This is a genomic window from Streptomyces sp. NPDC058375 (assembly GCF_042723425.1).
GTDB classification, from domain to species: Bacteria; Actinomycetota; Actinomycetes; order Streptomycetales; family Streptomycetaceae; genus Streptomyces; species Streptomyces durocortorensis.
On record NZ_JBHXJG010000019.1, the window covers coordinates 1 to 47,853 of the forward strand.

General features: G+C 72.2%; 44 protein-coding genes and 2 pseudogenes. 26 read left to right on the forward strand and 20 right to left on the reverse strand.

The genetic code is table 11. The features are described from left to right. Positions 1-42: 42 nt before the first annotated feature. Entirely contained in the window at positions 43-1,323 is a 1,281-nt protein-coding gene (locus tag ACFWM7_RS05445) for a cation:proton antiporter (protein ID WP_383255355.1), read from the reverse strand. A gap of 259 nt (positions 1,324-1,582) precedes the next feature. Here ACFWM7_RS05445 and ACFWM7_RS05450 point away from each other — a divergent pair, with 259 nt between their 5' ends. Next, entirely contained in the window at positions 1,583-2,182 is a 600-nt protein-coding gene (locus tag ACFWM7_RS05450; protein WP_383255357.1) for a flavodoxin family protein, read from the forward strand. A 30-nt stretch (positions 2,183-2,212) separates the two neighbouring features. Here the strand turns inward: ACFWM7_RS05450 and ACFWM7_RS05455 are convergent, their stop codons facing one another. Together ACFWM7_RS05455 and ACFWM7_RS05460 are read right to left on the reverse strand one after the other, a co-directional pair. Further along, the gene (locus ACFWM7_RS05455; protein WP_383255359.1) at positions 2,213-2,941 is read right to left on the reverse strand and encodes a GAF and ANTAR domain-containing protein; all 729 of its coding nucleotides are present in this window, start codon (positions 2,939-2,941) and stop codon (positions 2,213-2,215) included. A 564-nt stretch (positions 2,942-3,505) separates the two neighbouring features. Then, positions 3,506-3,982, reverse strand: coding sequence for an anti-sigma factor antagonist (locus ACFWM7_RS05460; RefSeq protein WP_383255361.1), 477 nt, complete (start codon positions 3,980-3,982; stop codon positions 3,506-3,508). Positions 3,983-4,202: 220 nt separating this feature from the next. Here ACFWM7_RS05460 and ACFWM7_RS05465 point away from each other — a divergent pair, with 220 nt between their 5' ends. The 5 genes from ACFWM7_RS05465 to ACFWM7_RS05485 all read left to right on the forward strand — a co-directional run bounded on the left by ACFWM7_RS05465 (position 4,203) and on the right by ACFWM7_RS05485 (position 7,841). Further along, positions 4,203-4,940, forward strand: coding sequence for a GAF and ANTAR domain-containing protein (locus tag ACFWM7_RS05465; RefSeq protein ID WP_383255363.1), 738 nt, complete (start codon positions 4,203-4,205; stop codon positions 4,938-4,940). 326 nt (positions 4,941-5,266) lie between these two features. Beyond that, positions 5,267-5,593: a plasmid stabilization protein gene (locus ACFWM7_RS05470; protein WP_383255366.1), complete on the forward strand. Its 327-nt coding sequence runs from the start codon at positions 5,267-5,269 to the stop codon at positions 5,591-5,593. A gap of 59 nt (positions 5,594-5,652) precedes the next feature. Then, a complete protein-coding gene (locus ACFWM7_RS05475) occupies positions 5,653-6,126 on the forward strand; it encodes a DUF5709 domain-containing protein (protein ID WP_383255368.1) in 474 nt (157 codons plus the stop codon). A 41-nt stretch (positions 6,127-6,167) separates the two neighbouring features. Next, positions 6,168-6,836 (forward strand): HAD family hydrolase, encoded by a 669-nt coding sequence (locus ACFWM7_RS05480; RefSeq protein ID WP_383255370.1) that lies wholly within the window; start codon positions 6,168-6,170, stop codon positions 6,834-6,836. 207 nt (positions 6,837-7,043) lie between these two features. Continuing rightward, positions 7,044-7,841 (forward strand): SigB/SigF/SigG family RNA polymerase sigma factor, encoded by a 798-nt coding sequence (locus ACFWM7_RS05485; RefSeq protein WP_383255374.1) that lies wholly within the window; start codon positions 7,044-7,046, stop codon positions 7,839-7,841. A gap of 65 nt (positions 7,842-7,906) precedes the next feature. On the opposite strand, the gene ACFWM7_RS05490 is transcribed toward ACFWM7_RS05485, so the two are convergent. Next, positions 7,907-9,097, reverse strand: a complete 1,191-nt coding sequence (locus tag ACFWM7_RS05490) for an alcohol dehydrogenase catalytic domain-containing protein (RefSeq protein ID WP_383255376.1) — start codon at positions 9,095-9,097, stop codon at positions 7,907-7,909. 134 nt (positions 9,098-9,231) lie between these two features. Between ACFWM7_RS05490 and ACFWM7_RS05495 the strand changes: the two genes are divergently transcribed. Beyond that, positions 9,232-9,768, forward strand: coding sequence for a cysteine hydrolase family protein (locus ACFWM7_RS05495; protein ID WP_383255378.1), 537 nt, complete (start codon positions 9,232-9,234; stop codon positions 9,766-9,768). Positions 9,769-9,821: 53 nt separating this feature from the next. Here ACFWM7_RS05495 and ACFWM7_RS05500 read toward each other — a convergent pair whose 3' ends face one another. From ACFWM7_RS05500 to ACFWM7_RS05515, 4 genes are read right to left on the reverse strand one after another with little or no spacing between them, the layout of a single operon-like run. Next, complete coding sequence (locus tag ACFWM7_RS05500; protein ID WP_383255380.1) at positions 9,822-10,862, reverse strand: iron-containing redox enzyme family protein; 1,041 nt, start codon at positions 10,860-10,862, stop codon at positions 9,822-9,824. Next, complete coding sequence (locus ACFWM7_RS05505; protein WP_383255382.1) at positions 10,859-11,092, reverse strand: CDGSH iron-sulfur domain-containing protein; 234 nt, start codon at positions 11,090-11,092, stop codon at positions 10,859-10,861. The genes ACFWM7_RS05500 and ACFWM7_RS05505 overlap by 4 nt, the downstream gene beginning before the upstream one ends. A 13-nt stretch (positions 11,093-11,105) precedes the next feature. Next, positions 11,106-11,846 (reverse strand): HemK2/MTQ2 family protein methyltransferase, encoded by a 741-nt coding sequence (locus ACFWM7_RS05510; protein ID WP_383255384.1) that lies wholly within the window; start codon positions 11,844-11,846, stop codon positions 11,106-11,108. 41 nt (positions 11,847-11,887) lie between these two features. Beyond that, positions 11,888-12,112 carry a hypothetical protein gene (locus ACFWM7_RS05515; protein WP_383255387.1) on the reverse strand — a complete coding sequence of 75 codons (225 nt, stop codon included), beginning with the start codon at positions 12,110-12,112 and terminating at the stop codon, positions 11,888-11,890. 220 nt (positions 12,113-12,332) lie between these two features. Between ACFWM7_RS05515 and ACFWM7_RS05520 the strand changes: the two are divergent. Next, positions 12,333-12,614, forward strand: a pseudogene (locus tag ACFWM7_RS05520) (DNA alkylation repair protein); the annotation flags it as partial. 396 nt (positions 12,615-13,010) lie between these two features. Here ACFWM7_RS05520 and ACFWM7_RS05525 read toward each other — a convergent pair. The 4 genes and pseudogenes from ACFWM7_RS05525 to ACFWM7_RS05540 all read right to left on the reverse strand — a co-directional run. Then, on the reverse strand, positions 13,011-14,156 hold the full coding sequence (locus ACFWM7_RS05525) for an XdhC family protein (RefSeq protein ID WP_383255389.1): 1,146 nt from the start codon (positions 14,154-14,156) through the stop codon (positions 13,011-13,013). Further along, a complete protein-coding gene (locus ACFWM7_RS05530; protein ID WP_383255391.1) occupies positions 14,149-16,302 on the reverse strand; it encodes a xanthine dehydrogenase family protein molybdopterin-binding subunit in 2,154 nt (717 codons plus the stop codon). The genes ACFWM7_RS05525 and ACFWM7_RS05530 overlap by 8 nt, the downstream gene beginning before the upstream one ends. Next, positions 16,299-17,291 (reverse strand): FAD binding domain-containing protein, encoded by a 993-nt coding sequence (locus tag ACFWM7_RS05535; protein WP_383255451.1) that lies wholly within the window; start codon positions 17,289-17,291, stop codon positions 16,299-16,301. The genes ACFWM7_RS05530 and ACFWM7_RS05535 overlap by 4 nt, the downstream gene beginning before the upstream one ends. Before the next feature lie 108 nt (positions 17,292-17,399). Then, positions 17,400-17,903: pseudogene (locus ACFWM7_RS05540) on the reverse strand (2Fe-2S iron-sulfur cluster-binding protein); the annotation flags it as partial. Between the two features lie 178 nt (positions 17,904-18,081). Between ACFWM7_RS05540 and ACFWM7_RS05545 the strand changes: the two are divergent. Together ACFWM7_RS05545 and ACFWM7_RS05550 are read left to right on the forward strand one after the other, a co-directional pair. Then, entirely contained in the window at positions 18,082-18,663 is a 582-nt protein-coding gene (locus tag ACFWM7_RS05545; RefSeq protein WP_383255393.1) for a TetR/AcrR family transcriptional regulator, read from the forward strand. Positions 18,664-18,766: 103 nt separating this feature from the next. Beyond that, entirely contained in the window at positions 18,767-19,870 is a 1,104-nt protein-coding gene (locus ACFWM7_RS05550; protein ID WP_383255395.1) for a hypothetical protein, read from the forward strand. Positions 19,871-20,003: 133 nt separating this feature from the next. Here ACFWM7_RS05550 and ACFWM7_RS05555 read toward each other — a convergent pair whose 3' ends face one another. After that, positions 20,004-21,533 (reverse strand): aromatic amino acid ammonia-lyase, encoded by a 1,530-nt coding sequence (locus ACFWM7_RS05555; protein ID WP_383255397.1) that lies wholly within the window; start codon positions 21,531-21,533, stop codon positions 20,004-20,006. Between the two features lie 127 nt (positions 21,534-21,660). On the opposite strand from ACFWM7_RS05555, the gene ACFWM7_RS05560 reads away from it, so the two are divergent. From ACFWM7_RS05560 to ACFWM7_RS05580, 5 genes are all read left to right on the forward strand, one after another. After that, entirely contained in the window at positions 21,661-22,734 is a 1,074-nt protein-coding gene (locus ACFWM7_RS05560) for an ABC transporter ATP-binding protein (RefSeq protein ID WP_383255400.1), read from the forward strand. Next, positions 22,731-23,381 (forward strand): ABC transporter permease, encoded by a 651-nt coding sequence (locus tag ACFWM7_RS05565; RefSeq protein ID WP_383255403.1) that lies wholly within the window; start codon positions 22,731-22,733, stop codon positions 23,379-23,381. Before ACFWM7_RS05560 ends, ACFWM7_RS05565 begins: the two co-directional genes overlap by 4 nt. 3 nt (positions 23,382-23,384) lie before the next feature. Then, positions 23,385-24,056 (forward strand): ABC transporter permease, encoded by a 672-nt coding sequence (locus ACFWM7_RS05570; protein ID WP_383255405.1) that lies wholly within the window; start codon positions 23,385-23,387, stop codon positions 24,054-24,056. 49 nt (positions 24,057-24,105) lie between these two features. Beyond that, on the forward strand, positions 24,106-25,038 hold the full coding sequence (locus tag ACFWM7_RS05575; RefSeq protein WP_383255453.1) for an ABC transporter substrate-binding protein: 933 nt from the start codon (positions 24,106-24,108) through the stop codon (positions 25,036-25,038). A 69-nt stretch (positions 25,039-25,107) separates the two neighbouring features. Further along, positions 25,108-26,517: a purine-cytosine permease family protein gene (locus ACFWM7_RS05580; RefSeq protein ID WP_383255407.1), complete on the forward strand. Its 1,410-nt coding sequence runs from the start codon at positions 25,108-25,110 to the stop codon at positions 26,515-26,517. An 80-nt stretch (positions 26,518-26,597) separates the two neighbouring features. Here the strand turns inward: ACFWM7_RS05580 and ACFWM7_RS05585 are convergent, their stop codons facing one another. Continuing rightward, positions 26,598-26,951: a PRC-barrel domain-containing protein gene (locus tag ACFWM7_RS05585; RefSeq protein ID WP_383255409.1), complete on the reverse strand. Its 354-nt coding sequence runs from the start codon at positions 26,949-26,951 to the stop codon at positions 26,598-26,600. 496 nt (positions 26,952-27,447) lie between these two features. Between ACFWM7_RS05585 and ACFWM7_RS05590 the strand changes: the two genes are divergently transcribed. The 3 genes from ACFWM7_RS05590 to ACFWM7_RS05600 all read left to right on the forward strand — a co-directional run bounded on the left by ACFWM7_RS05590 (position 27,448) and on the right by ACFWM7_RS05600 (position 30,467). Further along, positions 27,448-28,293 (forward strand): MIP/aquaporin family protein, encoded by an 846-nt coding sequence (locus ACFWM7_RS05590; RefSeq protein ID WP_383255413.1) that lies wholly within the window; start codon positions 27,448-27,450, stop codon positions 28,291-28,293. Positions 28,294-28,321: 28 nt separating this feature from the next. Beyond that, the gene (glpK, locus tag ACFWM7_RS05595) at positions 28,322-29,839 is read left to right on the forward strand and encodes a glycerol kinase GlpK (RefSeq protein ID WP_383255416.1); all 1,518 of its coding nucleotides are present in this window, start codon (positions 28,322-28,324) and stop codon (positions 29,837-29,839) included. A gap of 70 nt (positions 29,840-29,909) precedes the next feature. Further along, positions 29,910-30,467, forward strand: coding sequence for a GNAT family N-acetyltransferase (locus ACFWM7_RS05600; protein ID WP_383255418.1), 558 nt, complete (start codon positions 29,910-29,912; stop codon positions 30,465-30,467). Between the two features lie 285 nt (positions 30,468-30,752). Here ACFWM7_RS05600 and ACFWM7_RS05605 read toward each other — a convergent pair whose 3' ends face one another. From ACFWM7_RS05605 to ACFWM7_RS05615, 3 genes are all read right to left on the reverse strand, one after another. After that, positions 30,753-31,787, reverse strand: coding sequence for a FecCD family ABC transporter permease (locus ACFWM7_RS05605; protein ID WP_383255420.1), 1,035 nt, complete (start codon positions 31,785-31,787; stop codon positions 30,753-30,755). Then, complete coding sequence (locus ACFWM7_RS05610; protein ID WP_383255422.1) at positions 31,784-32,842, reverse strand: iron chelate uptake ABC transporter family permease subunit; 1,059 nt, start codon at positions 32,840-32,842, stop codon at positions 31,784-31,786. Before ACFWM7_RS05610 ends, ACFWM7_RS05605 begins: the two co-directional genes overlap by 4 nt. A 129-nt stretch (positions 32,843-32,971) precedes the next feature. After that, positions 32,972-33,715, reverse strand: coding sequence for a helix-turn-helix domain-containing protein (locus tag ACFWM7_RS05615; protein WP_383255425.1), 744 nt, complete (start codon positions 33,713-33,715; stop codon positions 32,972-32,974). A 137-nt stretch (positions 33,716-33,852) separates the two neighbouring features. On the opposite strand from ACFWM7_RS05615, the gene ACFWM7_RS05620 reads away from it, so the two are divergent. Continuing rightward, a complete protein-coding gene (locus ACFWM7_RS05620; RefSeq protein WP_383255428.1) occupies positions 33,853-34,839 on the forward strand; it encodes an ABC transporter substrate-binding protein in 987 nt (328 codons plus the stop codon). Next, on the forward strand, positions 34,839-36,614 hold the full coding sequence (locus tag ACFWM7_RS05625) for a siderophore-interacting protein (protein WP_383255430.1): 1,776 nt from the start codon (positions 34,839-34,841) through the stop codon (positions 36,612-36,614). Before ACFWM7_RS05620 ends, ACFWM7_RS05625 begins: the two co-directional genes overlap by 1 nt. Positions 36,615-36,659: 45 nt before the next feature. On the opposite strand, the gene ACFWM7_RS05630 is transcribed toward ACFWM7_RS05625, so the two are convergent. Together ACFWM7_RS05630 and ACFWM7_RS05635 are read right to left on the reverse strand one after the other, a co-directional pair. Then, the gene (locus tag ACFWM7_RS05630; RefSeq protein WP_383255433.1) at positions 36,660-38,456 is read right to left on the reverse strand and encodes a PQQ-binding-like beta-propeller repeat protein; all 1,797 of its coding nucleotides are present in this window, start codon (positions 38,454-38,456) and stop codon (positions 36,660-36,662) included. A gap of 15 nt (positions 38,457-38,471) precedes the next feature. Further along, positions 38,472-39,062: a serine/threonine-protein kinase gene (locus ACFWM7_RS05635; RefSeq protein WP_383255435.1), complete on the reverse strand. Its 591-nt coding sequence runs from the start codon at positions 39,060-39,062 to the stop codon at positions 38,472-38,474. A 254-nt stretch (positions 39,063-39,316) separates the two neighbouring features. Between ACFWM7_RS05635 and ACFWM7_RS05640 the strand changes: the two genes are divergently transcribed. Further along, positions 39,317-40,711, forward strand: coding sequence for an OFA family MFS transporter (locus ACFWM7_RS05640; RefSeq protein ID WP_383255437.1), 1,395 nt, complete (start codon positions 39,317-39,319; stop codon positions 40,709-40,711). Then, complete coding sequence (locus tag ACFWM7_RS05645; protein ID WP_383255440.1) at positions 40,680-40,832, forward strand: hypothetical protein; 153 nt, start codon at positions 40,680-40,682, stop codon at positions 40,830-40,832. The genes ACFWM7_RS05640 and ACFWM7_RS05645 overlap by 32 nt, the downstream gene beginning before the upstream one ends. 55 nt (positions 40,833-40,887) lie before the next feature. Here the strand turns inward: ACFWM7_RS05645 and ACFWM7_RS05650 are convergent, their stop codons facing one another. Beyond that, the gene (locus ACFWM7_RS05650; protein WP_383255442.1) at positions 40,888-42,855 is read right to left on the reverse strand and encodes an acyl-CoA dehydrogenase family protein; all 1,968 of its coding nucleotides are present in this window, start codon (positions 42,853-42,855) and stop codon (positions 40,888-40,890) included. A 453-nt stretch (positions 42,856-43,308) separates the two neighbouring features. On the opposite strand from ACFWM7_RS05650, the gene ACFWM7_RS05655 reads away from it, so the two are divergent. From ACFWM7_RS05655 to ACFWM7_RS05670, 4 genes are read left to right on the forward strand one after another with little or no spacing between them, the layout of a single operon-like run. Continuing rightward, positions 43,309-44,061, forward strand: a complete 753-nt coding sequence (locus ACFWM7_RS05655) for a (5-formylfuran-3-yl)methyl phosphate synthase (RefSeq protein WP_383255444.1) — start codon at positions 43,309-43,311, stop codon at positions 44,059-44,061. A gap of 8 nt (positions 44,062-44,069) precedes the next feature. Further along, positions 44,070-45,479 (forward strand): aldehyde dehydrogenase family protein, encoded by a 1,410-nt coding sequence (locus ACFWM7_RS05660; protein ID WP_383255447.1) that lies wholly within the window; start codon positions 44,070-44,072, stop codon positions 45,477-45,479. Further along, entirely contained in the window at positions 45,476-46,564 is a 1,089-nt protein-coding gene (locus ACFWM7_RS05665; RefSeq protein ID WP_383255448.1) for an NAD(P)-dependent alcohol dehydrogenase, read from the forward strand. Before ACFWM7_RS05660 ends, ACFWM7_RS05665 begins: the two co-directional genes overlap by 4 nt. A 33-nt stretch (positions 46,565-46,597) precedes the next feature. Further along, positions 46,598-47,536 carry a class I SAM-dependent methyltransferase gene (locus tag ACFWM7_RS05670; protein ID WP_383255450.1) on the forward strand — a complete coding sequence of 313 codons (939 nt, stop codon included), beginning with the start codon at positions 46,598-46,600 and terminating at the stop codon, positions 47,534-47,536. Positions 47,537-47,853 lie beyond the last annotated feature (317 nt).

The following is a 47,853-nucleotide window of genomic DNA, read 5'->3' on the forward strand; positions in this document are numbered from 1 at the left end:
GCCCTGACCCGTGCGCGCGGATCGGCGCCCCTCCCGCACGGGTCAGGGCGCCTTGGCCGAGCGCCGGTCGAGGTAGGAGGTCACCGGGGCCGCCGCGACCCCGTGGACCACCACGGAGATCAGGACGGCGAAGACGACGACCGCCCACATCTCCTCCTCGTACGCCCCGAATTCGCCCTCGCCGCAGGCGTAGGCGAGATAGAAGAGCGAGCCGATGCCCCGGATCCCGAAGAAGGCGGTGGCCGCACGCTCGTTGGGGCGGCCCGGGCCCCGCAGTTGGGCGAGCCAGCCGGTGGCCGGGCGTATGAGGAGGTGCAGCAGCACGGCGACCGCCGCGCCACTCCAGGTGAGGGCGGCCAGGCCGCCGGAGGCCAGGTAGGCGCCCACGCCGAAGAGGAGCAGGGCCATCAGCAGGCGTTCGATCTGCTCCACGAAGGAGTGCATCACCTGGTGGTAGCCGTGGCTGTGCTCCGACCTGCGCAGGGCACACGCGGTGGCGAAGACCGCGAGGAAGCCGTAGCCGTGCAGGGCCTCGGAGACGCCGTAGGACAGGAAGGTCGCCGCCAGGGCCACGAACCCCTCGCCCTGTTCGGCGAGCCGCAGCGACCTGGCGCGGGACCGGAAGAGCAACCGGCCGAGCAGGAGGCCGATGGCGAGGCCCACCGCCACGCCCACCGAGATCCGGACGAGCACGTCGCTCCAGGCCCAGTGCGCCATCCAGCCCCCGGTCCAGCTGTCCCCGGCGGCGGCCAGGGCGACGGCCGCGAGGACGAACGGGAAGGCGAGGCCGTCGTTGAGTCCGGCCTCGCTGGTCAGTGCGAAGCGGACCTCGTCCTCGTCCTCCTTCTCGGCGGACGGCTCCCCCACGCGCACCTCGGAGGCGAGGACGGGGTCCGTCGGTGCGAGGACCGCGGCCACCAGGAGCGCCACGGAGACCGGCCAGCCGAGCAGTGCCCAGGCGGCGAGCGCCGTCGCCCCGATCGTCAGCGGCATCGCCAGCCCGAGGAGCCGCCAGGTCGCGGCCCAGGAGCGCCATCCGAAGGGGCGGTTGATGGCCAGGCCCGCTCCCATCAGCGAGACGATCACGCAGAGCTCGGTGAGGTGGTGGACCCAAATGCGATCGGCGACCGGGTCGAACTCGGGGAGCGGCAGCGGTGTCAGGTAGAGGACCACTCCGGCGGCGAGGAAGACGATCGGCACGGACACCGGCAGCCGGGAGAGCAGCCGGGGCAGGGCCGCGGCGAGCAAGGCTCCGATGCCGAGGCATCCGTACACCGCGCCCTCGGTGGTGATCTGCACGTCCGGGCTCACTCTCCCTGTCATGTCGTCAGGCCGGGCCCTGGGCAACGGTTTCGGGTGTGCGCGGGTCGGCGGGGTTCTGCGCCGTCTACCCCTGTGCGGGTGTTCAAACGGAGTGCGCGCAGGGCCGAGGACCGAAGGCCGGGAACCGGAGCGCTCCTTCCGTTCGGGGCATTCTGCGGGGCCGGTGCGTACGCATGGGCCTCACGGGGCACCAGTGTCGCCGTGCCCGTCGACCGGCACTCCCCTCCCCCGCCCCGCGGCCCGAAGGAGACACTTCGTCATGCGCGCACTCGCCCTCGTCTGCAGCCTGAACGCCTCGCCCGCCCCTTCCAGCAGTCACCGCCTCGCCGAGCAGGTCATGGCGCAGTTCGCCCGCCACGACGTTCGGGGCGAGATCGTCCGGGTCGCCGACCACGACGTCCGGCCGGGGATCGGGGTGGACATGGGCGACGGTGACGCCTGGCCGGCCCTGCGGGAGAAGGTCCTGGCCGCCGACATCCTGCTGATCGCCACGCCCATCTGGCTCGGCCACCCCTCCAGCGTCTGCCAGCGGGTCCTGGAGCGCCTGAACGCCGAGTCCTCCGAGACCGACGACGAGGGCCGCCCGCACACCTACGGCAAGGTCGCCGCCGTGGCCGTCGTCGGCAACGAGGACGGTGCGCACAAGGTGAGCGCCGATGTGTTCCAGGGCCTGGACGACGTAGGCTTCTCCCTGGCGCCCGGCGCCGTCACGTACTGGGTCGGCGAAGCCATGCAGGGCACCGACTACCAGGATCTGGACGAGACGCCCGAGGCCGTCGCCTCGACCACCGCGGCGCTCGCGGCGAACGCCGCCCATCTGGCCCGGCTGCTCTCCGACCGCCCGTATCCGGCGTCCTGACGAGCCGTCGGGCAGGGCCGGGGGCCTGGGTCAGCGCCGGGGCTGGATGCGGCCCTCGGGCGGGACCTCGCCGGTGATGCTGGCGATCAACTCGGCGCAGAGCTCGCGCAGTTTGATGTTGCGGTGCTGCGATGCGGTGCGCAGGACGTCGAACGCCTTCTCCGGGGTGCAGCGTTGCTGGCCGACGACCACGCCGATCGCCTGGTCGATGACGGTGCGCGAGCGCAGGGCGGCCTCCAGGTCCGCGGCGAACTCCTCGGTGTCCGCGATGCGCTGGGCCAGCGCGATGGCTCCGGTGGCCTGCGCCGTGAGCAGCCTCAGCGCCGTCAGGTCCGCCGTGTCGAAGGCGTGCGGGACGGGCGCGTACAGGTTGAGGGCCCCGGCGGTGTGGCTGTGCGGGGCGATCGGCAACGAGAGCGAGGAGCGGGCGCCGCAGACGGCGGCGTACGCCGGGTAGTCGGCCCAGCGGCTCTCCCGCAGGGTGTCCGGCACGCTGACCTCACGGCCGGTGCGCATCGCCTGGAGGCAGGGGCCGTCGTCCTGCCCGTACTGGGCCTCGTCCAGCTTCGTGGCGCTGGCCCCCACGCTGGACACGGTGACGGGACGTCCGAGCCGCTCCAGCGTGATGCCGCAGCCGTCGGCCTCCTCCACCAGGGCGAGGGCGCTGCGGGCGAGGGCGTGCAGGAACTCGTCCAGCGACGTCGTATCCAGGAGCAGCGCGGTCGTGTCCGGCGCCTCGGCCACGGGCCTGTCAGTCATGATCATCTCGTTCTGGGCGGTGACCCGCCGCTGAAAAGGGCGGGGCAGAGCTGAGCGGCGCGGTCCGGGCCGCCGAAAGGGAGCAGCCGCCACCTACGCACCGGCGCCGAGCGGGCTCCGGGCGTGGGGCGGTGAGGGGTCAGGCGTCGCTGCGGGACGGCCGCCGAAGGGCGGGCGCGCCGACGGCCGCAGGGGGAGGTGTCGTCGGTGGGGCGCCTGGGGGGTGGAATCTCGTCGCGGGTGGCCGGGCGCGGGATGCCCGTAGAGGAACGTGCGGGGCGCCGGAAGCACCGGCGGCCGGGGTCATGACCGAGGCCATGAGGGCGGCGCGGCGACGAGGACAGAGGTTCACGGGACACTCCACGGAGGCAGGAAGAATTCTCAAGGGCCGTTTCCTGACCTCCAGCCCTTCATTATGCCCTCATCGTTCGGCGCGGTCGGCCCGGCGTCGGGAAGCCGGCCCGGCTCGGCCCGAAAACGCCCCGGCACGACGGAAACCGTGCTCGTCGAAGGCTCCGCCCGAGGCGTCGGCCCCTGTCAATGCCCCTCCGCCGTCCTCCTCCGTCAGTGTTCCCCCGGGAAGCGGGGGCGGGAGGTGTCCGCGTACGGGCCGAGCGGCCCCTTCGGGGCCCGGGCGGCAGGCAGCGCACTTCGCCGGTCGCCGGACTTCCCGTTCCGCGACGCCTCGGGCTCCGGCCGGCATCCCCGGCTGCGCAGCTCCGCGCCCGGAAGGGTGGAGGCGACGCGCAGGACGCGGTGGAGGCCGGCGGCGCCCAGCACCTCGCGGGCCGTGTCGTACCCGGCCACCACCGCCGTCGAGACCCCGCGCTCCTCGGACAGGCCCCGGACCCGCAGGAGCAGCCCCAGGGCCCGGGGGGTCAGCAGGGGGGTGCGGATGTCCACGATGAGCGCCCGGGGCCCGCAGCACGGCAGCAGCCGGATGATCTCGCGCTCGATCGCCGACTCGTTGTCGAGGTCGACCGTCTCGCCCAGTTCTACTACCAGGTGCGTGGCATCGAGGTGATAACTGAGCAGGAACATGGGCACTCCAGGGAAGCAGGGCTGAGTGCGCGGCCGCTCCCTGACCTGCGTACCGCGCGTATGCCCGGACTTCGGCGCTCGACACCTGCCGCGGCCGCAGGAGCGGGAAGGGGTCCGCACAGGGAGGCTCGTGGGCGGGGTCCGCAGCCGAAGGGGCGCCGCGCTCGGACCCGTATGGTGCGATGCTGGTCACAGGGTTCAGGCCCGGAAAGGAGCGACCATGACCAACGACGGAGTGCTCACTCCGGGCCCGCCCGACCTCGTCTCCCTCCTGCTGGACACCGACACGCTGGACGACTTCCTCCGGGCGCTGGCCCAGAGCGCCCTGCTCATGTCCCCCACGGCCGACGGTTGCGGGGTCACTCTGGAGCGCCGGAACCGCCCCCTGACCGTGGCCAGCGCGGGTATCAGCGCACCGCCGCTGGACGAGGCCCAGTACCGGCAGGACGACGGCCCCTGTCTGGAGGCCCTGCGCGAGGGACACGAGGTCAGCGTCGGCGACATGCGCGAGGAGGGCCGGTGGAACGGTTACCCCGCCTTCGCGGTCACCTCCGGAACCCGGTCGTCGCTGTCGCTGCCGATCGCGGCGCACTCCCACACGGCGGGCGCCCTCAATCTGTACTCGCCCAAGGAGAACGGCTTCGCGGACGCCGATCTGAGCGCTCTGCGCGCCCTCGCCGCCCAGGCGACGGGGGCCGTCGCGCTGGCCCAGCGGCTCTCCGACACCCGGACCTTCACCGCTGATCTGGAAGCCGCCCTCCAGACGCGCGCCGTGATCGACCAGGCGGTCGGCATCGTCATGAACCAGCGTCGGTGCAGCTCCGAGGAGGCGCTCCAGACCCTGCGCACCGCGTCGCAGCACCGCAACGTGAAGCTCCGCGACCTGTGCGCCCAGTTGGTCGGCAGCGTCTCCGGCGCCCCTCCGGCCGGCGGCCCCGGCCTGCGCCCCCGTCCGTGACCTGACGACGGGGACGTACCGAGGACGTACGGGCGAACGCCGTCCCGGGGAATGTTTGGCCTCCGCTGCGGGGGTACTCCAGCATCAGGTATCCGGCGTACGCGGAGCTCAGGCGCCGACCGGTTGGGAAAGCAGCCGTCGGCGCCGTCCGCCGACTTCAGGACCACTCCTTCTCCCGCCTCCAGGGGCGATGTTCCGGTGTGCGTTGTTTAGTGGGATCCGTACGGGAAACGCGGTGGGCGTCCCCCGAGGAAAAGGGGGCGTCGCCGCGCCGGGTGACGGTTCCGGGCCCGCGACGCCCCCTGAGACGGAATGAGGAGCACGTCATGCCGGCTGGATCCAACAAGAAGCGTGAGCGGCAGTACGAGCACATCAAGGAGAGCCAGGAGGAGCAGGGCGCGTCGACGGGCCGGGCGAAGGAGATCGCCGCCCGCACCGTCAACAAGCAGCGCGCCCGGTCCGGCGAGTCGAAGACGGCGAGCAGGACGTCGACGCAGGACAAGAAGTCCGCCTACGAACGCGGCGGCGACCGCTCCCACAAGGGCGCGCAGGGTCCTACGAAGGACCAGCTCTACGCGGAGGCCAGGAAGAAGAACATCGACGGACGCTCCTCGATGAGCAAGGAACAGCTCCGCAAGGCCCTCGGACGCTGACGCCCGCCGCCCCGGGCAGCATCCCGGGGCAGGCCGCCCGCACGACGGAGGAGCAGGACATGCCCGCAGACGCACGTGGCGACGATGTGTACCAGCCTCAGGACGACGACGGCCGGATTCCGCCGAACGACGAGCTCGACCTGGAGAACACGCTCGGCGAACGGGATCTGGACGACCAGATGGAAGAGGGCTACTCCCCTCCCGAACGCCCCCTGGGTGTCACGAAGTTCGGTACGACGGGGGCGGAGGAGCAGCGCGGCGAGTCCCTGGACCAGCGGCTCGCCCAGGAGGTCGACGATGTGGAGCCGCCCGCCGGCGACGGCATCGGCGACCTCGCCGAGGGCGACGGGGAGCCCCAGGAAGGGTCCACCGTCGAGCCCCGGGCAGGCCGGCTCAGTGCGGCGGACGACGCGACCGGACGGGACAACGACGTGTTCGCCGAGGACGTGGGCATCGACGGCGGCGCGGCCTCGGCCGAGGAAGCGGCCGTGCATGTCACGGACGAGGCGGACATCCAGGGCCGCGAAGCCTGACTGCGAGGGAAGCGGGGGAACGGCGAGAGGAACGGGTGAGCATGGCGGGCGCGGCGATCTTCGATGTGGACGGCACGCTCACGGACACCAACCACCTCCATGTGGTGGCCTGGTGGGAGGCGTTCCGGCAGGCCGGGCACACCGTGCCGATGCCGGACATCCACCGGGCGGTCGGGCTCGGCTCCGGTGATCTGATCGAGCGGCTGCTGGGGGCCGACCGGGACTCCGAGCAGGACGAGTCCATCAGCTCCGCGCACACGGTGCTCTACGCGACGTACTTCGACCGCCTCCCCGCCTTCCGGGGCGCGGGCGATCTGCTGCGCACGCTGACCGGACGCGACTGGCGGGTCGTCCTCGCGACTTCGGCGAGCGGGGCGGAGCTGGCGGCGCTGCGGCGGGCCGTGGACGCGGACGAGGCGATCCAGGACACGGCGAGCTCGGACGACGTCGACCGGGGCAAGCCCTCCGCCGAGCCCGTGGAGCTGGCCTGCCGGCTGGCCGGCGTCGCTCCGGAGCAGGCGGTGTTCGTGGGCGACACGGTGTGGGACATGGAGGCGGCGACCCGGGCCGGGGTGCGCGCGGTGGCCCTTCTGTCGGGCGGCATTCCGCGCGCCGACCTGGAGCGGGCGGGAGCGGAAGCGGTCTACCGGGACGTCGCCGATCTGCTCGACCACCTCGACGACAGCCCTTTCGGGCCGGGCCCCGGCTGACGCGCGTACCGGAGACGTCGGCCTGTGCCCGACAGCCGGCCACGTTCGCACGACAGCCGCCCACGTTTAATGACCATTTTTGCGGGTATGGGGTGTTTTGCGCTTCGGACAAGAGGTGCGCCTGTGGGATTCCGGGCGGTGCCTTTGTCCGGCCCGGTGATCATCCCGCGGCGAGCCGACCCCACCTTCGACGAGGAGTGACCCCCCATGCAGGCTGCAGCCGTCCCCGAGCCCGACCACGCCACGGACACCCGTTCGCCCGACCAGGCGTTCCAGCGGCTCCGGGCTCTTCCTCCGGGCCCGGAGCGGGACGCGCTGCGCGACGAGACGATCTGCACGTGGCTCCCGATGGCCCATCGGATCGCCACCCGCTTCCGTAACCGCGGCGAATCCATGGACGATCTGCGGCAGGTGGCCGCGATGGGGCTCGTCAAGGCGGTGGACCGCTTCGACCCGCTGCGGGGCAAGGCCTTCGAGACCTACGCCGTACCCACCGTCACCGGCGAACTCAAGCGGCATTTCCGCGATCACACCTGGGACGTCCATGTACCCCGCCGGGTCCAGGATCTGCGCAACCGGGTGCGGGTGGCCCGGCGCGACCTGGCGCAGGAGCCCGGCGGCAGGGCCCCGACCTGCGCCGAGGTCGCGTGCGCCACCGGGCTCAGCGAGGACGACGTGTTGCTGGGCCTGGAGGCCCTGGAGAGCTACAGCGCCCTCTCCCTGGACGCCGAGCCTACGGGAGTCGAGGGCGGCTCGCCCCTGACCGACCGGCTGGGCTCCTGCGACGCGGCGCTGGACATCGCCATCGACCGCGAGGCCGTCAAGCCGGGGCTGCGGGAGCTCCCGGAGCGGGAGCGGACCATCCTGTACCTCCGCTACTTCCGGGACATGACCCAGGTCCGGATCGCCGAACAGCTGGGCATCTCGCAGATGCACGTGTCGCGGCTGCTCAGCCAGTCCTGCGCGCGCGTGCGCGACGGCGTGCTCCAGGGAGCCACCACCTGACAGTCCCGGAAAGCCGGGCCGCCCCTGACCTGTCGGGGATCCCGGGCAGCTGGATCCCCGGCAGGTCAGGGGATGAGCAGGGTCTTGATCATGCCGTCATCCTTCTTCCGGAACGTCTCGTAGGCCCCAGGGCCCTCCTCGAGCGGCAGGTGGTGGGTGGCGAAGGAGTCCACGCCCAGCGGGTCGTCGTCGGTGAGCAGGGGCAGCAGGTCGTCGACCCAGCGTTTGACGTTGGCCTGGCCCATGCGGAGCTGGATCTGCTTGTCGAACATCGTGAGCATCGGCATCGGGTCGGCGGAGCCGCCGTAGACGCCGGAGACGGAGATCGTGCCGCCCCTGCGCACCAGGTCGACCGCCGTGTGCAGCGCGGCGAGGCGGTCGATGCCCGCCGTCTCCATCATGCGCTGCGCGAGGGCGTCGGGGAGCAGGCCGACTGCTGTGTGCGCGGCCTTGGCCGCGGGCGAGCCGTGAGCCTCCATGCCGACCGCGTCGATCACCGCGTCCGTGCCGCGCCCGTCGGTGAGGTCGCGGACGGCGTCGCCGAGGTCCTTGCCCTTGCCGTACCGGCGCAGGTCGAGGCAGGTGGCCCCGTACCTGCTCGCTCGGTCGAGTCGGTCGGGGACCAGGTCCACGCCGATGACGAGATCGGCGCCCCGGTGGCGGGCGATGCGGGCGGCCATGGCTCCGATGGGGCCGAGGCCGAGGATGGTGACGCTGCCGCCGGGCGGGATGTCGGCGTACTCCACGGCCTGCCAGGCGGTCGGCAGGACGTCCGACAGATAGACGAACCGGTCGTCCAAGGGGCCGTGCGGGACCTTGATGGGCAGGTCGTTGCCGAAAGGCACCCTCAGGTACTCGGCCTGGCCGCCCGGCACCTGCCCGTAGAGCTTGGTGAACCCGAACAGGGACGCCCCCATGCCGCGCTCCCGCACCTGCGTCGTCTCGCACTGCGAGTGCAGCCCCTGCCCGCACATGTGGCAGTGGCCGCAGGACACGTTGAAGGGGATCACGACCCGGTCCCCCGGGGCCACGGCGGTGACCTCGGACCCGATCTCCTCCACCACCCCCATCGGCTCGTGGCCCAGAATGTCGCCCGGGTCGAGGTAGGGCCCGAGCACCTCGCACAGGTGGAGGTCGGAGCCGCAGATGCCGGTGGACGTGATCTTGACGATGATGTCGGTCGGGTCCTGGATCCGCGGGTCCGGGACGGTCTCCACCCGGACGTCCCGCTTTCCTTGATAGGTCAATGCGCGCACGGTCGCACTCCTTTCCGTACACTCCGGTTGCCATGGCGGCTCTTTTTCCCGCAGTGGACGAACGCCGGGTTCCCTGCACGTCCCGACCCAAACAACACGTCCGGGCCTTTGAAAGGCTTTGAGAGGATGGATCCATGGGAAACAGCGTTCTCATCGTCATCGACATGATCAACACGTACGACCACCCCGACGCCGAGCGGCTCGTCCCCTCCGTCCGTACGGCGCTTCCGCACCTCACACGCCTGATCGACCGTGCTCGTTCGGAGGGTGTTCCCCTCATCTACGCGAACGACAATTTCGGAGAATGGCGCTCCCATCACGGCGAGATCATCGAGACGACTCTCGCCGGCAAGAACGCGGAACTGGTCAAGCCCCTGCTCCCGGACGACGATTCCCTTTTCGTCGTCAAGGCTCGGCACTCCATTTTCTACGAGACGCCGCTCAGCTATCTGCTCTCCGAATTGACGGCAGACCATGTGGTGCTCTGCGGCCAGGTGACGGAGCAGTGTGTGCTGTATTCAGCGCTCGACGCGCATATCCGGCATCTGCGCGTGACGGTGCCGAGGGACGCCGTGGCGCATATCCACGGCGATCTCGCCGAGGCCGCGCTGCGCATGATGGAACGCAACATGGGGGCCACGATCCTCGACGCGGACGACGTGTCCTTCTGAGTCCCGCCTCCTCCGAGTCCCGCCTCCTTCTGAGTCCCGGCCCTTCTCAGGTCTCAGGGCTGCGTCAGCGGTGTACGCAGGGCCGAGCGGTCCTCATGCCACGCCGCCAGCAGGTGGTCCCCGAGGAGGTCCTCCAGGTGCCCGGTCACCTCGATGCCCAGGACGACGTCGGCCGCCAGTTCGGGCTCGTCCTCCAGCAGGCCGCCGATCACCTCGTGGCGCACCACCTGTTCGTGGACCGCATCGGCCTCCACATGCTCGTCGTAGAACCGTTGGGCGGCGGGGCCCGCTCCCGCGCGGCGCAGGGCCCGGGCCAGCCGCCTCGACCCGGGGGGTGAGGTGATCTCCACGGTGGCGAAGTGCCCGACGAGCGCGCCGCGCAGCCGCCGGTGCAGGCCGAACAGGGACATCATGTTGACGATGGCCAGCGCCTGGGCCGGGGCGGCGTCGAGGTAGTGGCCGTACCGGGCGTCGAGGCCGAGGTCGGTCATCAGGTCGGCGAAGAGCTGTGCGTGGACGTTCTCCGCCCGCCCCGCCCCGAATTCGTCGAACTCGACGGCGACCATCGCCGCTTTCGCCCGGCCTCGAAGCCTGGGCACCACCCACAGGTGCGGATCGGCTTCCTTGAGGTGGTAGAGGGAGCGCACGGCGGCGTACTCGTGCAGCTGCCACAGTTCCCCCTCCCGCTGGAGGTGGTGGCTGACGCTGTGGCCGTCGTCCCCCACGGGTTCCAGCTGGAGCGCGTCCACCGCCTCCGCCACGTCCTTCCCGCCCGAGCCGCCGTCGCGGCGCAGCGCGTCCAGGAAGACGTCCTCGGCCGCCGCGCGCACGCCGAGCAGCGCGGGATCCCATTCCAAGCGCTCGTCCACCCCCGCGAACCCCCGGTAGTGCAGCTCGTACAGGACGTACAGGAGCAGCTGGAGGTCGTCCCCGTACGGGTCGGAGCGGCGGACCGCTCCGGCATCGGGCAGGCGGGTTTTGCCGCCCGCCAGCACGGCGAGGACGCTCTCGCTGAGAGGTCCGCGCCCGGCAGGGAGCGCGGGGGACGCGGCGGGGCTGTCGCTGTCACGGGGGGTGGCGGCCTGGGTCGTCACGATCGGGGGTCCTCCTCGCCCTCCTGGGGCTGTCGGCCGTCCGGGCGGCTCTCCGAGGGCCCGGCGGGCTTGCGGCGGCGGTGGCTGGTGTCGCACCAGGGGTAGGTGCGGCTGCGGCGGCAGGTGCAGATCGCGACGACGAACCGGTCGGACCGGGTCGTCGTACCGTCGTCGCCGACGACCTCGACCGGCCCTTCCACCAGGATGGGGCCTTCCCGGTTCACCACCACGCGACGTGGTGCCTCATTCCTTGCGGCCACGGATCACCACCAGTTCCTCCCTGTCCAGCCGGTCCCGCAGCAGCCCCCGGTCCCGCAGCCAGGCGGCCCGGCGGCGGGTGACCGGTCCGAAGGGGATCGTGACCCGGTCGGTCACGGAGACGTCGAGACCGGCCGCTGACAGTCGGCCGACCGTCTCCTCGGGGCGGCTCAGCCCCGACTGGACCAGCAGAAGCAGACCGCCGGGGCGCAGGGCGGCGAAGGCGTCGTCGCAGATGCGGTCGAGGATCACCCGGCCGTCGGGGCCCGCGTCCCAGGAGCGGCCGGGCCCGTAGCGCGGCACCGACAGGCCGGGGGCCGGAACGTACGGAGGGTTGCTGACGACGGCGTCGAACGTACGGCCCGGCAGGGCCCGGAGCAGGTCCCCCCTGCGTACGGTGACGGGCAGGCGGGCGAGCGCGGTGTTGAGCCGCGCGGACGCCACGGCCCGGCGGCTGATGTCGACCGCGGTGACGCGGGCGCCGAGCCGGGCGGCGTGCAGGGCCAGCGCGCCGGTCCCGGTGCAGAGGTCCAGCAGGTCCGTGCCCGGGCCGATTCCCTCGCGGCGCATGGCGAGGGCCAGCAGAAGCGTGTCGGTCTGCGGGCGGTACACCCCGGGAAGCCGCACGACCCGGCCCGGCCGTGGTCCTTCCCCGTCCGGCCGCCGTCCTTCCCCGTCCGGCCGTGGAGCTGCGCCGGACGCGTCCGGCAGGGCCTGCCGCGTCATCGGGTCGTCCTCGCCCTCGGGTACCCGAACCCCTCGCCCGTTCAACGGCCGGGACGCCCGTCGGGCCGGTCCCGCTGTTCGAGGTGGCGCGCCTCGGACTGTCGGCGCCGGCCCTCGTCCCGGCGGCTCTGGTCGTCGAGCGCCTTGCCGTCCGATTCCTTGGCCAGCCCGCGGGCCTTCAGGACCTTGGCCCGCAAGATCCTGCGTACGTCACGCATCGTGTCCTCCTGTGCGCTCAGCAGTAGTTCCACTGTCGAACGGTTCATGGCTCCTCGTCCTCGGCGCGCCACCCAAAGTCCGGCACCGGGCCGGTCCGGCTCCCTGTGGCTCGCGCCGCTGTACTGGAGTGACCCCGAACGGCCCCGCTAAACGCGGGGTGCCGTCGTACGCTGAATCCCCCGTTCGGGTCGGCAGAACGCCAGTCGGCAGTACGACAGCCCGGCGGACGGTCAGTCGGACAGCCGAGCAGACGGAGAGGAGGCCCAGGTGGCAGGAGCGAGCCCGACCGACGCCACGGTGGCGGAGCTGCTGGCCGAGCTGGCCGCGCTGGAGGATCCGAAGGCGCGCGCCGTGAACGAGAAGCACGGTGACGATCACGGAGTGAACCTCGGCAAGCTGCGGGCCATCGCGAAGCGGCTCAAGACGCAGCAGGAGCTCGCCGTCCGGCTGTGGGAGACCGATGACACCGCGGCGAAGCTGCTGGCGCTCCTGATCTGCCGCCCGAAGGCGTTCGAACGTGACGCGCTGGACCGCGCGGTCCGACGAGCGTGTCGGTGGTGAGCACGGCGACGACCGCGAGCGCGGCGGACGTGCTCAGTAGGGCTCGGGCGCCATCAGTGACCGCTTGGGCGCCCTGACCGCCGTGGTGGGAGAAGACCGCGCCGAGCGCCGCCGTGCCGACACCGACGCCGAGGGAGGCGAGGGTGGAGACCTTCCCCGCGGCCCGCCCCCCGGCCGGGCTCAGGCCGAGGCCGTCCGAGAAGTACAGCACCAGGTAAACCGAGCCGCCGATGGTCAGGACGCGGGAGAGGAGCACGGCCGGCGCTTGGAGGCCGCCGGGGCCTCGGACGCCTCCGCCACGCCCGCCGTGCCCGCCACGCCCGCCGTGCCCAGGCCGCGGGGCAGCACCCGTACGGGCCGTCGTCGACCGGATCCGCGGCGGCCTCAGAGCCGGCTGACGACCCGTCGTTCCGGGCGGGGCTCCCGGTGGATGGGCTCCGTTCCCCCGGTCAGCGGCAGGCCCGTGCCGCCGCGCCGGGCCGCGACGATCTCCGCCGCGATGGACAGCGCCGTCTCCTCCGGCGTACGGGCTCCGAGGTCCAGGCCGATGGGTGACCGCAGCCGCTCCAGCTCCCGGTCGCTCAGGCCCGCCTCGCGCAGCCGCCTGGTCCGGTCCTCGTGGGTCCGGCGGGAGCCCATCGCGCCGACGAACGCGGCGGGCCTCCGCAGGGCCTCCGTGAGCAGCGGCACGTCGAACCGGGCCTCGTGCGTGAGCACGCACAGCACGGTACGGGCGTCGGTGTGGGTGCTCCGCAGATAGCGGTGGGGCCAGTCGACGACGACCTCGTCGGCCTCGGGGAACCGGGCGGGCGTGGCGAAGACGGGCCGGGCGTCGCACACCGTCACATGGTGGCCGAGGAACTTGCCGGCCCGGACCAGCGCGGCGGCGAAATCGACCGCGCCGAAGACGATCATGCGGGGCGGCGGGACGCTGGTCTCGACGAGCAGGGTGAGCCCGCCGGGGCAGTGCGAGCCGTCCTCGGAGAGGGCTACGGTGCCGGTCCGGCCGGCGTCCAGCAGGGCCGAGGCCTCGGCCACCGCCGTACGGTCCAGCTCCGGGTGGCCGCCGAGCCCGCCCTCGTGGGAGCCGTCGGCGCGGACGAGCAGCGACCGCCCCAGGAGCCCGTCCGGCCCGTGCACCACCCGGGCGAGGGCCGCCGCCTCGCCCGAGACGGCCGCGGACAGCGCGGCCCGCAGCACGTCCCGGTCCGGCGAGTCGGCCCGTACCGGCGTGACCATGATGTCGATGACCCCGCCGCAGGTCAGCCCGACGGCGAAGGCGTCCTCGTCGCTGTAGCCGAAGCTTTGCCGGACGCTCTCGCCGTCGCTGAGGGCCTGCGCGCACAGTTCGTAGACCGCGCCCTCCACACAGCCGCCGGAGACCGAGCCGATCGCCGTGCCCTCGCTGTCGACCGCGAGGGCGGCCCCCGGTCCGCGCGGCGCGCTGCCGCCGACGGAGACGACGGTGCCGACCGCGAACTCCCGGCCCTCCGCCATCCATCGGTGCAGCTCACCGGCGATGTCAAGCATCCACCGCTCCCCCGGCGGACTCCGGGGCGGCAGCCGCGAGGACCCGGTCGGGGCGGATCGGCAGGTTCCGATGGCGTACGCCGGTGGCGTGCCAGACCGCGTTGGCGACGGCCGCCGCCGCGCCCACGATCCCGATCTCCCCGACGCCCTTGATGCCGACCGGGTCCTCGGGGTCGTGGTCGTCCACCCAGTCCGCCTCGATGTCCGGCACGTCGGCGTGCGTGGCCACGTGGTAGCCGGCGAGGTCGGGGGCGTAGTGGCCGCCGGTGTTCCGGTCCCGGACCGCCTCCTCGTGCAGGGCCATGGAGATGCCCCACGTCATCCCGCCGACGAGCTGGTTGCGGGCGGTGAGCGGGTTGACGATCCGGCCCGCCGCGAAGATGCCCAGCATGCGGCGCACCCGGATCTCGCCGGTGGCGGTGTCGACGGCGACCTCGGCGAACTGGGCGCCGTAGGAGTGCCGTTCCTTCTGCGCGAGCGCCCCGAGGGCCTCGGTGGTGTCGGACCGTACGGTGATGCCCTCCGGGGGGATCGACGTGCCCACCGCGAGCCGCTCCCGCAGTTCGGCGGCGGCCGCCGTGACCGCCCAGGCCCAGGAGCGGGTGCCCATGGAGCCGCCGGCGATCATCGCGGGGCCGAAGTCGCTGTCGCCGATGCGGACCCGGACCCGCCCGGGTGCGGTCTCCAGCGCGTCGGCGGCGATCAGGGTGAGCGCGGTGCGGGCTCCGGTGCCGATGTCGGCCGCGGTGATCCGTACGGTGAAGGAACCGTCCGCCTCCGCCGTGACCAGGGCGGTGGACGGGGCGGCCCCGGCGCCGAAGGAGGCCGCCGCCGTGCCGGTGCCCAGCAGCCAGCGCCCGTCGCGGCGGGTGCCGGGACGGGCATCGCGGTCCGCCCAGCCGAACCTGCGCGCGCCCTCGCGGAAGCAGGCGGCCAGATTGCGGCTGCTGAACGGAAGCCCGGAGACGGGACCGACGTCCGGTTCGTTGCGCAGGCGCAGTTCGATCGGGTCGAGCCCGCTGCGTTCGGCGAGTTCGTCGAGGGCCGCCTCGATCGCGAACGACCCCGGGGCCTCCCCCGGTGCGCGCATCCAGGTCGGGGACGGCACGTCCAGCCGGACGACGTGGTTGGCGGTGCGGTGGGCCTCGGCGTCGTACATCACCCGGGCGACGCCCGCACTGGGCTCGACGAACTCGTACACCGTGGAGGTCTGGTTCAGCGAGCGGTGCTCCAGGGCCAGCAGCCGGCCGTCGGGGGCCGCGCCGAGCCTGACCCGCTGGGTGGTGGGGCTGCGGTAGCCGCCCAGCGAGAACGTCTGACGCCGGGTCAGCACCACGCGTACCGGGCGGTGCAGGGCGGTGGCGGCCATCACGGCGGACACCTGGTGGGCGCGCAGGCCCTTGCTGCCGAAGCCGCCGCCGATGTGTTCGGAGCGCACCCTTACCGAGGACGCGTCGAGGGAGAACATCGTGGCCAGTTCGTTCTGGACCCAGCCGGCGCCCTGGTTGGAGTCGACGACCTCCAGCCGCCCGCCGTCCCACCGGGCGGTCGCCGCGTGCGGTTCCATCATGCTGTGCTGCTCTTCGGGGGTGCTGTACTCGGCGTCCACCACATAGGCGGAGGAGGCCAGTTGTGCCTCCAGGTCGCCCTTCTCCGTCTCGGCCGGCATATGGCCGGCGGCGGGGTAGGCACCGGGGTGGTCGGCGACGAGTTCGGTGTCGTGCGGTTCCTGGTCGTACGTCACCACGAGCGCCTCGGCCGCCTCCCTGGCCTCTTCGGGGGTCTCGGCGACGACCAGCGCGACCGGCCAGCCGGCGAACGGCACCCGGTCGTCCTGGAAGACGGCGGAGGTCGGGTCCGGCGGGGTGCCGAGCATGCCGACGTAATCGGTGTTCAGGCGGGGGGCGTTGCCGTGGTGCAGCACAGTGAGCACGCCCGGCATGGCGAGCACCGGAGCGGTCTCCACGTCGAGGATCCGGCCACGGGTGACGGTGGACAGCACGAGCCAGCCGTGGGCCAGGTCCGCGAAGGGGATCTCGCCCGCGTAGCGTGCCGCGCCGGTGACCTTGTCACGGCCCTCGATCCGGGTGTGGGCGACGCCGACTGCCCCGCGGAGCGTCGGGGGGCCCGGGGTGGTCGTCGTCATCGGGCGTCCTCCCCGGCGAGTTCGGTCAGGACGGAGACCACGAGGTTGCGCATGAGGGTCACCTTGTATCCGTTGTCGGGCAGCGGCCTGGCGGCGGCCAGTTCGGCGTCCGCGGCGGCGGCGAAGGTCGCGCCGCCGGCCGGTGCGCCGGTCAGGACGGCTTCGGCCGCACGGGCACGCCAGGGACGGGAGGCGACGGCCCCGAGGGCGAGGCGCGCGTCCCGTACGACGCCGTCCTCGATGTCGAGCGCGGCGGCGACCGAGCCGATGGCGAAGGCGTACGAGGCGCGTTCGCGCACCTTGCGGTAGCGGGAGCGGGCGGCGACGGGCGCGGCGGGCAGGGTCACGTGGGTGATCAGCGCGCCGGGCGGCAGGGCGGTCTCCCGGTGCGGGGTGTCGCCGACGGGGAGGTAGAAGTCGGTTATCGGCGCTTCGCCGGGCCCGTCCCCGCTCTCGTAGGAGACCACGGCATCGAACGCGGTGAGGGCCACGCCCATGTCGGAGGGGTGCACGGCCACGCAGTGGTCGGAGGCGCCGAGGACGGCGTGGTTGTGGTGCTCGCCGGCGACGGCGGGACAACCGCTGCCCGGGGCCCGCTTGTTGCAGGGCTGGGAGACGTCGGTGAAGTAGCCGCAGCGGGTGCGCTGGAGGAGGTTGCCGCCGACGGTGGCCATGTTGCGCAGCTGCCCGGAGGCTCCGGCCAGCAGCGCCTGGGCCAACGCCGGGTAGTGGCGGCGGACTTCGGGGTGGGCGGCGAGGTCGCTGTTGGTGACGGTCGCCCCGATGCGCAGCCCGCCGTCCGCGGTGGGTTCGATGCGGCCCAGGGGGAGTTCGCGGACGTCGACGAGGAGGGCGGGGCGTTCCACGCCGGTCTTCATCAGGTCGACGAGATTGGTGCCGCCGCCGAGATACCGCGCGTCGGGGTCGGCGGCGAGGAGGGCGACCGCGCCGGAGACGTCGTGGGCGCGCTGATAGCCGAACTCCTTCATGCGGCGGCTCCTTTCGCGGTGGTGGGGGGGGGCCTCGGCGTGCTCCTCGGCGGGGCGCTTCTCTGCGGCGTGTTCCTCTGCCGCTGCCGCGCGGGCGACGGCCTGGACGATCGAGACGTAGGCACCGCAGCGACACAGGTTGCCGCTCATCCGCTCGCGGATCTCCTCGGGCGTCAGGGGTGGCGGTGGCGCGTCAGGGCTCAGGTCCCCGGTGACGGCGCTCGGCAGGCCGGCCGCGTGTTCCTCGATGACGGCGATGGCCGAGCAGATCTGCCCGGGCGTGCAGTAGCCGCACTGGTACCCGTCGAGGTCGAGGAAGGCCTGCTGGACGGGGTGCAGGCGATCACCCTCGGCCACGCCTTCGATGGTGGTGATCTCGCGCCCCTCGGCCGCGACCGCGAGGCTGAGGCAGGAGACGACGCGCCGCCGGTCGACCAGGACGGTGCAGGCGCCGCACTGTCCCTGGTCGCAGCCCTTCTTGGTGCCGGTGAGGTCGAGGCGCTCGCGCAGGGCGTCGAGGAGGGTGGTGCGGTGGTCGATGGGCAGGTGGTGCTTCTCGCCGTTGATGTTCAGGGTGATCGCACTGGACGTCGACGAGGATGATGGGGCCATGTTCAGCCTTCTCTGGTGTCAGGTGACGAGAAACCGGGGCCTCGGTGGGGCGGCCGCCGATACCGGCCGGGAGTAAGGTAGCCCTAACCGGACTGCTGTCCGCTTACCTGGCAAACGTAACGGACAGCTGTCCGGTTAACAAGAACGGGTTTCGGCCACGAACCCGCGAGGAGGAAGCGTGTCCCAGCCGAAGAAGGACCCCGCCCTGCGTTCGGACGCTCAGCGCAACCGCGAGCGGATCCTGCGCGTGGCCACGGTCGAGCTGACGCTGCGCGCGGACGCCCCGCTGAGCGCGATCGCCAAGAAGGCGGGGGTCGGGCAGGGCACCTTCTACCGCAACTTCCCGCACCGGGAGGCGCTCGTCCTGGAGGTCTACCGCTACGAGATGCAGCAGGTCGCCGACGCGGCGGGCGAGTTGCTGGAGACCCGCCCGCCCGAACGGGCCCTGCGCGAGTGGATGGACCGCCTCGCCCGCTTCGCGATGACGAAGGCCGGTCTGGCGGACGCGATCCGGCTGGTGACCAGCGCGCCGGGCGGCCCCGCCAGGCCAGGCCCCACCCCGGTCATGGAGGCGGCCGGGAACCTGCTCCGCGCCTGCGAGGACGCCGGGACCGTCCGCCCCGGGGTGACCCCGGACGACTTCTTCCTCGCCATCGCCGGTCTCTGGCAGATCGATCCGCACGAGGACTGGGAGCCGAGGGCCGGCCGGCTCCTGGATCTCGTCATGGACGGTCTGCGCGCGGGGGCGCCCGGCCGGTGACCGGGCCACCGCCTCCGCTGTCGGCGGGCCGTGTGATGATGCCCCGTGCGCCGCTCGGACCTGGGGAGGGACCGGGCGCGGAAACAGGGACGGGAGCAGTGGGTTGAGCAAGGGTGGGGCGTCCGTACCGGACGAGGAGTGGGAGCGTTTCCTGAGGGAGTCCGAGGCCGGCAGCCCGGGCGCGCCCGAGGAGCCGTCGGCGCGGGCCCGGATGGTGACGCGGCGGCTTCAGGACGAGCCCGATCCGCCGCGGGGGTGGCGGACGCACGAGCCGCCCCGGCGACAGCGCGGCAAGGGCTGGTACGCGTTCGGCCTGGCGGTCGTCATCGTGCTGCTGGTCGCCGTGGCCGTCGCCCCCGGCCGGATCGTCGGCTGGTTCGACGGCGGGGCCGCGGTGGACACCCTGCCCCGCGCCGCGGAGTCGGAGCGCCCCGGCGGGCCGCCCGGGCTCGAGGCGGACGGCCCGCCTCCCACCCAGGACGAACCGTTCGCCGGATCACCGGCAGCACGGTGGGCCGATGGCGCGGCCGGCATCCGTCTGCCCGCGCCACGGGCGACCGGCTGGATGAGCGAGGCGGAGGTCGGCAAGGCGCTGCAGCGGACCCGGGACTTCCTGGTCGCCTCCGCCCTCGACCCCGCGGTGCTGCGCGGCGAGCGGCCCGAGAAGGCCATGGCGCTCATCAACCCGCACCAGTCGGACGTCCAGGACTTCCTCACCAAGGCGTTCGGCGCGCCCGATCAGGAGAACGATCCTCTGCTGCTGTTCAGCCGCTTCCGGTCCGCCGACGTGCGGCCGGTCGGGGACGTGGTCAAGACCCGCGGCCGGGTCACCTTCCGGGAGGGCGAGAGAGGCGCGGTGGAGGTCTCCACCGATGTCACCTACGTCTACCCGGTCATGCGCGCCTCGGGGGACAGTGACGAGGTCGCGCGCACCATCGTGCGCCGCGAGGTCGTGATGGGCTGGGACGACCCGGCGAAGATCATGATCGAGCCGGGGACCTTCTCCCTCGTCTCCTACAAGGTGGACACCACCAACGGCGGTTGCGACACCTACACCGGCTATCTGATCCCCGCGTTCCTCGCCGACCGCGCCACCGCCGACGGGGGCGACGGCCCTGCGGTCGACCCGTACGACCGGAGCACGCCGATCGAGGAGCGGATGAGGGAAGGCGACGACGAGGGCTGCGGCACCGCCACCCGCTCCTGAGGGAGAGCCACCCGCCCCTGAGCGCCGCCCGCTCCTGGAGGGAGCGCCGGGTCGTCCGCCGTCGTCGGCGCCCGGGTCCGCTGCCTCCCCGCCGCCAATCCGGTGTGGCGGGCCCCGAGTCCTGCCCCGAGGTCTACGCGGCCGGCTCTGGGCCCCGCCCCGCCGCCGTCCACAGCTCGGCGAACCGGTCCAGCAGCCCGGCGGCCGCCGCCGCATCGTCCGTCAACGGCCGGTCGGCGGAATCCCCGTCCAGCACCGAGGCGGCGAGTTCGAAGGCGCGGCCGACGGGCAGCTCCGGGTCGAGGCGCAGTTCGCGCTGGCTCAACGCCCGTACGGCAGCCACGAGTTCGCAGCCCACGACGAGCCGGAACGCCTCGCACGCCCGCAGGGTCTGCCGCGCCGCCAGTGACGCGAAGCTGGCCTGCTCCTCGACGCCCCGGGAGAGCACCGCGTGGCCGAGGGAGGCGGGCGCGGAGAAGGCCCGCAGGTCGCCGAGGGCCGCCCCGGCCGCGTATTCGAGGATCATCACGCCCGAGGAGGCCGGCTCACCGTCCGCGAGGAACGGGCGGAGGCGAGTGAAGCCCGGTTCGTTCAGCGTCGAGAGCCGGGAGGTGGAGAGCCGGGCGACCTGGGTCACCGCGAGCCGGAAGTGGTCGAGGGACAGGGCGAGTTGGGCGAGGTAGAAGCCGCCGTGGTGGTAGGCGGCCATGTCGTCGGCCGAGATCAGCGGGTTCTCGGCCGCCGCGTTGATCTCGACGCCGAGGATCTCTTCCAGCGCGTCCGCCGCGTCGTGGGCGGGCCCGTGGATCTGCGGCACACAGCGCAGGCCGTACGGGTCCTGGATCCGGCCGAGCGGTGGGGTGGGGCGGTCGGGGGCGCCGAGCAGCAGCCGCATCCGCGCCGCGACCGCGTACGAACCGGCGTGCCGCCGCGCCTCGTGGACGGGCAGCGCGTAGGCCTCGTAGCTGCCGTCGATCGCCATCAGGGACAGGGCCGCCACCACCTGGGTGGCGCCGATCAGGGCGCGCAGTTCGTGCAGGGCGAGGGCGGACTGGCCGAGGGTGAGGGCGTTGCTGCTGATCAGGGCGAGGGCGTCGTTGTTGTCGAGCGACTGCGGTTCGGGTGCGGCCCCCGCGCCCTGCCAGGGGTGTTCGCCCGCCAGCGCGAGGCCCATCTGCGCGAGGGCCGCGATGTCGCCGGTGCCGACCGAGCCGAACTCGTTGACCTTCGGGTACGCGCCCGTCTCCAGGGCCTCGCAGAGCGCGGTGACGACGGTGGGGCGCAGGCCGGCACCGCCGGCGAGGAGCTGGTTCGCGCGGACGGCGAGCATGGCGCGGACCTGCCGTGCGGGAAGCTCCTCGCCGATCGCTCCGGCGTGGCTGCGCAGCAGGCGCAGGCCGTGGTCGGCGGCCGCCTCGGTTGGTACGGACTCATTCCGGTTCGCACCGACGCCGGTGGAGCGGCCGTAGACGCGACCCCACGAGGCGATTTCCCGTGCGGCGTCCCACGAGGCCGCCACCCGCTTCATGCCCTCGGCCGCCGGGACGGGCCTGGCGACAGATTCGGCCATGCGTACGACATCTGCGACCATCAGTCGGCGACCGTCGAGGACGACGACCGCATCGCTGCCATCGGCCACCCTGTCCGAGATGTGAGACGACATCAGTTGCAATTCCTCCTCTGTCGGGCACTCCGTCTTGTCCTACGGCCATGAGTAACCAGGGATTTACACCCGAGCGGCGACGACCTATTGACAATCTATTCAGTCACCGAGAACTCTGCATGATGATATGCAGCCGGGCAAGGGACTCCTCATGATCCAATTCGACAAGGCCCACAAGCGCTTCCCCAACGGCACGACCGCGGTGCACGACCTCACGCTCGACCTGCCGGAAGGGGGCGTGACCGTCCTCGTCGGATCTTCCGGTTGCGGCAAGACGACCACGCTCCGCATGATCAACCGGATGGTCGAGCCCACCTCCGGGACGATCAGGGTGGGCGGCAAGGACGTCCTGGAGCAGGACGCCGCCGAGCTGCGCCGCTCCATCGGTTACGTGATCCAGCAGGCCGGGCTCTTCCCGCACCGCACCGTCCTGGACAACATCGCGACCGTACCGCTGCTGCTCGGCCACGGCCGCAGGAAGGCGCGGGCGCGGGCGGCGGAGCTCCTGGAGACGGTCGGCCTCGCCGCCGACGCGGGGAAGCGCTACCCGCACCAGCTCTCGGGCGGCCAGCAGCAGCGCGTCGGCGTGGCCCGCGCGCTCGCCGCCGACCCGCCGGTCCTCCTGATGGACGAGCCCTTCGGGGCCGTCGACCCGGTGGTCCGCACCCAGCTCCAGGACGAACTGCTGCGCCTTCAGAGAGAGTTGAACAAGACCATCGTCTTCGTCACGCACGACATCGACGAGGCCGTACGGCTCGGCGACCGGATAGCCGTCTTCCGCACCGGCGGCCACCTCGTCCAGTGCGCCACCCCCGCCGAACTCCTGGCCCGCCCCGCGGACGCGTTCGTCTCGGACTTCCTGGGCGCGGAACGCGGTCTGAAGCTGCTGTCCCTGACGGCGCTCAAAGAGGTCGCCCAGGGCCCCGCGCCCGAAGGCGCCCGCTGGCAGCTGACCCTGGACGCCGCCCGTAAACCGCTGGCCTGGCACGACAGCGAGAGCAAGGGCGACGTCGAGATACCCGTCCGGCCGCTGCGCGACACCGATTCGCTGCTCTCCGCGCTCAACGAGTCGATCGCCGCGCCGAGCGGCCTCGTCGCCCGGGTCGACGCGGACGGCGTCCTGACCGGCGTCAGCTCCCGCGAGGACATCCACGACCGCGCCGGTCAGGTGCACAGCGCGGCGAGCACGGTGGCGGCGTGAGTGTCGACTGGTCGTGGATAGCCGACCACATCGACGATCTCACCACCCTGACGCTCTCCCACCTCCAGGCGGCGCTGACCGCCGTACTCCTCGGGCTGCTGATCTCGCTCCCCCTGGCCGTGCTGGCGCACCGGGTGCGGCGGCTGCGCGGGCTGCTCCTCGGCCTGTCGAACGTCCTGTTCACGATCCCGTCCATCGCGGTGTTCGTGCTCCTCCTCCCGGTCAGCGGGCTCACTCGCACCACCACCGTCATCGGCCTGACGATCTACACACTGGTCGTGCTGCTGCGGAACACCGTCGAGGGCCTGGACTCCGTCCCCGCCCGGACGAAGGAAGCCGCGAAGGCCATGGGCACCCGGCCGCTGCGCACCCTGCTCACCGTGGAACTCCCCCTCGCGCTCCCGGTGATCATGGCGGGCGTGCGGATCGCGACGGTGATGGCGATCTCGCTGGTCTCCGTGGCCACGTACATCGGCGACGGCGGGCTCGGGCAGCTGTTCACCGACGGGTTCCAGCGCAACTTCCCCACCCCCGTCATCGTCGGCGTCGTCCTGACCCTGCTCCTGGCGCTCGTCGCGGACGCGCTGCTCGTCACTCTCCAGTACGTCCTGACGCCGTGGACCCGCCGGCAGAAGCAGGGGGCCTGAACCGTGTACGAACTCCTCAAGGGCCTCGGCTCCTGGCTGGTCAGCGGCGAGCAGTGGACCGGCTCCGACGGCATCGGCCACCGGCTCGCCGAGCACCTCCAGTACTCGCTGCTCGCCACCCTCGTCGCGGCAGCCATCGCCCTGCCGGTCGGTCTGCTCATCGGCCACACCGGACGCGGCGCGTTCGTCGCGATCAACCTGTCGAGTTTCGGGCGGGCGCTGCCCACGGTCGGTCTCGTGGTCCTCGTCTTCCTCGCCAGCGGTCTGTCGATGTGGCCGGTCTACATCGCGCTGGTGGCGCTCGCGGTCCCGTCCATCGTGACCAACACGTACGCCGGGATGACGGCGGTCGACCCGGAGGTGCGGGACGCGGCGCGCGGCCAGGGCATGCGCTGGCACCAGGTCCTCTTCCAGGTCGAACTGCCCCTGGCACTCCCCCTGATCATGACCGGGCTGCGGCTCGCGCTCATCCAGGTCGTCGCCACGGCGACCATCGCCGCGTACGTCTCCTTCGGCGGGCTCGGCCGGTACGTCTTCGACGGGCTCGCCCAGCGCGACCTCGTGCAGGTCCTCGGCGGGGCCGTGCTCGTGGCGCTCGTCGCTGTCGCCCTCGACCTCGTGCTCTCCGCGCTCCAGCGCGTCCTCTTCCGCCACCGCCCCGCCCCGCAGTCCTAGGAGTCGGCCCCTCATGACCCGTACGAACCGTGAAAGCCGCGTGAACCCCATGAACCGCAGGGCTCTCCTCGGCGGGCTCTTCGCCGCCGCCACCGTCCCCGCGCTCGCCTCGTGCAGCAGCGGCATCACCTCTCTGGAAGGAGACGGGGCCGGGGGCGGTGGCGGCGGCTCCAGCAAGGGCGGCGTCACCATCGGCACCGCCAACTTCACCGAGAACCAGGTCCTCGGCTACCTCTACGCCGCCGCCCTCGAAGCGGCGGGGGTCAAGACCACCGTCCGCCCCAACCTGGGTACCCGCGAGATCCTCATCCCCGCGCTCAAGGGCGGCGACATCGACCTGCTGCCCGAGTACCAGGGCGCGCTGCTGCACTACCTCGACACCAAGGCGACGGCCACGGAGGAGGGCACGATGCAGAACGCCCTCGCCATGCTCCTGCCGCGCGGCCTGCAGATCCTCCCCTACGGCGAGGCGGAGAACGCCGACGCCTTCGCGGTGACCAGTCAGACCGCCGACGAGTACGGCCTGAAGTCCCTGGCCGACCTGGCGAAGCACAACGGCAAGCTCGTCATCGGCGCGGCCCCCGAGGTCAAGAAGCGCACGGTGGGCTCGGTGGGGCTCAAGGAGGTGTACGGCGTGGAGTTCAAGGAGTTCAAGTCCCTCGACTCCTCGGGCCCGTTGGTGAAGGGAGCCCTCAAGAAGGGTGACGTGGACGTGGCGAACCTCTTCACCACCGACACCGACATCGCCGCCGAGGGCTGGGTCGTCCTCACCGACCCCAAGAACCTCATCCCCGGCCAGCACGTCGTCCCGCTGATCGCCGACCGCAAGGCCGACTCGACGGTCCGCAAGGCGCTCGCCCGCCTCGGGGCCGTGCTGACCACGAAGGACCTCACCGAGCTGAACCGACTGGTGGACAAGGACCGGAAGGACCCCGAGGACGTCGCGTACGACTGGGCGGCGGAGCACGGCATCAAGAAGTAGCCGCGCCCGGTCCGCAGGTGCCGGACCGGACGGGCAGCATCACACCACCGAGAGACCAGGAGCCGAGTCATGGCAGCTGAAGACCTGGTGGAGCGCCGCTCCATCGACGTCGTCCCGGACGACGAACGGCACGGGACGGCGTTCAGTCAGTTCACCCTCTGGCTCGGCGCCAACCTCCAGATCACGGCGGTGGTCACGGGCGCGCTGGCCGTCGTCTCCGGCGGCGACGTGGTGTGGTCGGTCGTCGGCCTGCTGCTGGGCAATCTGCTCGGCGGGGCGGTCATGGCGCTGCACTCGGCGCAGGGCCCGAAGCTGGGTCTGCCCCAGATGATCCAGTCCCGGGCCCAGTTCGGGGTGAAGGGCGCGGTCGTCCCGCTGCTGCTGGTGATCCTCATGTACGTCGGGTTCTTCGCGAGCGGCAGCGTGCTGGCCGGCCAGGCGACGGCTCAGCTCATGCACACGAACGACACCACCGGCATCGTGGTCTTCGCGGTGGTCACGGCCGTCATGGCGGCGGTCGGCTACCGGGTGATCCACGTCCTGGGGCGGGTGGCGAGCGTGGTCTGCGCCCTGGCCTTCGTCTATCTGGGCATCCGCCTCCTGGACCGGGTGGACCTCTCCGCGCTGCTCGGCGACGCGCACTTCGACCTGCCGATGTTCCTGCTGGCGGTGTCGCTCTCGGCGTCCTGGCAGCTGGCCTTCGGGCCGTACGTCGCGGACTACTCGCGCTATCTGCCGCGTACGACATCGGGGCGGTCCACGTTCTGGTGGACGCTGTCGGGGTCGGCCATCGGCTCCCAGTGGTCGATGACCTTCGGCGTGCTCGTGGCGGCGACCGCCGGGGAGGCGTTCCTCGCCAACCAGGTCGGCTATGTCGTCGGCCTCGGCGGCGCGGGTCTGATCGCGTCGTTCCTGTACTTCGTGATCGCGCTCGGCAAGCTCACCATCAACGTGCTGAACACGTACGGCGGATTCATGTCGATGGTGACGAGCATCAGCGGATTCCGCGGTCAGCGGACGCTGTCGCCGCGCGGCCGGGCCGTGTACATCGGGCTGATCATGGTGGCGGGGACAGCGCTGGCGCTGCTGGGCAAGGACAGCTTCCTGACGTCGTTCAAGGACTTCCTGCTGTTCCTGCTGACGTTCTTCACCCCATGGTCGGCGATCAATCTGGTCGACTACTACCTGATCTCGCGGGAGCGGTACGACATCCCCGCGCTGTCCGACCCCCGGGGCCGCTACGGCGCCTGGCGCTGGGACGCCCTCACCGTCTACGGGATCGGTGTCCTGGCCCAACTCCCGTTCCTGGTGACGCACTTCTACACGGGCCCGCTGGCGGATCCGCTGGGCGGCGCGGACGTCTCCTGGATCGTGGGCCTGGTGGTCCCGGCGGTGCTGTACTGGCTGCTGGCCCGCCGCGACACCCGGCACATCCCCGAGGAGACGGTGTACGTCCTCGCCCCACCGCGCGAGCGCTGAGGGGATGGAGACACACAAACAGCGGGCGGGGCCGGACACATGGTGTGTCCGGCCCCGCCCGCTGTTCGCGCGGCGCCATGTCAGACGCGACGGTGGCGGCCGTAATACTCACCCGTCGTGCGGTGGAAATCCGCGTCGCCGATGTGCTTTTCCTTGTCGAACTCCGGAGAGTCCTTGATCTGGTCCTTGGTGAGGTCGACGTAGACCTTCTTGTCGTCGGTGTCGATCCGGCTCACCGTGCCCGCCGGAAGCAGAACGTCCTTACCGAAGATCCATACACCGGTGTCGACCACCAGATAAGAGGACGTGACGTCGTCGGAGTGCTTGTCGACCTTTCCGATGCTGCCGTCCGTCGCCTCGACCTTGTAGCCGATCAGGTCGGTGCCGACGGTGTGACCGACGCTCGGGTTGTATCCCCACAGGTTCTCGCTCATGGAAAACTCCTCTGTCCGCATGGAAGTCAATGACGTATTCGAGGCGGTCTCCGGGCGGGCGCCGGCACCGGCCGGGCCATGTCGTCCGGGCGGGCTTCCCTTTTCCTCATCAACCGCTGCCAGCCTCGTGCCCCTCTCCCTCCGGCGTATGTCCACGAAATCGATTGTTTCCCGAGGGAATTCGGGGGAATTCGGCGGGGTCGACTCGCCCGGCACGGCTCCGCGTTCCCCCGGATGGACCCCGCGTCAGATTACCGACCGGTAGCCGAAACGATACGAGGCATGCGCTCGATCCCACATGGGGCCGTCGGCCGCCACGGGCCGTTGGTACGGCCACCTCCCCCTCACCCGATCGGCCGAGCACCGTCCCCGTCGGCAGAGGCCTCGCCATCGCGTTCATATCATCCCGAAATGCCCCTTTCGGCGAATCACCTTAGCCTGCTGACACTGCTCGGATAGTCGACAGCCGGCGGCCGTCGGCGGAGGGCGAGCTTCCATGGCTGAGCTACGTAAGAAGTCCGGACTGGTCGGCGAGTTGTCGGCCGAATTCGCGGGCACGATGATCCTCATCCTCTTCGGGTGCGGCGTCGTGGCCCAGGTGTCGGCGGGCGGAGCCCTGACGGATCCGGCGGGCGGTCTCGGGGACCACGACAGCATCGCCTGGGCGTGGGGGCTGGGCGTCACGCTCGGCGTCTATGTGGCGGCGCGGCTGAGCGGGGCCCATCTCAACCCCGCGGTGACCCTGGCGCTGGCCGCGTTCAAGGGGTTCCCCTGGAAGAAGGTGGCTCCGTACGCGGTGGCGCAGACGGCCGGTGCGTTCGTGGCCGCGCTGATCGTCCGCTGGAACTACAGCGAGGCGCTGGCGAAGGCCGACCCCGGGCACACCATCAAGACGCAGGGCGTCTTCTCCACCCTGCCCGCCAACGGCAACCCCGCTCTGCCGGTGCACGAATGGGGCGCGTTCCGCGACCAGATCATCGGCACCGCCGTCCTGCTGCTGCTGATCATGGCCATCACCGACCTGCTGAACACCCCGCCCGGCTCCAACATGGGCCCGTTCATCATCGGCCTGGTCGTGGTCGCGATCGGCATGGCCTGGGGAACGAACGCCGGGTACGCGATCAACCCGGCCCGCGACTTCGGCCCCCGGCTGGCGAGCTTCCTCACCGGGTACGGCGGGGCGTGGCGGGACCAGTACGGGAATCTCTACTTCTGGGTGCCCATCATCGGCCCGCTGATCGGCGGCCTGCTGGGCGCGGGGCTCTACAAGGCCCTCGTCGGACGCTTCCTGCCGTCCGCGGAACCCGAACCGCCGGGTCGCGTCCCGGCGCCCAAGGACTGAACCACAGCGCCCGGAGAGGCGGCACATCATGGCGGACTTCATCGGCGCGGTGGACCAGGGGACCACCAGCACCCGATTCATGATCTTCGATCACGGCGGCAACGAGGTCGCCCGGCACCAGCTGGAGCACGAGCAGATCCTGCCCCGCTCCGGCTGGGTGGAGCACGACCCCGTGGAGATCTGGGAACGCACCAACTCGGTGATCCAGAACGCTCTGCGGCACGGTGGTCTGTCGCCGACCGACCTGGTGGCGATCGGCATCACCAACCAGCGCGAGACGACGGTGGTCTGGGATCCGCGCAACGGGCGGCCCTACTACAACGCCATCGTCTGGCAGGACACCCGTACCGATGCCATCGCGGCGAACCTGGAGCGCTCGGGGAAGGGCGAGGTGATCCGCCGCAAGGCCGGGCTGCCGCCCGCGACGTACTTCTCCGGCGGCAAGATCCAGTGGATCCTGGAGAACGTCGACGGCGTACGGGAAGCGGCGGAGGCCGGGCACGCGCTCTTCGGCAACACGGACGCCTGGGTCCTGTGGAACCTGACCGGCGGCCCGAACGGCGGTATCCACGCCACCGATGTGACCAACGCGAGCCGCACCATGCTGATGGACCTGGAGACCCTCGACTGGGACGAGGAACTCCTGGGCTTCTTCGGCATCCCCCGGGCGATGCTTCCGAAGATCAACCCCTCGTCGGACGCGGAGGCCTACGGGTCCACGCGCACCTCCCGGCCGCTGAGCGCCGCCATTCCCATCGGGGGCGTCCTCGGCGACCAGCAGGCGGCCACGGTCGGCCAGGTCTGCTTCTCCCCCGGCGAGGCCAAGAACACCTACGGGACCGGCAACTTCCTGGTGCTCAACACCGGCGCGGAACTGGTCCGTTCGCAGAACGGCCTGCTCACTACGGTGGCGTACCAGTTCGGCGACGAACCGGTGGTCTACGCGCTGGAGGGGTCCATCGCCGTCACCGGTTCCGCGGTGCAGTGGCTGCGCGACCAGATGAAGATCATCAAGTCGGCGCCGGAGAGCGAGGAGCTGGCCCGGAGCGTCCAGGACAACGGCGGGATGTACTTCGTGCCCGCGTTCTCCGGCCTGTTCGCACCGTACTGGCGTTCCGACGCCCGCGGCGCGATCGTCGGCCTGGCCCGGTACAACGACAACGCCCACCTGGCGCGGGCCACGCTGGAGGCCATCTGCTACCAGAGCCGCGATGTGGTCGAGGCGATGGAGCAGGACTCCGGGGTCCATCTCGACGTGCTCAAGGTCGACGGCGGCGTCACCGCCAACGACCTCTGCATGCAGATCCAGTCGGACGTCCTCGGCGTCGAGGTCAGCCGTCCCGTCGTCGCCGAGACGACCGCTCTCGGCGCCGCCTACGCGGCGGGGCTCGCCACCGGTTTCTGGCAGAACACCGACGAGCTGCGCGCCCAGTGGCACGAGTCGAAGCGGTGGTCGCCCCAGTGGTCCGAGAAGCAGCGCGCGGAGGGCTACGCGGGCTGGAAGAGGGCGGTGGAGCGCACCCTCGACTGGGTGAAGGTCCCTTAGGGGGTATCCGGCGGAGACCCCTCGCATAGGTTGGGCCGGTCCCACCCGACATCCCGACGAGGACCGGCCCATGCCCAGCAGTTCCAGCACCAGCACCAGCACCAGCACCAGCACCAGGATCCGCCTGATAGAGCCCGCCGACGCGGCCCCGATCGCCGCCCACCGGGTGCGGGACGCCGAGGCCTTCCGGCCGTGGGAACCGGCCCAGCCGGACGACTTCTTCACCACGGAGGGCCAGGCGGAGCGGATCGAGGGCCTGTTGGCCGGCCACCGGGCGGGCACGGTCTGGCCGGGCGTGGTGCTCGCCGGTGACGAGGTGATCGGGCAGGTCACCGTCGGCGGCATCCTGCCGCAGCCGCATCTGCGCCGCGCCTCCCTCGGGTACTGGATCGCGAGCGTCGCCCAGAACCAGGGGCACGCCGGCAGGGCCGTCGGGCTCGCGCTCCGAGTAATGCGGGACGAACTCGGCCTGCATCGCGCCGAGGCGTCCACCAACCTGGAGAACCTGCCCTCCCAACGGGTGCTGCGCCGCAACGGGTTCACCCCGTACGGCGTCGCTCACTCCGCGATCTTCCTCGACGGCGACTGGCGGGACGGGCTGCTGTGGGAGCGGATCCTCAGCGACTGAACTCCCCCGCCCGCGCTTGGATGACAGCCACTAAGTTGCTTCGTATGCGTGGCCCAGCCTCCGTTCAGCCGGCCGCCCGCACGGGGCGCCCGTTGCAGCGGCCGAGGAGGAAGGAGCCCGCCTCAGTGGCGTCCCACCGTCGTCCCAAGCAGCCCAGCCACGGATACACGTCCGTACTCACCGCGGCCGCGGCCGTCGCATTCCCCGTCCCCACGTCCCTCACGTCCGTGCGCCTTCGCGCGCCCGGAAAGCACAGTGCGTGCACGGGTAGGCCGGCGGGCACGGCTAGAACCCCTTGCGCGACTCCCGTACCAGCAGCACCAGCAGATACGCGCCGCCGACGCACACGGTGACCGCGCCGGTCGGCAGCACCACGTCCTCGATCGCGTGCTGCGCCGCGATGTCGGCGCCGAGCAGCAGGAGTGCGCCGACGAGCGCCGAACCGGCGAGGTCGACGGAGGATCCGCGCCCGGTGAGGCGGCGGGCGATCTGCGGCGCGGCCAGGGCCACGAAGACGATGGGGCCCGCCGCGGCGGTCACCGCGGCGGTCGCGGCCACGCCGAGGACGACCAGCAGCAGCTTCGTGCGCTCGACGCGTACGCCCAGCATCGCCGCCGTGTCGTCGCCCAGTTCGAGCCACCGCATCCGGCGTTGCGCCGCCGGGGCCACCAGGGCGACCGCTGCCACCAGGGCGGAGGCCGTCAGGACGGCGGGCCAGCCGATGGCGCTCAGCGAACCGGCGCCCCACACCGCGGCCCGCAGCGCGGTGTCCACGTCGGCCTTCACGGAGAACCAGGTGTTGACCGAGGACAGCAGCGCCCCGACCGCGATCCCCACGATGATGAGCCGGAAGCCTCGCACGCCCCGCCGGAACGCCAGCAGGTACACGGCCAGCGCGGTGACGAGCCCGCCGGCGAGCGCGCCCGCCGCGAGGGCGGAGTAGCTGCTCGCGCCCGCGAGCAGCGTGAGGACGACACCGGTGTAGGAGCCGGTGGTGAAGCCGATGACGTCGGGGCTGCCGAGCGGATTGCGGGTCAGGGACTGGAAGACCGCGCCGCCCATGGCGAGGGCGGCCCCGAACACCACGGCGGCGACGATGCGCGGCGCCCGCCACTCCAGGACGACGGTGCGGACGCTGTTGCGGGCGGTGCCGGTCATGACCGACATCAGGTCGCCGAGGCTCAGCGTGTAGCTGCCGAGGGTGAACGCCCAGAGCGCCAGGGCGACCAGCGCGGCCGACAGCAGCCCGCAGACGACCAGCGAACGGCGTGACGCCCGCAGGCTCAGGGAACCCGCCCTGAGCACGAATGCCCCGCTCACAGCTCCCTCACCCGGCTTCCGCGCACCAGGAGGATCAGGACGGGCGCGCCGATCAGCGGCATCATGACGCCGACCTGCAGCTCGGAGGGGATCACGATCAGCCGGCCCAGGACGTCGGCGATCAGTACGATCACCGGGGCGAGGACGGCGGAGAAGGCGAGGATCCAGCGCCAGTCGGGGCCGGTGAGCCATCGGACGGCGTGCGGCACCATGAGGCCGACGAACATCAGCGGGCCCGCCGCGGCCGTCGCCGCACCGCACAGCAGGGCCACCGCGACCACCACCCCGCACCGCACCGCGCCGACCCGCAGCCCGACGGCCCGGCCCGCGTCGTCGCCGAGGGCGATCGCGTTGAGCGGGCGGGCGCAGAGGGCGGCGGCCAGCAGTCCGGCCAGGACGAAGGGCAGGACGTCCCCGGCGGTGCCCGTCGGGCGGTCGGTGATGGTGCCCGCTCCCCAGAACCTCATACGGTCGAAGGTCTCCGTGTCGATCAGGGCGAGGGTCTGCGAGATGCCGAGCAGGACCGCCGTGAAGGCGACTCCGACGAGGGTGAGGCGCAGCGGCGTGGGCCCGCCCCGGCCGCCGCTCGCGGCGAGGTAGACGAACGCTGATCCGAGGACGGCGCCGACGAGGGCGAAGGGCAGGTACTGCTCGATGCGGGTGACGCCGAAGACGGCCACGCCCAGGGTGACGGCGAAGCCCGCGCCGGCGTTGACGCCGAGGACACCGGGGTCGGCGAGCGGATTACGGGTGAGCGCCTGCATCAACGCGCCCGCCACGCCCAGGGACACCCCGACGACGATGCCGAGCAGCGTGCGGTCCACGCGTGCGCCGCTGACCGTGGCGTGCGAGGCGGAGCCGTCGGGAGCGGTCAGCGCCTGCCACACCACGTCGAGCGGGAGCAGCGCCGAGCCGATCGCGACGCTGAGCAGCACCGCGACGAGGAGGGCGCCGGCGGCGATGCCCAGGCCGATGAGCCGACGCGTCCTTCGACGTGACGACCTCGACGGTGTGGCCGGTGGTGGCGCGGCCGTCTTCGCGAGCGCCTGTGCCATCTGTTCTCCCTGAGCAACCTGCCACCCGGACAGGCCGGAGTGCCGTGCGTGATCGAGGTACGTGTACTGCTGGAGCCGCTGCGGCGAATACGTACTGCTGGGGCCGTCGCGGGCCCGGCTCCCCCGGGTTCAGCTCCCGAGCGCCCCCACCGCGTCCGTGGAGAGCGCGTTCACCGGCACCCCGGACTCGCGGCTCAGCGCGCGCAACAGCCCGGCCCGGGTCGCGTAGCCGGCCGCCCTGGCCGCCGCCGTCAGTTCGCCCCCGCCGCGGAGGTGTTCGACGGCGGCGTTCATCCTGGCCCGGTTGCGCCACCGTGTGAAGGGCAGTCCGGTCTCGTCGAGGAAGACGCGCTGCACCTGACGAGCGCTCATCCGGTGCTGTTCGGCGAGCTGCTCCAGCGTCGCGGAGGGGGTGCGCAGCGCCTCGCGGGCGAGGGCGCGCACGGCTGGGTGGACGGGCAGCACGACCGGGAAGTAGTGCCGGGAGATGCCTCTCAGCACCCGCCCCAGCTCCTGGCGGAACGGCTCGACCTGCTCCGGCGTGGTGGGCGCGGCGCCGAGTGCGGTGGTCATGACCTCGACGATCGCGGGTACCGCCCCGAGCGGCTGAACCCGGCATCGTGGCTGGTCAGCGGGGTCGAGGAAGGGTCCGAGCGCCATGCCGCCCGACTCGATCCGCAGCGCGTGCGGCACCCGGGAAGCGAGCCAGAGCGCCTCGTGCCGCCCGAGCCGCCACTCCTCGCCGTCGGCGAAGAGGCGGGCGTTGCCCGTCACCACGTAGACGAGATGGGGCTCGTCGTGCTGGTGCGTGTCGTGTCCCAGAAAGCGGATGGCGTTCTCGGCGACCACGGTGCCGAGGGATGTCGTCGGCAAGCGTGCCTCCCGTTGTGCGATGCGTCGTGTCCGTCACTGGCGATGTCGTACTCGGATCGACGCAGCGGAACCAGCGAGGTTAGCCTCACCTTACCAACAGCTCGAACGGTCGAGCCTGCCCAGTCTCATGAGGTCCCATGTCTGCTCCTGCCCGTCTTCTCGCCGTCGCGGTCATCGCCGCGCTGGCCCTCACCGGCTGCTCGGCCTCCGACCCGTCGGGCGACGGGGACAAGGCGTCCGCCGCGAAGGCCCGTACCGTCACGACCGACTACGGCAAGGTGAAGGTGCCGGCCGAGCCGAAGCGGGTGGTCGTTCTGAACCACGCGCTGGCCGGGTATCTCTACGACCTCGACGTGCCGGTCACGGCCACGATCCCCGAGGCCGCCGAGAGCAAGGGCGCGTTCTCCCCGAACTGGGCCAAGGAGGCGAAGGAGGACGGCACGACGTTCCTGCCGTGGAGCGTCGACGGCTTCGACCTGGAGGCGATCCTCGCCCTGGAGCCCGACCTCATCGTCGGCGGCGGCATCGGCTTCCCGCTGTTCCAGGCGGAGAAGGTGTACGACGACCTCTCCGACATCGCCCCCACCGTGCTCGTCGGCAAGAAGCTCGGCGACTGGCGGGCCCAGTTCTCCTTCCTCGCCGACGACGTGTTCGGCAAGCCCGACGTGTACAAGGAGCACGTGGCCGCCTACGACCGGCGGATCGGCGAGGTGAAGAAGGCGATCAAGCCGCCGGCCGGTCCGGTCTCCTTCCTCGCCCTCACCGGCGACGGCACGGCCTACGGCCTGGTGGAGAGCGTGGGCCTGCCCACGGAGCTGAAGAAGGTCGGCATCACACCGGCGCCGGTCTTCGCCGACGGCGGGTTCAAGGTGTACGGGCAGGGCGGTGACATGTTCGAGCTGTCGACCGAGAAGGTGGGGCAGACGATCACCCAGCCGTCCGTGTTCGTGATGGGCTTCAACGGCGACACGACCGACGTCGCCACCCTGAAGAAGAACCCCGTCTACGGCGCGCTGCCCGCCTTCAGGGCGAACCGGGCCTATGACCTGCCGCACTGGGTGCTGCGCGGCGACTACGACGAGTCGATGGCCCTGCTCGACATCATCGAGAAGCAGTTCTCCTGATGGCCGCCCAGCGCGCGTACACGACACATCCCCTCGTCCTGCGCCGGGTCGCCGTGCGCCGCGTCGAGGAGGTGACCCCCAGGATGCGGCGCGTCGTCCTCGGCGGCGCGGACCTCGCGGCGTTCACCCGCGACGGGGTCGACCACCCCGCCTTCGCCGCCCCCGGGTTCGACGACCACATCAAGCTGATCCTGGCCGCCGAAGGGGACGTCCGGGCGGCGCTGCCCGCGCAGTTGCCGCACGGCATCGAGTGGATCCCGGCCGAGCACCGGCTGACCCGCGACTACACGCCCCGGCGAGTGGACCTCGACGCGGGAGAGCTGCACCTCGACTTCGTGGTGCACGGCGACGGGCCGGCGGAGTCCTGGTCCGCGGCGGCCCGGGAGGGCGACGAGCTGTGGTTCGTCGGGCCCAAGTCGTCGCTGCGGCTGCCGGATGGGCTGGACTGGCTCCTCCTCGTCGGGGACGAGACGGCCCTGCCCGCGATCGGCCGCTTCCTCGACGAACGTCCCCTCGACGCCCCGGCACACATCCTGGTGACCGTCTCGGACGACGCGGCGCGCCAGGAACTGGCCCTGCGCGACGGCGACACGGTCACCTGGGTCCTCGCGGAGCCGGGTGACGCGGCGGCGCTGGAGGCCGCCGTCCGCGCGCTGCCGGTGCCGCCGGGCGAGGGGTACGTCTGGGCGGCGGCGGAGAGCCGGGCGCTGCTGCCGGTACGCCGGTATCTCCAGCGGGAGCGGAAGCTCCCCAAGGACCGGGTGAACATCACGGGTTACTGGCACCGCGAGGAGCCCGCCGCGCCGGAGGCGGAGGCCACGGCCGACGCGGGCGCTGCCACGGCGGCCCCTGCCGGGATTCCGTCGCCGCTGCCGTGGCTGGTCGCCCGGGCGGCGTTGCAGCTCGGCGTGGTGGACGCGGTGGCCGACACGCCGGGACTCTCCGCCGACACCCTCGCGGCCCGGCTGGGCGTGCCCGGTACGGGGATCGCCGTCCTGCTGCCGCTGCTCGCCGCGTACGACGTGATCGTCGGCGACGCGGACGGAAGCGGGCTGCGCCTGGGCGCGGCGGGCGAGGAACTCCTGGACGACCACGAGCGCGAGGAGTACACCGGCCACGAGGCCGAGCTGCTGCTCGCCCTCGCGCACCTGGCTCCCGCGCTCCGGGACGGCACATCGCCCTGGCGGCTCGCCTCGGGCGCCACCCTCCACGACACGGTGGCCCACGAAGCGGAACGTTACGCCGAACTGGTCGAGGAGTGCGAGCAGTTGGTGTTCCTACTGACCGGTCTGACGGCCGACCCGCTCTGGGAGGACGTCGGTACCTGCCTCCTGACCGGGCCGGGCAGCGCCTCGGTGGCCGCCGCCCTCGACGACGCCGGGCGGCGCGTACGGCTGCGGATCGCGGAGGAGGGCACACCGGCCGCGGTCCTGCGCGGACACGTTCCCGCGCCGGACCGGATCGACTGGACGGCCGGCCCGGCGGATGTCGCGGTCGCCGCGAAGGCGCTGGCGTACCGCACCGACGAGGAGGCCGTACAGCTCCTCGCGCGGCTGGCCGAATGGACCGGCACGGCGGTGCTCGTGGAGGCCTCGCGCCCGGACGGACTGAGCCCGCACGCGGCCGAGGCGGCGCTGCACGCGTTCACCGCGACCGGCGCCCCGCTGCGCGACTCCGCCGCCCTCGCCGTCCTCGCGGAGCGGTCGGGCTGGCGGGTCGAGCGGACCGTCGCGCTCGGCTGGGGCGCGGAGGCCACCGTCCTGCGCCGGGCCTGAACAGCCGCCCCCACGGGGGTGGGGCGGGCGGGGAGGCCGCCGGGGTCAGCTCGACCTCGGCGGCCTCTGCGCGTCGAAGGCGAAGAGCGTGTTGTCGTCCGCGGCCACGAACAGCGCGCGCCCCGCGACGGTCACGCGCGGGCTCGCGTTCTGCGACCCCGTCAGACCGTCGGCCCGCGGGTCCGTCGTCCACAGCGGTTTGCCGTCGTCCGGCGACAGCGCGACGACCCGGCCGGTGGCCGAGCTGAAGTACACCGCGCCGGCTCCGGCCGCGGGGCCCGACGCGCCCTCGACGCCGGTCTGCCGCGACCACTTCTTCCGCCCGGTCGCGGGGTCGAACGCCGTCACGAGACCGGTCTGCCCGCTCACGTAGACGGCGCCGTCCGCCATGCCGGGCGTGCCGTCGTACACCGTGTCGAGCCGGGAGTACGTGACCTTCCGCGTGGCCGGGTCGACCCGCGCCACCCCGTCGTACCCGGCCGGGGCCGTCTCCTCGTAGTGCTTCGAGAGGAGTACGAGCCTGCCGTCGGCGACGCCCATCGGCACGACGGGTCCGTCGACCGCGACGGTCCCGCCGTACACGCCGGAGTCGAGGGCGAGCGTGCGCAGGGTGGGGTTGCGCACCTGAAGGTCGTCCACCTCCGCTTCCGTTGCGCACATCGCGAGGAGCCGCTGTCCTACCGGGACGGGCGCGCACTGCGCGCCCGCCGGGAACGGCGTCGTCCAGGCGACATCACCGCTGTGGGCATCCCGGGCCTCGAAGCGGGAGTTGGCCGCGTCGACCGTCACCACGGCGGAGCCGACCACGACGGCGTCCCGGCTCCGGCCCGTGACGGCCGTCGACTGAGCGCCGGTCGGCACCGACCACAGCTCCCGGCCGCTGTCCGCGTCGAGGGCCACCACCTCCTGGGGAGGCCCCTGCGGGGCGTCCTGGTCGGCGAAGCGGTAGCCGACCACCGTGTCGTCGGTGGCGCCCACCAGGTGCATGCCCTGGACGGGGACGCCCGGGCTCTTCGCGGTCCACACCCGCGATCCGTCGCGGGCGTCGAGGCGGGTCGCGACGACACCGCCGCCCCCGCAGAAAAGCGCGTCGCCCCGCGCGACGCAGCGCAGCTCGTCGGGGATGTCCTCGCGGCCGCCCGGCACGGTCCTGCGCCACGGCTCGAAGCCGTCCGGGAGGGTGCCGCCCGGCGCGGCGGTACTCCGGCCGGTGTCTTTGCCGCGGCCGTCCGCGCCGGCGCTGTTCCCCCCGGCACCGCCCGTCGTCAGTGCGGCGACTCCCCCGCCGACCGCCGCCACCGCGACCGCCGCCGCGAGCACGGGCCGCCACCGGCGGCGCAGGCGACCACCGATCGCGGTACCGGTGCTCCGGGCGCCGGACGCGGCCGGGGCGGTGGGCGTCGGGGCGGCGGACGCCGGTTCGGTGGGTGTCGACGCCCGCGACGGATCGGTGGATGCCGGGCCGGTGGAAATCGGATCGGTCGACGTCGGGCCGGTGGGCGCCGGATCGGTCGGCGTCGAGGCGGTGGGCCCCGGGCCGGTGGGCGTACGGCCGGTCGGCGTCGTGAGGTGATGCTGCGTGATCATGTCGCGGGTACGCCCCGCCCCCGACCCACCGGCCTCGGTCTCGGACTCGCCGAGTTCGACCGGCAGATCCCGCAGCAGTACGAGGAGTTCGTCCGCCGAGGGCCGCCCCTCGGGCTCCTTGTCCAGGCACGGCTCGACGACCGCCCGCAGGGCCATCGGCACCGCGCCCAACGACGGTTCCTCGTGGACCACCTGATACGCCGTGATGTAGGGGCTGTCCGCGTCGAAGGGCCCGTGCCCCGTCGCCGCGTACACCAGGAGCGTCCCCAGCTAGAAGACATCCGACCGGGGCCCCACGCCGCGCGGGGCCTGCAACTGCTCGGGGGACATGAAGGGCGGCGTACCGATGACCCGCCCGGTCATCGTCAGCGTCTGCTGGTCCACGGCGCGCGAGATGCCGAAATCGATGACGCGGGGGCCCTCGGGCGAGAGCACGACGTTCGAGGGCTTCAGATCGCGGTGGACGACCCCCACCCGGTGGATGTCGCGCAGCGCCTCCGCCAGCCCGATGGCGAGCCTCCGCAGCTCCGCCCCGTTCAGCGGGCCCTGCTCGGCTATGCGCTGGGAGAGCGTGGGCCCCTCGATGTAGGTCGTCGCCATCCACGGCTGCTCGGCCTCGGGAGCGGCGTCGACCACGGCGGCGGTGAACGCACCGCTGACCCGCCGCGCGGCCGCCACCTCCTGCCGGAAGCGGATGCGGAACTCGTCGTCCCCCGCGAACTGCTGGTGGATCAGCTTGATCGCGACTGGCCGGCCCGAACTCGTACGGGCCAGGAAGACCGTGCCCATGCCACCCGAACCGAGCCGCTCCTCCAGCGGATAACCGCCGATCTCGGCTGGATCACCTCCGCGCAGCGACACTCTTCCCGACCTCCCGTCCCCCGTGCGCCTCTGCCACCACGGGCCCGCTCATCCGTCCTGCACCCAAACTAGTCGCAGGGCGGTACGGCGGAGCAGAGCGGGTGACGACATCGACCGCCGGACGGCTCCGCACGCCCTGGTCGGCGGCCGGCGCGGACGCGGAGCCCTCACGCGGAACGAACAAGGTGAAAGTTTAACCAACGACCTTCTCAAGCCTTCTCAACCGGATCCCCACTCACTACGGTGATGGACCCATGAGTCCCCCCATCGCCCCCGTGGGCTGGAGTCGCTGGCTGGTGCCGCCCGCCGCCCTCTCGATCCACCTCTCCATCGGTCAGGCCTACGCCTGGTCCGTGTTCAAACCACCGCTGGAGGACGCGCTCGGCCTGAGCGGCACGCAGAGCGCCCTCCCCTTCCAGCTCGGCATCGTCATGCTCGGGCTCTCCGCCGCCTTCGGCGGCACTCTCGTGGAGCGCCGGGGGCCCCGATGGGCCATGACCGTCGCCCTCGTCTGCTTCTCCTCCGGCTTCCTGCTCTCCGCACTCGGGGCCGCGACCGAGCAGTTCTGGCTGATCGTGTTCGGGTACGGCTTCGTCGGGGGCATCGGCCTCGGCATCGGCTACATCTCGCCCGTCTCGACGCTCATCAAGTGGTTCCCCGACCGCCCCGGCATGGCCACGGGCATCGCCATCATGGGGTTCGGCGGCGGCGCGCTGATCGCCTCGCCCTGGTCGGCGCAGATGCTGGAGTCCTTCGGCAGCGACAGCCACGGCATCGCCCTGGCCTTCCTGGTGCACGGACTGAGCTACGCCGTGTTCATGCTGCTCGGCGTCCTGCTGGTACGGGTACCGCGCCCGCGCACCGAGGAACACCGGGCGGACGGCAGCCCGGCCATCGCCCCGGGGCCGCAGGTGTCGGCGCGTCAGGCGTTGCGCACCCCGCAGTTCTGGCTGCTGTGGGTCGTGCTCTGCATGAACGTCACGGCCGGCATCGGCATCCTGGAGAAGGCAGCGCCGATGATCACGGACTTCTTCGCGGGCACCTCCACGCCCGTGTCGGTGACCGCGGCCGCCGGTTTCGTCGCCCTGCTGTCCGCGGCCAACATGGCCGGCCGGATCGGCTGGTCCTCGACCTCCGACCTGATCGGGCGCAAGAACATCTACCGCGTCTACCTCGGTGCGGGCACGCTCATGTACGCGCTCATCGCCCTGGTGGGAGACTCCTCCAAGCCGCTGTTCGTCCTGTGCGCGCTGGTCATCCTCTCCTTCTACGGCGGCGGCTTCGCGACGATCCCCGCCTACCTCAAGGACCTGTTCGGCACCTATCAGGTGGGCGCGATCCACGGCCGACTGCTCACCGCCTGGTCGACCGCCGGCGTACTGGGGCCGCTGATCGTGAACTGGATCGCCGACCGGCAGGAGGAGGCCGGGAAGGACGGCGCGGATCTGTACGGGACGTCGCTGCTCATCATGATGGCCCTGCTCGTCATCGGCTTCGTCGCCAACGAACTGGTCCGCCCGGTCCACCCGTCCCACCACCTCGCCGCAGGCACCCCAGACACCACAGGCACCGCTGGCACCGCCGCCCCGGCCGTCGCCGCGCAGAAGGGAGCGCCCGATGACCGACACCAGCAGTCAGAGTCCGCCTGACGGGTCCGCGGGCAGGGACCGGCGGCCGCTGATCGCCTTCACCTGGCTGTGGGTGGGCGCCCCGCTCGCCTACGGGCTGTACGAACTGGTCCGCAAGGCCACCCAGTTGTTCACCGGCTGAGGGCTCACCGACCGACCCCGGGGCAGGCCCCCCGGGGTCACGGTCGCCGCCGGGTTCAGGCGCCGCCCACCAGGTCCGGGGCGCGCAGCATGGCGTCCGGGATCCCCCACGCGTCGACGAGACCGCCCGCCAGCGGCCGGACCTTGCGGCAGAGGTCGTTCACCTCGCGGGTGATCGCCTTGGAGCGCTGGACGGTCAGCCGCCCGTGCTCCATGAACCACGCCCGGTCGGCCTCGATCGTCGACAGCGCGTACAGGTCGCACAGCAGGCCCAGCGCGACCTTGTCGCCGCCCTCGGGCAGCGAACGCGTCTTCTCGACGAACGCCTCCAGGACCAGCCGCTCGATGTGGGCGCGGGCGACGGCGATGACGTGGTCCTGGACCTCGGAGAAGACGGCCCCGGGGTCGCGCTTCCGGTCGACCCCGGACTTGAGCCTGCGGGCCACCCCGGCGAGCATGTGCTCCTCGCGATAGCGGACCATGGCGAGCTGGTACTCCGAGTCGAGCAGGCCGGCTTCCTGGTCCCACTCGTCGCCGCCCGGCAGCAGGTCCCGTACGCGTTCGAGCAGCTTGTGGGCCGAGGTCTTCTCGATGACCGTCTCGACGGCGAGGTTGGTGACGTAGCGGACCATGCCCAGCTGGTCCAGGTCCTCGAACTCGCTCGCGTAGTCGGTGAGCAGGCCCTTGGCGACGAGCTGCAGCAGGACGTGGTTGTCGCCCTCGAAGGTGGTGAAGATGTCGCTGTCGGCCTTGAGCGCGGCGAACCGGTTGGCGCCGAGATAGCCGGCGCCGCCGCACGCCTCGCGGCACTCCTGGATCGCCCGGGTGGCGTGCCAGGTGGAGAGCGCCTTGGTTCCGGCGGCCCGGGACTCCAGCAGCCGCCGCGCCTGCGGGTCGCTCTCCAGGTCGGAGAAGACGTCGTGGAGCTGCGTGCGGAGGACGTCCTGCGCGAAGTGCAGCGCGTACGTGCGCGCGACGAGCGGCAGCAGACGGCGCTGGTGCAGTCCGTAGTCGAGGAGCAACCGCTCCTCCTCCTGGGCTCCGGCCGCGAACTGCCGACGCCGCAGGGCGTACTTCACGGCGATCGCGAGGGCGACCTTGGCGGCGTTGACCCCGGCACCGCCGACGCTGACCCGGCCCTGCACCAGGGTGCCGAGCATGGTGAAGAAGCGGCGGTCGGGGTTGTCGATCGGGCTCTCGTAGACGCCCTCCGGGGTGACGTCGGCGAACCGGTTGAGCAGCGCTTCGCGCGGTACCCGCACCCCGTCGAACCGGATGCGCCCGTTGTCCACGCCGTTGAGGCCCATCTTGCGCCCGTCGTCCTCGATCGAGACACCGGGCGCCACCTCGCCGTCGACGCGGATGGGTACGACGAACGCGTGCACGCCCTCGGACGTGCCGCCCACCTCCAACTGGGCGAAGACGACCGCGAGTTCGCCGTGACGGGCCGCGTTTCCGATGTAGTCCTTGCGCGCCTGGTCGCCCTCGGTGGTGATGACGAATTCCTGGGCGTCGACGTCGTAGCGCGCGATCGTGCCGAGCGCCTGGACGTTGGAGCCGTGCCCGGTCTCGGTCATCGCGAAGCAGCCCATCAGCTCCCCGGTGATCAGATCGGGCAGATAGGCGTCGTGGTGGCGCTCGGTGCCCAGATGCAGGATGGCCCCGCCGAAGAGCCCGAACTGCACCCCGACCTTCACCAGGACCGACAGATCACCGAAGGCGAGCGTCTCGAACGCGGCGATCGACGCCCCCACGTCGCCGCCCCCGCCGTACCGCTTCGGGAAACCCATGCCGGTCTGGCCCGTCGCCGCCATCTCGACCACGAGGTCACGCACCCGCTCGCGGTACGCGTCGATGTCGAGCTCGTCGGCCTCCTCCAGCACCGAGGCGTGCGTCACCAGGTTGGCCCGGACCAGGTCGCGGACCTCGGCGTACTCGCCGTCGAGCAGCTCGGTCAGCGCCCGGACGTCGAGCTCCGGCTGTACGTATCCGCCGGTCGCGGGCGGTGTTCTGTCAGTGGTCATACCGATTCGCTACCCCGCCCGGAGACGATCAAGCAGTTCGCTGTCCCGGTCAGCCCTGTCCGGCGGGCGGATCTGCCAGGATGCCTTCGAGCAGCCCCATGGCCTGGCCGACCTCGATGAGACAGCCGCGGATGGGAAGCACCTCCCATGGTGGGCCACCGGGCCGATCCCCGAAAGACGATCATGAACAGGGCGGGGCCGCTGCGCTGAAGAAGCCCCGGACCGCCCCCTGCGGCCGCGGCCTTCGCGCCGCTCGCCGTCGTCACCGCCGGAGGCGGGGGTGAACGGCGCGTCGCGGGGGGCGTGAGTACGTCAGGGCAGTGCTCCGTTCGCCATCCCTCGCGCCCTGCCGGAGGCTCACGTGGCGCGGCGAGGATGAGCCGACCGCACAAGATCCCGCTACTCCGCACCCCGGCCGTTCGGCCGGAGGGCCCGCGGTGGAAGGAGTCCACGTTGCTGCTGCTCATCTCCCCGGACGGCGTCGAAGAAGCTCTCGCGTGTGCGAAGGCGGCGGACCATCTCGACATCGTCGACGTCAAGAAGCCCGACGAGGGCTCGCTCGGCGCGAACTTCCCCTGGGTCATCAGGGAGATCCGCGGTGCGGTCCCGGCGGACAAGCCGGTGTCGGCGACGGTCGGAGACGTACCGTACAAGCCCGGCACGGTGGCGCAGGCGGCGCTCGGCGCGGCGGTCTCCGGAGCCACCTACATCAAGGTCGGCCTCTACGGGTGCACGACGCCCGACCAGGCCATCGAGGTGATGCGCGGAGTGGTCCGGGCCGTGAAGGATTTCCGGCCGGACGCGTTCGTCGTCGCCTCGGGCTATGCCGACGCCCACCGGATCGGCTGCGTGAGCCCGCTCGCGCTGCCCGACATCGCCCGGCGCTCCGGCTCCGACGCGGCCATGCTCGACACCGCGATCAAGGACGGCACCCGGCTGTTCGACCACGTGTCGCCCGAGGCCTGTGCGGAGTTCGTCCGGCTGGCCCATGACGCCGGGCTGCTCGCCGCGCTCGCGGGCAGTGTGAAGCGGGAGGACCTGGCCACGCTGACGCGGATCGGGACGGACATCGTCGGCGTACGCGGGGCGGTCTGCGAGGGGGGCGACCGCAACTCCGGACGGATCCAGCCCCGGTTGGTGGCCGAGTTCCGGGCGGAGATGGACCGGCACGCCCGGGAGTACGCGGCGACCCCGGCCGCGAGCTGACCGCCGGCGTGGCGCCGTATCAGGCCGGCCCGGACCCGGCGTCCCACGGTGAGCGTTTCGCCGTGCTCGACCCGGCGACGGGCGAGGCGTTCGACGAGGCTCCCGACCAGCGGGCCCAGGAGCTGGACGCGGTGGTCCACCGGGCGCACGAGGCCTGGCGGAGCTGGCGGGCGGACCCTGACGCCCGCGCCGCGGCCCTGCTCGCGTCGGCCGACGCCGTGGAGGCCGCCGGGGCACAGCTCGCTCCCCTGCTCACCCGTGAGCAGGGGAAACCCCTGACCGAGTCGTACGCGGAGATCGCCCGTACGGCGGCTCGCCTGCGCCACTTCGCCGACATGGCCGCCGAGGTCCGGACGATCGCGGACGGCCGGCCGGTGCGCAGCGAGATCCGCTGGCGGTCGCTCGGGCCCGTCGCCGCCATCGTCCCGTGGAACTTCCCGCTCCAGCTCGCCTCGGCGAAGTTCGCGCCCGCGCTGGCCGCGGGAAACACGGTGGTGCTCAAGCCCTCCCCCTTCACGCCGCTGGCCACCCGGTTGCTGGGGTCCGTCCTGTCCGACGCCCTGCCGGAGGGCGTGCTGACGATCGTCACCGGCCGCGAACCCCTGGGCGCGCTGCTCGCCTCCCACCCGGGGATCCGTCATGTGACCTTCACGGGTTCGGTCCCCACCGGGCGGGCCGTCGCGGCGGGCGCGGCGTCCGGCCTCGCCCGGGTCACCCTGGAGCTGGGCGGCAACGACGCCGCGATCCTGCTGGACGACGTGGACGTGGAGCGGATCGCGGACCGGCTGTTCTGGGCGGCGTTCCGCAACTGCGGGCAGGTCTGCATGGCGGTGAAGCGCGTCTACGCCCCGGCCCGTCTCCACGACCGGGTGGTGGAGGCCCTGGCGGAACGGGCGAAGGCGGTGGTCGTGGGGGCGGGCCTCGACCCGGGTACGGAGCTGGGGCCGCTCAACAACGCCGCCCAGCTGGCCCGGGTGGAGCGGTACACGACGAGGGCCCTCGCGGACGGGGCCAGGGCTGCGGCGGGCGGTCATCGGCTGGACCGGCCGGGCTGGTTCCACGCCCCGACCGTCCTGACCGATGTCCCGACCGACAGCCCGGTGGTGACGGAGGAGCAGTTCGGTCCGGTCCTGCCGGTGCTGCCGTACGGGAGCGTCGATGAGGCCGTCGAGGCGGCCAACGCCACCCGCTTCGGACTGGGCGGCTCGGTGTGGGCCGCCGACCTGGACCGGGCCGAGGCGGTGGCCGACCGCCTGGAGTGCGGGACCGCGTGGATCAACCACCACGCCGAACTCTCCCTCGCCCAGCCCTTCGCCGGGGTCAAGGAGAGCGGCGTCGGCGTCGCGGGCGGGTCGTGGGGGCTGTACGGCAACCTCAGCCCCTTCGTCGTACACCGCCCCCGGGAGGCCCGGCCGTGAGGTTCGACGCCGCGGTACTGCGCTCGTACGAGGACCCGTTCGCCGTCGAGGAGGTGATCCTGGACGCGGGCCCGGCCGACGGCGAGATCCTGGTCCGCGTCGCGGGCTGCGGCATGTGCCGGACCGATCTCGCGGTCCGGCGCTCGGCGGGGCGCTCACCGCTGCCGGCGGTGCTCGGCCACGAAGGGTCCGGGGTGGTGGTGGAGACGGGCGGCCCGGACACCGGGCTGAGCCCCGGCGACCACGTCGTGCTGAGCTTCGACTCCTGCGGGCGCTGCCGGAGTTGCCTCGGCGCGGCCCCCGCCTACTGCGACACGTTCGCCGCGCTCAACCTCTTCGGGGGACGCGCCGAGAACGCGGCCCGGTTCACCGACGCGGCCGGGGGCGTTCTGGCGCCCCGGTGGTTTTGCCAGTCCTCGTTCGCCGCGTACGCGATGGTCCCGGCCCGCAACGCCGTACGGGTAGACCCCTCGCTCCCCCTCGAACTGCTCGGGCCGCTCGGCTGCGGCTTCCTCACCGGTGCCGGAGCAGTGCTCAACTCCTTCGGCGCGGGCCCCGGCGACACCGTCGTGGTCTTCGGCGCCGGGGCGGTGGGCCTGGCGGCGGTCATGGCGGCCACCGCCGCCGGGGCGGTCGCCGTGGCGGTCGACCGGCACCCCGAACGACTGACGCTCGCCGAGAAGCTGAACGCGATCCCGGTGCACGCCGCCTCGGGCGACCTGCCCGGCCGGGTCCAGCGGCTGACCGGGGGCGGCGCGCAGTACGCCATCGACACCACGGGCTCCACCCGGATCATCAACGACGCGCTCCGGTCGCTGCGCCCGAGGGGCCACCTCGGCCTGGTCGCCCGGCTGCACACCGATCTCCCGCTGGAACCGGGAACCCTGGACCGGGGCCGGAGGATCTCCCACATCTGCGAGGGGGACGCGGTCCCGGCCCTGATGATCCCCCGGCTGACCGGGCTGTGGCAGGCCGGGCGGTTCCCCTTCGACCAGCTGATCCGTACGTACCCGCTCTCCGACATCAACGAGGCCGAAGCCGACTGCGAGGCGGGCCGCGTGGTGAAGCCGGTCCTGATTCCGTAAGCCGCACGAATTTCGCTCGTCAAGGGAGTGCACATGGTCGACACAGCACATCGGGACACCGAGGGCACCGGAGTGGAGGGCGTGGCAGGAGGGGTCGGCGTGACCGCTCTGCTGGTCGCGGCGGCGCGGGCCATCGAGACCCACCGCCCCGACAGCCTGGCCCAGGACGTCTACGCGGAGCACTTCGTACGCGCGGCCCCGGCGTCCGCGGACTGGCCGGTCCATCCGCGGGAGGTCCCGGACGGGGACGCGAACCCGCTGTGGGGACGGTTCGCCCGGTATTTCGGGCTGCGGACGCGTGTCCTCGACGACTTCCTCCTCCGGTCGGTCCATGCCCGAAACGCCCGCCAAGTGGTCCTGGTCGGGGCGGGGTTGGACGCGCGGGCATTCCGGCTCGACTGGCCTCCCGGCTGCGTGATCTTCGAGATCGACCGGGAGGAGGTGCTGGCCTTCAAGCACCGGGTGCTCGGCGGCATTTCGGCCACCCCGAAGGCGGCGCGCGTACCGGTCCCGATGGACCTCCGCGCCGACTGGGCCGGCGCCCTGCCGCACGCCGGCTTCGACCCGGCCGCGCCGAGCGTCTGGCTGGTCGAGGGGCTGCTGTTCTACCTGCCGCCGGCCGCCGAGACCTACCTCATCGACACGGTGGAGGGGCTGAGCGCCGGGGGAAGCGCGCTGGCCTTCGAGGTCAAGCTGGAGAAGGACCTGCTGGAGTACCGCGACAGCCCGCTGTACACGGCCACGAGGGACCGGATCGGCATCGACCTGCTGGACCTCTTCGACCTGGACCCCCGCCCCGACTCCGCGGGCCGTCTGGCGGACCGGGGCTGGTCCACCTCGGTCCACACCCCCTTCGACTTCACCCGCCTGCACGGCCGCGGCCCCCTGCCCGAGCCGAACGACGCGCTGGCGGGCAACCGATGGGTGTTCGCGGACAAGCCGCGTCCGGGGGGTGCCGCAGGCGGGGCGTGAGTTCTGGCATTCGGAGGACTTCCCGTTGCTCGAATCGATGTTTTCCAGCCACAGGGATACGGTGAATACTGGCCATTTCGGCGCAGATCAACGTCCCGGCGACCGGGTTTCCGGAGAACGGAAAACCATCGTCCCCATGGTGCGATCCCAGGAGGAATGATGACCGAGCACGACGCGAGCGGCGACGAAGGACCTGCGGACGGCGGAGCGGCGGGCACGCCCGGCGTCCACGACGGAGGGGCGGACGGCGGAGCCGAGGGGCCCGCGGACGGCGGAGCGGCCGGTACGCCCGGCGTCCACGACGGCGGAGCCGATGG

Coding starts and splice junctions, on each gene's coding strand:
- ACFWM7_RS05445 (WP_383255355.1), bottom strand. CDS start 1,323: ATGACAGGGAGAGTGAGCCCGGACGTGCAGATCACCACCGAGGGCGCG.
- ACFWM7_RS05450 (WP_383255357.1), top strand. CDS start 1,583: ATGCGCGCACTCGCCCTCGTCTGCAGCCTGAACGCCTCGCCCGCCCCT.
- ACFWM7_RS05455 (WP_383255359.1), bottom strand. CDS start 2,941: ATGACTGACAGGCCCGTGGCCGAGGCGCCGGACACGACCGCGCTGCTC.
- ACFWM7_RS05460 (WP_383255361.1), bottom strand. CDS start 3,982: ATGTTCCTGCTCAGTTATCACCTCGATGCCACGCACCTGGTAGTAGAA.
- ACFWM7_RS05465 (WP_383255363.1), top strand. CDS start 4,203: ATGACCAACGACGGAGTGCTCACTCCGGGCCCGCCCGACCTCGTCTCC.
- ACFWM7_RS05470 (WP_383255366.1), top strand. CDS start 5,267: ATGCCGGCTGGATCCAACAAGAAGCGTGAGCGGCAGTACGAGCACATC.
- ACFWM7_RS05475 (WP_383255368.1), top strand. CDS start 5,653: ATGCCCGCAGACGCACGTGGCGACGATGTGTACCAGCCTCAGGACGAC.
- ACFWM7_RS05480 (WP_383255370.1), top strand. CDS start 6,168: ATGGCGGGCGCGGCGATCTTCGATGTGGACGGCACGCTCACGGACACC.
- ACFWM7_RS05485 (WP_383255374.1), top strand. CDS start 7,044: ATGCAGGCTGCAGCCGTCCCCGAGCCCGACCACGCCACGGACACCCGT.
- ACFWM7_RS05495 (WP_383255378.1), top strand. CDS start 9,232: ATGGGAAACAGCGTTCTCATCGTCATCGACATGATCAACACGTACGAC.
- ACFWM7_RS05510 (WP_383255384.1), bottom strand. CDS start 11,846: ATGACGCGGCAGGCCCTGCCGGACGCGTCCGGCGCAGCTCCACGGCCG.
- ACFWM7_RS05515 (WP_383255387.1), bottom strand. CDS start 12,112: ATGAACCGTTCGACAGTGGAACTACTGCTGAGCGCACAGGAGGACACG.
- ACFWM7_RS05525 (WP_383255389.1), bottom strand. CDS start 14,156: ATGCTTGACATCGCCGGTGAGCTGCACCGATGGATGGCGGAGGGCCGG.
- ACFWM7_RS05530 (WP_383255391.1), bottom strand. CDS start 16,302: ATGACGACGACCACCCCGGGCCCCCCGACGCTCCGCGGGGCAGTCGGC.
- ACFWM7_RS05535 (WP_383255451.1), bottom strand. CDS start 17,291: ATGAAGGAGTTCGGCTATCAGCGCGCCCACGACGTCTCCGGCGCGGTC.
- ACFWM7_RS05555 (WP_383255397.1), bottom strand. CDS start 21,533: ATGTCGTCTCACATCTCGGACAGGGTGGCCGATGGCAGCGATGCGGTC.
- ACFWM7_RS05560 (WP_383255400.1), top strand. CDS start 21,661: ATGCAGCCGGGCAAGGGACTCCTCATGATCCAATTCGACAAGGCCCAC.
- ACFWM7_RS05575 (WP_383255453.1), top strand. CDS start 24,106: ATGAACCGCAGGGCTCTCCTCGGCGGGCTCTTCGCCGCCGCCACCGTC.
- ACFWM7_RS05580 (WP_383255407.1), top strand. CDS start 25,108: ATGGCAGCTGAAGACCTGGTGGAGCGCCGCTCCATCGACGTCGTCCCG.
- ACFWM7_RS05585 (WP_383255409.1), bottom strand. CDS start 26,951: ATGAGCGAGAACCTGTGGGGATACAACCCGAGCGTCGGTCACACCGTC.
- ACFWM7_RS05590 (WP_383255413.1), top strand. CDS start 27,448: ATGGCTGAGCTACGTAAGAAGTCCGGACTGGTCGGCGAGTTGTCGGCC.
- glpK (WP_383255416.1), top strand. CDS start 28,322: ATGGCGGACTTCATCGGCGCGGTGGACCAGGGGACCACCAGCACCCGA.
- ACFWM7_RS05600 (WP_383255418.1), top strand. CDS start 29,910: ATGCCCAGCAGTTCCAGCACCAGCACCAGCACCAGCACCAGCACCAGG.
- ACFWM7_RS05610 (WP_383255422.1), bottom strand. CDS start 32,842: ATGGCACAGGCGCTCGCGAAGACGGCCGCGCCACCACCGGCCACACCG.
- ACFWM7_RS05620 (WP_383255428.1), top strand. CDS start 33,853: ATGTCTGCTCCTGCCCGTCTTCTCGCCGTCGCGGTCATCGCCGCGCTG.
- ACFWM7_RS05625 (WP_383255430.1), top strand. CDS start 34,839: ATGGCCGCCCAGCGCGCGTACACGACACATCCCCTCGTCCTGCGCCGG.
- ACFWM7_RS05640 (WP_383255437.1), top strand. CDS start 39,317: ATGAGTCCCCCCATCGCCCCCGTGGGCTGGAGTCGCTGGCTGGTGCCG.
- ACFWM7_RS05645 (WP_383255440.1), top strand. CDS start 40,680: ATGACCGACACCAGCAGTCAGAGTCCGCCTGACGGGTCCGCGGGCAGG.
- ACFWM7_RS05650 (WP_383255442.1), bottom strand. CDS start 42,855: ATGACCACTGACAGAACACCGCCCGCGACCGGCGGATACGTACAGCCG.
- ACFWM7_RS05670 (WP_383255450.1), top strand. CDS start 46,598: ATGGTCGACACAGCACATCGGGACACCGAGGGCACCGGAGTGGAGGGC.